This is a genomic window from Salipiger sp. D13 (genome assembly GCF_003703915.1).
In the GTDB taxonomy this organism is placed as follows: Bacteria; Pseudomonadota; Alphaproteobacteria; order Rhodobacterales; family Rhodobacteraceae; genus Salipiger; species Salipiger profundus.
This window is the reverse complement of sequence record NZ_RAPJ01000036.1, coordinates 1-55,375: the sequence shown is the minus strand read 5'-3', so window position 1 is coordinate 55,375 and position 55,375 is coordinate 1. Positions and strand designations below refer to the sequence as shown.

The following is a 55,375-nucleotide window of genomic DNA, read 5'->3' as shown; positions in this document are numbered from 1 at the left end:
GGTCCGGGGTTTCCGTGTAGAGACCCGCCGCGCCGACCTGAAGGTCGGGATAGAGCAGCGCAAAGGCATAGGCCTCGGGGTCCTGCGCGGCCGCCATGCTGCCCGGCGGCGCCGGCACGACATGGTGGAACCGGCTCTGGATCGCCGCGATGTCGGGCAGGTCCGCGCGGTCGAGCTCCGGTGCCGCCCGCGCGTCGTCGATGCCGTGGCGCCGCAGCCCCTCGGGCGGTGTGAGCGGCGCCAGCAGCCGACCCATCTGGTCGATCCGCTTATGCAGCGCCAACTCCGCCCGCGCGAGGCGACGCCGCTCGCTGGGCAGCAGCTGAGACTTGTCGATGGGCTCTGAATAGGCGCTCAGAACGAATAGCGTGAACACTCGGACCTCGTGGTGGCGGCCCGCCGGACCAGAGCGAACGGCGGGTCACCTTGTCAACCTTTCGACGAAAACAGCAGCCCGGCTCAGAGCGGCCAGATCAGCGGGATGACCAGCGCCGACAGCACGCCGACGCTAAGGTTCAGCGGCACGCCGACCTTGAGGAAGTCCGAGAACCGGTAGCCGCCGGGCCCGTAGACCAGCGTGTTGGTCTGGTAGCCGATGGGAGTCGCGAAGCTGCAGGAGGCCGCCACCATCACCGCCACAACCAGCGGGCGTGGATCGATGCCGAGCGCCTGCGCGAGGCTGATGGCAATGGGCGTGACGACCACGGCGACGGCGTTGTTGCTCACCGCCTCGGTCAGCACCGAGGTCAGCAGGAACACCGCCCAGATCAGCAGCGGGGCTGGCAGCATCTCCATGTAGGGCGCAAGCGCACCCACGATCATCTCGACCGCGCCCGAGGCCTCCAGCGCCGCGCCGATGGCGAGCATGGCGAAGATCAGCGCGAGAAGCTGCCCTTCGACGAAAGAGAATGCCTCGTCGGCGTCGATGCAGCGACCCAGCAGGACCACCGCGACCGCGATGACCGCCAGTGCGAGGATCGGCGCGATGCCGAGCGCGGCAAGCACCACGATCCCGGCCATGGCGCCGATGGCAAGCGGCGCATGGCCCCGGCGGAACGCCCGCGCCGAGGGGTGCGAGACGTCGACCATCTCCATCTCGTCGGCCAGCCGCTTGATGTCCTCGGGGGCGCCCTCGAGCAGCAGCGTGTCGCCCACGCGGACGACGAGATCATCGAGCTTGCGCCCGATGTTCTGGTTCCGGCGGTGCACCGCAAGCGGGTAGACGCCGTAACGCCGCCGCAGCCGCAGCGCGCCCAGCGAACGGCCGACCATCTTGCAGCCCGGCGTCATGAGCACTTCGACCGTGGTCGTCTCCTTGGCCGAGATCTGGTCGACGCGCTTCAGCTCCTTGTTGCGCTGCAGGCTCAGGAGCTCCGTCATCTGGGTCCGAAGCACCACCCTGTCGCCGACCTCGAGCACCACGCCCCCAAGATCGCGGCGCAGCGATTCATCGCCGCGGATCACGTCGATCAGGCGCACGCCCTCGCGTTTGAAGAGCTGCACGCCCAGCACCTCGCGCCCGACGAGGTTGCTTTCCGGGGGCACCACCGCCTCGGTGAAGAACTTCATGCGCGAGCGGTCGGTCAGCATCCCCGCCATCGAGTGCCGCTCGGGCAGCAGGAACCGCCCGGCCACCGTCAGGTAGAACATGCCCCAGGCGACGAGGATCAGCGCCAGCGGCGTGACCTCGAAGATGCCGAAGGGCTCGAGACCCGAGCTGCGCGCCACGCCGTCGACCAGCAGGTTGGTCGATGTGCCGATGAGCGTGGTGGTGCCGCCGAGGATGGCGGCATAGCTGAGCGGGATCAGCAGTTTGGAGGGCGTTACCCCCAAGGCGTGCGAGATCTGCACGAAGATCGGCAGCATCATCACCACGACGGGGGTGTTGTTCATGATCGCCGAGGCGAAGATCACCACCACCATGATCATGGCGATGGCCTTGCGCGGACGCTTGCTCACCTGCCCCTGCGCGAAGGTCGCAAAGGCATCGAGCGCGCCGGTCCGCACCATCGCTCCCATGACCACGAACATCGCCGCGATGGTCCATGGCGCCGGGTTCGACAACACCTGCAGCGCATCCTCGTAGGGCAGCACGCCGAGCGCCAGCAGCACCGCGACACCGCCGATGGCGACGACCTCGGTCGGATAGTGTTCGCGCACGAACATGGCGAACATGGCAATGACCGTGGCGATGGTCACCCAGGCCTGCGTCGTCTGGCTCAGCTCGATGAATTGCATGCTTTTACGGTGCCAACCCCTTGAGACCCCGGCGCATACTGGCGACGTGACTGCCGCCTGACAAGCGTCCGGACGCGTGTTCACGCTGATCGCCCGGCAAAACGACCGGCGATCGTGCGCTCACGGCGCGGCCTCCGTCAGGCGCCCGCCCTGGCGGATCATCCGCACATCGACGGCACGCCCCGTGCGGTCATCGGTTTCGACGAAGAGCCCGCAGATGGTCGCCTCGCCAAGAGCCGGCTGGAAGCGGGTCTTGCCCATGCCGGTGACGAAGCGGCGCATCGGCTCGGTCTTGTCCATCCCGATAACCGAATCATAATCGCCGCACATGCCCGCATCGGACTGGAAGCCGGTGCCGCCGGGCAGGATCTGCGCGTCGGCGGTGGGCACGTGGGTGTGGGTGCCGACGACCATGCTCGCGCGGCCATCGCAGAAGTGGCCCATCGCCATCTTCTCCGAGGTCGCCTCGCAGTGCACGTCGACGAGGATCGCCTGCGCCATGCCGCCGAGCGGGTGCTTGCGCAGCACGTCGTCCATCGCCGAGAACGGGTCGGAGAACGGCCGTTTCATGAACACCTGCCCCAGCACCTGGCAGACCAGCACCTTGCGGCCGCGCCGGTCGGTGAAGATCCGGGCGCCGCTGCCGGGCGCCTGCTTGGCGTAGTTCAGCGGGCGTATGATACGGGGTTCGCGCTCGATGTAGCTGAGCATGTCCTTCTGGTCGAAGGCATGGTCGCCGAGCGTAAGCGCATCGGCCCCTGCATCGAGCAGCAGTTTCGCATGTTCGGCGGACAGGCCCATGCCGTTCGAGGCGTTCTCGCCGTTGACGACCACGAAGTCGGCCTTCCAGCTCTCGCGCAGCCCCGCCAGCCGTTCGCTGATCGCGGTGCGGCCGGCGCGCCCCATCACGTCGCCAAGAAATACAAGTCTCATGGCTCAATGCCTATGCGTGCGGAGCCGGAAAGCAAAGCCCCATTTGCGCGGCGATGCGCCGCGACGGCGCCGGTCGGGGCTCGCCCATGGGTCAGCGGCAGGCCAGCGCGGCCGTCATTGCGGACGCGTCGTAGCGCCCGAGGTTTCGGCGGACGATCGCGCCGCCCTCGAGACGCGCCGAGATCACCTGCGTCCAGTCGGCATCGGCGAGGACGATCTCGGGGCCGGCGCCGCAATCGCGCAGGCCGCCCGCGATGTTCTGCCAGCCGATCCGATGGTTGGTGAGCCCCGAAGCTACCGCGATCTCCCGCAGATCGGAGGATGCAGGCTGGTAGCGCCAGATCCGCAGCGTCTTCGCGAGATGGGGCCGGTCGACATAGGTCAGCTCGATCAGGCCGTCGCCATCGAGATCGGCGGCTCCGACCGGGGCAAGCCAGCGGTGGCGCTGCCCGATGAAGGGCGTCGCCGCAAGCAGCCCCTCGGCGGTATAGAGGGCAAGACGAGCGCCCAGCGACAGGTCGCTCTCGACCACCATGGCCGCGGTCACTGTTCCGAGGTCGACGAGGCGCGGTGCGGTATCCTCGAACACGCGGGTCCGGTCGAGGCGCAGCAGCACGTCGCGCGTACCGGCGCCATCCTGCAATGTCAGGCTCAATGCACCCCATTCCACGGCGTCGCCGAGAACGCCGTGATCATAGCGCGTGGTGGGCTCGGCGTAATGAGCTTCAATCAGGCGTGGTGCGGCCTCCGCCCCCGCGCCCAATGCCGCCAGCCAGAGGCAGAACGTCAGCCAAGCGCCGCGGGCGGTCCGCCGCCACCGGCGCAGAGCGTGACGCGGCGCCCGGTTCAGATCTGCATTTCCGGCATCTGAACGATAAGACCGTCCAGCTCGTCCGACACCTTGAGCTGGCAGGTCAGGCGCGAGCGTTCGGGGTCGGGCTCGTAGGCGAAATCGAGCATGTCCTCTTCCATGTCGTCCCGCTCGGGCAGCTTTGCCACCCAGTCGGGATGCACGTAGACATGGCAGGTCGAGCAGGCGCAGGCGCCGCCGCAATCGGCGTCGATGCCGGGAATGTTGTTGTCGCGGGCGCCTTCCATCACGGTCATGCCGTTGGCGACCTCTACCACGTGTTCGGTGCCGTTGTGCTCGATATAGGTGATCTTCGCCATTTCGGGGCCATCTCCAGAGTCTCGGGTCGTCGACTCTACCTAGTCAGAGCACCGCGGCAGCGCCAGCCCTTTCCGTCCGCCGGCCGCCTGCAGCGGGCAGATGTTTCCCCTATGTCCCACGCCTGCCCGCCGCCCCCGCCCGGAATATGATCATCTCCGGCGCGGCACCTCGGCGCTTTGCAGCTCCCGGCAAAACCGCTAGGCTGCGCCGGGACAGCCCGCCTACCAAGAAGGCTCCGAGCAGATGCACCGCCCCGTTCTTCCAGCCGCCGCGCTGGCGCTGGCCCTCGCCGCCTGTGCCCCGGCCGAGCCCCCGGACCCGGTCTGGCCGGGCGAAGCGCCCCCGGCGCCCGAACGGATGCCGGACGGCACCTGCCAGGCGCGCGAGGTCACCCCCGCCATCTACGAGCACGTCATGGGCGAGATCCAGGTGGTGCAGGCCGAGATCGCCGAGGACGGCACGGTGGTTCGCCCGCCGATCTACCGCCGCGCGCCCGTGCCGAAGGTCGTGAAGCCGCGCGGCGAATTGCGTTTCGAGGCGCCCTGCCCCGAGCAGCTCACCGAGGAATTCCTGGCCTCGGTCCAGCGCGCCCTTGCCGCCCGCGACGACTATTCCGGCCCGGTCACCGGCAGGCTCGACGCGCCCACCCGCGCCGCGATCCGCGCCTACCAGAAGGAACGCGGCCTCGACAGCGCGCAGCTGTCGATCGAGACCGCCCGGTCGCTCGGCCTGATCGCCACGCCGATCGACGAGATCGAGGCGCTCGACGCCGGCTGAGGCCCTGCCCGCTACCGCTGCCCCCCCCGGCCTGTGCGAGGCTTGCCGCCATCGGCAAGAGGACGGCACGGAAGGATTGGCCATGAAACGCGCGGAACGGATCGGCATCGTCGGCGGCACGGGAATGCTCGGCAGCGCCATCATCGAGGGGCTGCTCTCCAGCGGCACCGTGACCGCCAAGACGATCAGCGTTCTCAGCCGGTCCGGGCAGCCCGGTTTCCTTGCGCGACATCCCGGGCTCGACATTACCACCGATGCGGACAGGCTCTGCGAGAACTGCGGAACGCTCCTGCTGGCCGTTCCTCCCGCCGCTGCGGCCACACTTCGCCTGCCCGCCGCCGATCACCTCGTGCTCTCGGTCATGGCCGGCGTCACGCGCGACCGGCTGTCGGAGATCACCGGAAGCCATCGCGTCGTGCGCGCCATGAGCAGCCCCGCGGCGGCGCTGGGTCTCGCCTACACGCCCTGGGTCGCCTCCGATGGCGTGACCGCAGAGGATCGGCACCGAACGACGGCGCTGTTCGGCGCGATCGGTCTGACCGATGCCCTCGACGAGGAGGCCCATCTCGACCATTTCACCGCCCTCACCGGCCCGGTGCCGGGGTTCGTCGCCTTCTTCGCCGATGCGATGACCGCCCACGCCGAGACGCAGGGTATTCCGCCCGAGGCAGCCGACTGGGCGATCCGGCAGCTCTTTCTCGCAGCAGGCCGGATGATGGCCGAGGACACGCTTTCGCCAGCGGGCCACGTCCGGCAGATGATCGACTACGCCGGCACCACAGCCGCCGGGTTGCAGGCCATGGAAGACAGCCCCATCCGCGGACTGATCTCCGAAGGGCTTGCCGCCGCCGCCGCGAAGGCGCGCGAGATTGGCTGAAACCCCGTCCCGCCACGCCTGCACCGCGCATGAAAAAGGGAGCGGGCCCGAAGACCCGCTCCCTCGTGTTTGCAGACGTGATGCCGTCCGGCTTACTCGTCCTGGTTCAGCGACAGCGCCACGAAGCGCGGGTCGCCGCCACGACGCACGAGCAGCAGGATCGACTTGCGGCCCGCGTCGCGCGCCTCGGTGATCTTGGTCTCGAGGTCGGAGATGCTCAGCACCTCGGACTGGCCGGCCTCGGTGATGACGTCACCGGCGCGCAGGCCCTTCTCGAAGGCTTCCGAGGTCTCGTCCACCTGCGTCACGGCAAGACCCTTGGCGCTCGACTGCAGCCCGAGCTCGTCGCGCAGGTCGCTGGTCAGCGGGCTGAGGGTCAGCCCCATGAGCTCGCTCTCGGCAGGCTCGTCTTCCGGGGTCATCTCCTGCGACGCGGGATAGGTGCGCTCGGCTTCCTCGCGACGGCCGAGGGTGACCTTCAGCGTCTCGGAGTTGCCGTTGCGGTTCACCACCACGCGGACCGACTTGCCGACCTCGGTGTTGCCGACGATGCGGACAAGCTGACGGGTGTCCTCGACCTTGTTACCGTCGAAGCTGGTGATGACGTCACCGGCCTTCATGCCGGCATCCTTGGCCGGGCCGTCCGGCACGTCCGAGACCATTGCGCCGGTGGCCGATGCCAGACCCAGCGCTTCGGCCATGTCTTCGGTCACGTCCTGGATGCGGACGCCAAGCCAGCCGCGGCGGGTCTCGCCGTATTCCTTGAGCTGGTCGACCACCTTGGTCACGACGTTCGACGCCATCGAGAAGCCGATGCCGATGGAGCCACCGTTGGGCGACAGGATCGCCGTGTTCACGCCGATCACGTTGCCGTCCATGTTGAACAGCGGACCACCGGAGTTGCCGCGGTTGATGGCAGCGTCGGTCTGGATGTAGTCGTCGTAGGTGCCCGAGAGCGCCCGGTTGCGGGCCGAGACGATGCCGGCCGAGACCGAGAAGCCCTGGCCCAGCGGGTTGCCCATGGCCATCACCCAGTCGCCCACGCGCGCCTCGTCGCTGTCACCGAAGGAGACGTAGTGCAGCGGCTCTTCGGCCTCGACCTTGAGCAGCGCGATGTCGGTGTTGGGGTCGGTGCCCACCAGCTCGGCAGGCAGCGTGAAGCCCTCGAAGAACTCGATCTGGATCTCGTCGGCGCCCTCGATGACGTGGTTGTTGGTGACGATGTAGCCGTCTTCCGAGATCACGAAGCCGGAGCCCAGTGCCGAAGAGCGGCGCGGACGGTCGCCCTGCGGACCGTTGCGGTCCTGAAACTCGCGGAAGAAATCCTCGAAGGGCGAACCCTCGGGAACCACGCCCTGCGGCCCGGTGCGACCGGCGACCGTCGTCGAGGTGGTGATGTTCACCACCGACGGGCTGATCTTGTCCGCAAGGTCCGCGAAGCTCTCGGGCATGTTCTGCGCCTGCGCCATCAGCGACTGCGACACGATCATGAACATCGACACGGTCGCGATCCAGAACAGGCGCAGCGGCCGTGCGTCTCTTGTTTCTGCTGTTGTTTGGGGTCTCACCTCGAACTCCTTCTGTTCGGCGGCTGGCCGCGCGGGGGCGCGCGCAGCTGCCCTGCCTCCTCGTGATGAGGCTAACATAGGAGCGAATTCCCGCCACCAAAGAAAAGGTTTCACCGTTTCAACCCCATGTGAAAGAGCGGTGATGGCTGGCCCGCTGCCTCATGCGGTCTCATCTGGGCCTGCCCTGATCTCGTTCGGAAAATCGAAAGGATTGGGCCTTAAGCCGGTTCACGTCACAGGGTTCACCGACGCGAGATACCATGCCGCCTGCCTCACTCGACCTGTTCGGTCTCGATGACCGCGACCTCGGCCTGCTGCGCGAGGCCGGCACGCTTCTGGTGCCCAAGCTCGACGCGGTGCTCGACCGGTTTTACGAGGGCGCGCTGTCCGACCCGGACGCGGCCCGCCATTTCACCTCCGACGCGGTGATCGCGCATGCCCGCGAGGCTCAGAGACGGCACTGGTCGCGGCTGCTCGAGGGGCGGCTCGACGATACATATTTCGCATCAGTCGACCGGATCGGACGCACCCACGCCGCCATCAACCTGCCGCTCGAGCTTTACATGTCGGCCTACGCCAAGGCCGCTTTGGACCTGACCGAGCGGCTTCTGGCGGCGATCACGCTGAAACTGATCGGGCCGCGCCGGGCCCGGTATCGGCGCATGATGGGGGTGCTCAACAGCGCCTTCGCGCTCGACATCGAACAGGTGACCTCGGTGACCTTCCGGGTCTGGGGCGAAGAGCAGCAGAAAGCCTTCGGCCACATCCGCACCGCGATCGGCCACCTCGCGCGCGGCGATCTCACCCACAGCATTCCCGGCCCCGGGGAAAGCGACTTTCCCGCCGCCTACGACGATGTCCGGATCGACCTGAACGCCGCCGCGCGCCATCTCGAAGCGGTGTTCGCCAGCCTTGCGCATGCCACGGGGCAGCTTCTGCAGATCGTCGACCGCGTCGGCGACTCCACGGGCGAGCTGTCGCGCCGCACCAGCAGCCAGGCGGCGTCGCTCGAACAGACCACCGCCGCCATGCAACTCGTCAACGACGGGCTGCGCGAGACCAGCGGCAAGACCTCGGGGACGCGCGACACGTTCCGCGGCGCGCAGGCCGAGATGCGGTCGAGCGCGAGCATCGCCGGCGATGCCGCCGACGTCATGGGCACGATCCGCGCCTCGTCGGAGAAGATCGCGCAGATCATCGGGCTGATCGACGACATCGCCTTCCAGACCAACCTGCTCGCGCTCAATGCCGGGGTCGAGGCGGCACGCGCCGGAGAAGCCGGGCGCGGCTTCGCCGTCGTCGCCGGCGAAGTGCGGACGCTCGCGGCGAACGCCTCGGACGCCGCGCAGGAAATCAGGGGGCTGATCCAGTCCAGTGGCGAACAGGTGCGCGACGGGGCGATCCTCGTCGAAAAGGCCCGCAACGCCGTGACCCGGGTCGTGGCCGATTTCGAGACGATGCTCGAGAGCATCGACACCATCGCCGAGGTCACCGGCGAGCAGTCCAGCGGGCTGCAGGAGATCAACCAGACCATCACCGATCTCGACCGCATCACCCAGAGCAACGCCGCCATGGTCGATGAAACCTCGGACGCCATGTCGCGTATCCGCGAGATGGCACAGGAGAACCGGCGCCAGATCGGCGCGCTGCGCTTTCGCGAAACGACGGAGGAAAGCTCAGCCGGTACGGGTTGGGAGGCCGAGAAGCCGCAACCGAGGCCTGCCCGGGGCCAGAAACGCGCCTGACGCCAGCCCCGCGCGCTGCGCGCAAAGCCCGGCGGTGCCCGCTCGTGATTGCTACGCCTCTGCGGCGCAATCCTCTGGCGCGCCGGGCACTGACGCTGGGCTCACTGGAACGAACTCCCCCAACTCATGGCACCGCCCCACAACGCGCTGCCAAAAGAGCGCTTGGGCCTGCGGCTCAGGCGCGGAAGATCCAGAGCAGCAGAAGCCCGGTGGCCACTGTCACGAGACCGAGCGTGCGGCGAGTCTCGATCGGCATCGCGCGCAGGCTCTCGAGCAGGCGCTCGACAAGCGAAGGGGCCAGTGCGTACACCAGCCCCTCGATGATGAGGACCATCGCGATCCCCGTTCCGATGTCGGTCGGCGTCATTGAGACGCCGGCGTGTCGGTGTCCGGGCTTTCCGAGGCCGACGTTCCGCTTTCTTCGGTGCCGTCGGCATCCTCAGAGGTTTCTGCACCCGAGGGGCTGTCGTCACCGGTGATCGACGGAACCGCCGCATCTTCAGACGCCTCGGAGGCAGTGTCTTCGGCCGCGTCTGCCGCAGTATCCGCCTCTTCGGAAGTCTCTTCGAGCGCCTCGTTTGCGGCCTCGTCGGTGGCCGCCGGCGCCATGAAGGCCTCGTCCTGCGACACCTCGGCCGGCGACGCCTCGCCCTGCGACTTGAAGTACTCGAAGAACTCGCTGTCCGGCGTCATCACCAGCGACGAGTTCGAGCCTTCGAGCGCGGTCTCGTACGCCTCAAGCGACCGGTAGAACGCGAAGAACTCGGGATCGGCGCCATAGGCCTGCGCGAAGATGCCGTTGCGCTCGGCGTCGGCCTCGCCTCGGGTCACGTCGGCATCCCGCTGGGCGGCCGAGCGGGTCTCGACCACGGTCCGGTCGGCCAGCGCGCGCACGCGCTGCGCGGCCTCGTTACCACGGGCGATCTCGTCGGCGGCCTCGCGTTCACGCTCGGCCCGCATCCGGGCAAAGGTGGCGTCGAGGTTCTGCGACGGCAGGTTGGTCTGCTTCAGCCGCACGTCGACCACGTCGAGACCCAGCGAGCGCGCCGAGGCGCGGGCATTGTCGCGGATGCGGTTCGAGAACTGGCGGCGATCGGCCGAGAGGATCACGTCGGAGGTCACCTGGTCGGCACCCAGAACTTCGCGGATCTGCGCGTTGAGGATGCCCGACAGGCGGTCCTCGGCGGTGCGCACACCGCCCACGCCGACGGCCTGGCGGAACTGCACCACGTCGGCGATGCGGTAACGCGCGAAGGCGTCGACCACGAGACGGCGGTCGTCCGACGGGGTCACCTCGATGGTGTCGGTGTCGAGCGACAGGATGCGGTCGTCATACTTCACGACCTCCTGGATGAAGGGCACCTTGACGGCGAGCCCCGGCTCTTCCTTGACCGACCGGATCTGGCCGAACTGCAGCACCAGCGCCTTCTCGCGCTCGTCCACCACGAAGACGGACGAAAGCAGAACCACCAGAACGACCACGACGGCGGGGAGGATGAATGTCGTCTTGCGCATGGATCAGTTCCCCTCCGTGGTGTTGCGGTTCCGGTTCAGCTCGTTGAGCGGCAGATACGGCACGACGCCGCCCCCCGATCCCGAGCCTGTGAGACCCTCGTCGAGAATGGTCTTGTCGACCCCGCCCAGCACGCGCTCCATCGTCTCGAGGTAGAGACGGCGGCGAGTGACCTCGGGCGCCTTGGCATATTCCTCGCGCACGGCGGAGAAGCGGCTCGCCTCACCGACGGCCTGGTTCACGACCTGCGCCCGGTAGCCCTCGGCCTCCTCGCGGATCTGCGCGGCGTCACCGCGCGCCTCTGCCACCACGCGGTTGGCGTAGGCGTCGGCCTGGCGTTCCAGCCGGTCACGCTCCTGCTCGGCCGCCTGGACCTCGCGGAACGCGTCGATGACCTCGCGCGGCGGATCGGCGGTGTCGAGGTTGATCCGCACCACGTTGATGCCGCTCTCGTACTCGTCGAGCGTCGCCTGGATCTGCTCCATCGCAGTGTCGGCGATGAGCCCACGGTCGCGGTTGAGGATCGGCGCAAGGTTCGAGGCCGCGATGATCTCGCGCATCACCGCTTCGGAAACCGCCTGCACGGTAAGCTGCGGGTCGCGGATGTTGAAAAGGAGCCTCGCCGGATCCGCGATGTTCCAGACCACCTGGAATTCGATGTCGACGATGTTCGCGTCGGTGGTCAGCATCAGCCCGTCGGAGCCGTTGCCCCGGCCCCCGCCGATCGTTTCCGTCCGCTCCGAGGTCACGTTCACGACCTCGTAGCTCACGAAGGGCCACGGTGCGAAATTCAGACCGGGATCGCCGGTCGAACTGTACTTGCCCAGGAACAGTTCCACAGACTGCTCTTCGGGCTTGACGGTGTAGAAGCTCATGTAGCCCCACAGACCCAGCGCGACCAGCGCGGCCAGCCCCACGGTGCCCTTGGTGAAGCCCGGGCCGCCGCTGCCGCCCCCGGTCGTGCCGCCACCGTTGCCGCCGCGCCCGCCCATCAGCACGCGCAGCCGCTCCTGGCCTTTTTTCATCAGCTCATCGATCTCGGGAATCTGCGGATCCTCGGGCCGGCGCCCGCCGTTGTTGTTGCCGCCACCGCCGCCACCGCTTGGCGGACGGCCGCTGCCACCCTGATTGCCACCGCCGCCCCAGGGGCCGCCGCTGTTTCCTGCCATGAAGCTCTTTCCCTTCCCCTCAAAAGTCCTGTCGTGGGTATCCCGCTGATACCTGTGCATTCCCGCGCCGGATTCAACCGTGCCGCGTCGGATTGCGCATCGTCACGATCTCTTCCGACATGGTCGGATGCACCGCGACGGTGCGGTCGAAATCTTCCTTTGTCGCGCCCATCTTCATCGCGATGCCCGCAAGCTGGATCATCTCCCCGGCGTTCGGGGCGACGATGTGACAGCCCAGCACCTTGCGGGTCTCCCTCGAGACCACGAGCTTCATCAGCACCCGGTCCGAGCGTCCTGCAAAGGCGGTCTGCATCGGCCGGAACGAGGTCGAGTAGACCTCGATCGGCTCCTGGTCGCGCGCGTCCTCCTCCGACAGGCCCACCGTGCCGAACTCCGGCTGGGTGAACACCGCCGAGGGCACCATCTCGTGGTCGACAGGCGTCGGGTTGCCCTTGAACACGGTCTCGACGAAGGCCATGCCCTCGCGGATCGCCACGGGGGTCAGGTTCATCCGGTCGGTGACATCGCCGATGGCGTAGATCGAGGGCACCGCGGTCTGGCTGTACTCGTCGACCAGCACCTCGCCCTTGCGGCCGAGTTTCACGCCCAGCTCCTCGAGCCCCATGTCGTCGGTATTGGGCCGGCGGCCGGTGGCGAAGAACACGAGGTCGAAGACCGCCGCGTCGCCGTTGGTGGCCTTCACCCAGATCGGGCCCTCGCGGTTCTCCGCGGGCTCCTCCGAATCCTCGCGGATGGTGCCGCTCATCGAGATCGCCGACTGCGGATGCCCTTCGAGATCCTCGTCCGTGGCGCAGCGCATCTCGACGATGTCTGTGCCGAGGTGCAGGTCGATGCCGCGCTCGGTCATGGCGTCGGCGATAAGCCCGCGGGCCTCCTCGTCGAAGCCGCGCAACACCTGCGCGCCGCGATAGAACTGCGTCACCTCGACCCCGAGTCCGTGCAGGATGCAGGCGAACTCGCAGGCGATGTAGCCGCCCCCCACAATCAGGATGCGCTTCGGCAGCTCCTCGAGATGGAAAAGATCGTCGCTCACCAGCCCGAGATGCGCGTTGGGGATCTCGGGGCGCACCGGCCGACCGCCGGTGGCGAGCAGGATGTGCTTCGCGGTGAAGGTCTCGCCGGTGCTGAGCTCGACGGTATGCTCGTCCTTGAGGCGCGCGCGGGCGTCGTAGGCATCGACACCGGAGTTCTTCAGCAGCTTGCGGTAGACCCCTTCGAGCCGGTCGAGCTCGTCGCTCAGCCGGGCGTGGAAGCCGGTCCAGTCGAACGGCCCCTCCTGCAGGCTCCAGCCGTAGTTGCGCGCGTCCTCGACGACCTCGGCGTATTCGCTGGCGAAGACCATCAGCTTCTTGGGCCCGCACCCCCGGATGACGCAGGTGCCGCCGTAGCGGTCGGCCTCGGCCAGCGCCACCTTCGCACCGGCGTCGCCCGCGGCCACCCGTGCCGCGCGAACCCCGCCGGAGCCGCCGCCGATGACGAAGAGATCGTAGTCGAAATCGCTCATGTCGCTCGTCCCGTTCTGGTGTCGTCCCGGGTATCCCACAGGCCGGCCGGGATGGCCAGACGCCGCGCACCTCCGGGGGCCGGACCCGTCACCGCGCCCGCGCCTTCTTCTGGCAAAAAATATCCCGGGGTGAATGCGCCGAAAGGCGCAGAGGGGCAGCGCCCCTCCCGCCCACGCCGGCCGCCGGGCTCAGACGTCGCGGAAAAGGTTGTCGCTCTCGACGAAATCCATCGTCTCTTCCTCGACGGTGCCGGCGTTGATGTCGCGCGTCTCGACCCGGCCGTCGCCGTAGCCGATCACCACCCGGTCGCAGATGTCGATGAATAGCCCGTTCTCGACCACGCCGGGGACCTGGTTGAGCACCAGCGCCAGCTCACGCGGGTTGCCGATGCGCGACAGGTGCAGGTCGAGGATATGGTTGCCCTCGTCCGTGACATAAGCCTTGTCGCCGTCCATCCGCAGCGTGGTCTTGCGGCCCATCACGTCCATCGAGACCAGCGCCTCCTCGATCAGCGCCTGACTCGCGGTCCAGCCGAAGGGAATGACCTCGACCGGCAGCGGGAAGGCCCCGAGCGATCCGACCTCCTTGGCCGCGTCGGCGATCACGACCATCTGGTCGCTCGCGGTGGCGACGATCTTCTCCTGCAGCAGCGCGCCGCCGCCGCCCTTGATGAGGTTCAGCTCGGCGTCGAACTCGTCGGCGCCGTCGATGGTGATGTCGAGCCAGCGCGCCTCGTCGAGGGTGATCACCTCGATCCCCACCTCGCGGGCAAGCTCGGCGGTCCGGGTCGAGGTCGGCACGCCGCGAAAGCGCATCCCCTCCTCGCGGACCTTCTCGCCCAGGCAGCGCACCAGCCAGGCGGCGGTGGAGCCCGTGCCGAGACCGACACGCATGCCGTCCTCGACGAATTCGGCAGCGCGTTTGGCGGCCACGAACTTGGCCTTGTCGATGGGCGAAAGCTCTCCGGTCATTGTATCCCCCTGGGTTCGGAACGGGTTCCTTATAGAAAGGGCTCCGGGCGGGCGCGAGTCTCCTTTTCCGGCTTTTCCCGCATGCAGCCGCTTTCCGGGTCCGTCACGCCGGTTTCGGTGCTTGTGCCGCGGCCGGCAACGCCTAGGGTGGCCGCAACTGCGCCCGAACCACAGGATGCCGCGATGTTTCTTTCCGTCTTCGACATGTTCAAGGTCGGTATCGGCCCCTCGTCCTCGCACACGATGGGCCCGATGGTCGCCGCCGCCCGGTTCCTCGACCGGCTGCGCGCCGCGCCGTTCACCGCCCACGGCCTGCGCGCCTCGCTGCACGGCTCGCTGGCCTTTACCGGCGTCGGCCATGCCACCGACCGCGCCACGATTCTCGGGCTCGCGGGGTTCACCCCCGAGGGTTACGAGGCCGAGGCCGCCGAGGCGGCGATGGTGCGCATCGCCGAGGAAAAGCGGGTCACGCCCGAGGGGCTCGCGCCGCTTGTCTTCGATCCCGCCACCGACATGCGCTTCGACTACGACGAGGCGCTGCCCGGCCACGCCAACGGCATGCGGATCGAGGCGATGGACCGGCAGGGCGACGTGATCCTCTCCGAGGTCTACTACTCGGTGGGCGGCGGCTTCGTGCTGACCGAGGCCGAGCTGGCCGCCGGCGACGACGTCGACCACGGCCCCAAGGTGCCCTACCCCTTCCGCTCCGCCACCGAGATGCTCGAGATGGCGACCGCCTCGGGTCTGAGCATCGCCGAGATGAAGCGCCGCAACGAGCTGTCGCGCCACCCGGCGGCCCATCTCGAGGACGGGCTCAAGCGGATCTGGCAGGTGATGGACGACTGCCTGCAACGCGGCCTGACCGAGCGCGGCGAGTTGCCGGGCGGCCTGCGGGTGAAGCGCCGCGCCGCCGACATCCACGACGCACTGCGCGAGGAATACGGCCGCAACCTCACCGCGCCGCATATCATCAACGACTGGATGAGCTGCTACGCCATGGCCGTGAACGAGCAGAACGCCGCCATGGGTCAGGTCGTCACCGCCCCCACCAACGGCGCGGCGGGCGTGGTGCCGGCGGTGATCCGCTACTGGCTGGATTTCGTGCCCGGCGCACAGGCGAGCCGGGTGCCCGAGTTCCTGCTGACGGCGGCGGCGATCGGCGGGCTGGTGAAATACAACGCCTCGATCTCGGGAGCCGAGGCCGGCTGCCAGGCCGAGGTCGGCAGCGCCGCCGCGATGGCGGCGGCGGGGCTCTGCGCGGTCATGGGCGGCACTCCTGCGCAGATCGAGAACGCCGCCGAGATCGCGCTCGAGCATCACCTCGGCATGACCTGCGACCCGGTGAAGGGTCTGGTGCAGGTGCCCTGCATCGAGCGCAACGGGCTGGGCGCGATCAAGGCCGTCTCGGCCGCCTCGCTGTCGATGCGCGGCGACGGCACGCACCTCGTGCCGCTCGATGCCTGCATCGAGACCATGCGCCAGACCGGCCGCGACATGCACCGGCACTACAAGGAAACCTCGCTGGGCGGGCTCGCGGTGAACGTGCCGAACTGCTGAGCCGTTCGGCATCCGTGGCCCGTCAGAGACGGCGATACATGTAGGTCGTGGGATCGCGCCGGTCGGTGCCCTCGGGCGCCAGCGCGAAACCGGGGATCTCGCCCGCCATCTCGAACCCGCAGGCCGCATAGAGCGCCTGCGCCGCATCGCCACTGCGGGTGTCGAGCGTGACGAGCTGCCGGCCCTCGCTGGCGGCACGGTCGAGCAGCGTCGCCATCAGCGCCCGCCCGAGGCCCTGCCGCCGGGCGCGCGGGTGCACCAGCATCTTCGAGACCTCCGCGCGGTGGCTCTGGTTCGGCATCATGCCCAGCACGAGCTGCACCGTCCCCACCAGCGCATCGTCCTCGAACGCCGCCCAGAGCACGCGGTCGTCGCGCCCGAGCGCAGGAAGCACGCTTTGCGTCCAGAACGCCTCCGCCTCGGCCTGCGCGAAGGGCATGACGAAACCGAAGCTCGCGCCATCCTCGACGCAGGCCCGCAGCAGCGCGCCGAGCGCCGGGGCGTGGCGTTCCGCCTCGGCGGCGGTCAGCGCGCGGATCATGGGCTCACGAGCACGAGCATGTAGGTCGCGCCCTCCGTTGCCGGCGTCTCGAAGCTGGACGTGCCGGTCAGGCGATAGCGCAGCGCGTCCCCGGGCCCGATGTCGTGCACGACATCGTCGAGCGTGACCCGCAAGCCGCCCGAGATCAGCACGAGGTGATGCTCCTGCCCCGGCACCGGTGGCCCGTCGTAAGCGATGCGCTTCCCCGGCTCGAGCCGGCACTCGATGACCTCGGCCGCCAGCGCGGCGCCGCCGGGCGAGACGACACGGCGGGTAAAGCCCTCGTCGCTCCAGACCGGCTGGCCGGTGCGCGGCACATGCGCGGGCCCGCCATCCTCGACCATCGCCATCAGCCGCGACATGGTCATTCCATAGGCGCGGCAAAGCCGGCCCAGCACCTCGGCGGTGGGGCTCACCTCGGCCTTCTCGAGCCGCGACAGCGCGGCCCGGCTGACGCCGCTTGCCTCGGCCAGTTGGTCGAGCGTCAGCCCGCGGTCTGCGCGCAGCTGCGCGAGGCGTTGCGCGAGGCGCGTGGTGACGGTTTCGGTCATGGCGGCTCCGGCGACATATTCCCGATCTCGGGAATGATTCCCTATACGGGGATGATACTCTCGCCAAGGCTGGACGCAAGAGCCCGCGGGACCTGCCCAGTGATGCGCATTTCCGGGGGAAACCAATCGTGCCGCAGCGTTGTTTTCCGGGTAAGCTCGACCGGACCGGCGCGAAAGTTTTTGGTCTCTCGCCGGTTGAGGGCTTTGACACTCGGGCTACCTGCCAGTATCGTCCGGGAAAGTTTAACACTAAACTAGTTGGGGAGGAATCGCCATGGCCGCCCGCAAATCAGCCGCCAAGCCGAACGTCTCTCCCGAAGAGCTGAAGCAGTACTACCGTGACATGCTTCTCATCCGCCGTTTCGAGGAAAAGGCGGGTCAGCTCTACGGGATGGGTCTCATCGGGGGCTTCTGCCACCTTTACATCGGCCAGGAAGCGGTCGTCGTCGGCCTCGAGGCCGCCGCGAGCGAGGGCGACAAGCGCGTCACCTCCTACCGCGACCACGGTCACATGCTCGCCTGCGGGATGGACCCGAACGGCGTGATGGCCGAGCTCACCGGCCGCGACGGCGGCTACTCGAAGGGCAAGGGCGGCTCGATGCACATGTTCAGCCGCGAGAAGCACTTCTACGGCGGGCACGGCATCGTCGGAGCGCAGGTGCCGATCGGCGCCGGTCTCGCCTTCGCCGACAAGTACCTCGAGAACGACCGCGTGACCTTCACCTACTTCGGTGACGGCGCCGCCAACCAGGGCCAGGTCTACGAGACCTTCAACATGGCCTCGATCTGGAAGCTGCCGGTGGTCTTCGTGATCGAGAACAACCAGTACGCCATGGGCACCTCGCAGAAGCGCTCGACCTCCGGCGAAGACATCTACACCCGCGGCGCGCCCTTCGGCATCCCGGGCGAGCTTGTCGACGGCATGGACGTGCTCGCGGTCAAGGCCGCCGGCGAGAAGGCGGTCGAGCACTGCCGCGCGGGCAACGGTCCCTACATCCTCGAGATCAAGACCTACCGCTACCGCGGTCACTCGATGTCGGACCCGGCCAAGTACCGCACCCGCGAAGAGGTCCAGAAGATGCGCGAGGAGCGCGACGCGATCCAGAACGTGCGCGATCTGCTGCTTCAGGGCAAGCACGCCACCGAGGACGACCTCAAGGCGATCGACAAGGAAATCAAGGACATCGTCAACGCCTCGGCCGAGTTCGCCAAGGAGAGCCCGGAGCCGGATCTCGACGAACTGTGGACCGACATCTACGCCAGCGAAGTGCCTCAGGGCGACGCGGTGGACGCCTGAGGCAGGAGGAACGACTAGAATGGCTACACAGATTCTCATGCCCGCGCTCTCGCCCACGATGGAAGAGGGCACGCTGGCGAAATGGCTCGTGAAAGAGGGTGACACCGTCTCGTCGGGCGACATCCTCGCCGAGATCGAGACCGACAAGGCGACGATGGAATTCGAAGCCGTCGACGAAGGCATCCTCGGCAAGATCCTCGTGGAAGAGGGCACGGAGGGCGTGAAGGTGAACACGCCCATCGCGGTGATGGTCGAGGAAGGCGAAAGCGTCGAGGACGCCGAGGCCGAGGCCCCCGCTGCCGGCGAGAGCGCCGCAGAGGAGCAGACCGAAGAGGCCGCCGCCCCCGCGAAGGCCGCCGAGCCCGAGAGCAAGGTGCCCGCCGCGGCAGCCTCGCCCGACTGGCCCGAAGGCACCGAGATGAAGTCGCAGACCGTGCGCGAGGCGCTGCGCGACGCGATGGCCGAAGAGATGCGCTCCGACGCCAACGTCTACGTTATGGGCGAGGAAGTCGCCGAGTACGAGGGCGCCTACAAGGTGACCCAGGGCCTGCTCGACGAGTTCGGCGCGAAGCGCGTGGTCGACACGCCGATCACCGAGCACGGCTTTGCCGGCATCGGCGTCGGCGCGGCCTTTGGCGGGCTGAAGCCCGTCGTCGAGTTCATGACCTTCAACTTCGCGATGCAGGCGATCGACCAGATCATCAACTCGGCGGCCAAGACGCTCTACATGTCCGGCGGCCAGATGGGCGCGCCCATGGTGTTCCGCGGTCCCAACGGTGCGGCGGCCCGCGTCGGCGCGCAGCACAGCCAGGACTACGCGGCATGGTACGCGATGATCCCCGGTCTCAAGGTGGCGATGCCCTACTCGGCGGCGGACGCCAAGGGCCTGCTGAAGTCGGCCATCCGTGACCCGAACCCGGTGATCTTCCTCGAGAACGAGATCCTCTACGGCAAGTCCTTCGAGGTTCCGGTGCTCGACGACTTCACCGTGCCCTTCGGCAAGGCGAAGATCTGGCGCGAAGGCTCCGACGTGACCATCGTGAGCTTCGGCATCGGCATGACCTACGCGCTTCAGGCCGCCGAGCAGCTCGCGGAAGAGGGTGTCGAGGCCGAGGTCATCGACCTGCGCACGCTGCGGCCGCTCGACTACGGCACGGTGATCGAGTCGGTGAAGAAGACCAACCGCTGCGTCACGGTCGAAGAGGGTTTCCCCGTCGGCTCCATCGGCAACCACCTGGGTGCCTACATCATGCAGAACGCCTTCGATTATCTCGATGCGCCGGTGATCAACTGCGCCGGCAAGGACGTTCCCATGCCCTATGCCGCCAACCTCGAGAAGCACGCGCTGGTGACCACCGCCGAGGTGATCGAGGCGGTCAAGCAGGTGACCTACCGGTGAGCCCGGTCGAGGTCATCGGGCGCGACGTCGCACGCGAAGCCTACCGCGTCCGGGTGGACGCGGACGGGCACGCGCGGACGGCGTTCGTGCCCGAGTGCCTCATGGAAACGCTGCGCCCGGGCGAGCGCCCGAGCCACCAGGAAGCCTATGAATGGATCGCCGCCCATCGCGGCAAGATCGAGAAAGCCGTGATCGCACGGGCCGCGGCGCGCGCGCCGCGCCCGCCCTACGATCTCGTGACCCTCGCCGAGGAGAGCTGAACAGATGCCCACCGAAATCCTGATGCCCGCCCTGTCGCCCACCATGGAGGAAGGCACGCTGGCCAAATGGCTGGTCAAGGAAGGCGACGAAGTGAATTCCGGCGACATTCTCGCCGAGATCGAAACCGACAAGGCCACGATGGAATTCGAGGCGGTGGACGAAGGCACCATCGGCAAGATCCTCATCGACGAGGGCACCGAGGGCGTGAAGGTGAACACCCCCATCGCCGTGCTGCTGGAAGAGGGCGAAAGCGCCGACGACATCGACAGCGCGTCGTCCTCCCCTGCCCCGGCGGCCACCACCGACGAAAGCGCCGCCCCCGAGAAGGAGGCCGAGAAGGCCGCCGCCGCGACCCCCTCGGCCCCGGCCGGCCCCGCCACGCCTGCGCCTGCCGCGCCGCAGGATGCCGACGGCAAGCGCATCTTCGCGACCCCGCTGGCGCGCCGCATCGCCGCCGACAAGGGGCTCGACCTGACGCAGGTGAAGGGCTCGGGCCCGCACGGCCGGATCGTGAAGGCCGACGTCGAGGCCGCGCAGCCCGGCAAGGCCGAGGCCGCCGCGCCCGAAGCCAAGGCCGCGCCCGCCGAGAAGAAGGCCGCCGACGCCGCCGTCATGCCCGCAGGCCCCTCGGCCGACGCGGTCAAGAAGATGTACGAGGGCCGCGACTACGAAGAGGTCAAGCTCGACGGCATGCGCCGCACGGTGGCAAGCCGCCTGACCGAGGCCAAGCAGACCATCCCGCACTTCTACCTGCGCCGCGAGATCAAGCTCGACGCGCTGCTGAAGTTCCGCTCGCAGCTCAACAAGCAGCTCGAGGGGCGCGGCGTGAAGCTGTCGGTCAACGACTTCATCATCAAGGCCAGCGCGCTGGCGCTGCAGAGCGTGCCCGACGCCAACGCCGTCTGGGCGGGCGACCGGATGCTGAAGCTCACGCCCTCGGATGTCGCGGTCGCCGTGGCGGTCGACGGCGGGCTCTTCACGCCGGTGCTGAAGGATGCCGAGATGAAGTCGCTCTCGGCGCTCTCGGCCGAGATGAAGGACCTTGCCACCCGCGCCCGCGACCGCAAGCTCGCGCCGCATGAATACGTCGGTGGCAGCTTCGCGATCTCCAACCTCGGGATGTATGGCATCGACAACTTCGACGCGGTCATCAACCCGCCGCACGGCGCGATCCTCGCCGTCGGCGCGGGCGTCAAGAAGCCGGTCGTCGGCGACGACGGCGAGCTGACCGTGGCGACCGTGATGTCGGTCACCCTTTCCGTGGATCACCGGGTCATCGACGGCGCGCTCGGGGCCGAGCTGCTCAAGGCGATCGCCGAGAACCTGGAGAACCCGATGGTGATGCTGGCCTGATCTGTCTGTCGGCCGGACATCGCTCGGAACGCCCGCCGCCCACCGGCGGGCGTTTCCTTTTTCGGGGATGTATGTTTTCGCGTCATGGCACCCTTGCAGCTTTGGCGGGTTGTGCGCGCCCCCCGCGCTTCGTTAGCGTTGGTCATGCTGCGATGCGGCAGGTTTCGCACGCCTGACGCCCCCGCCAGCCCCCCGTCCTGCCGGAGTAGATCCATGACCTTCACCGACCGCCAGGCCCGCCTGACGATCCTGTCCCTCGCGCTTGGGGCCTTCGCCATCGGCGTCACCGAGTTCGCCGCGATGGGACTTCTCCCCTATTACGCCGCCGACCTCGGCGTCTCGGAGCCGGCCGCGGGCTACGCGGTGAGCGGCTACGCCATCGGCGTGGTGGTGGGCGCGCCGGTGCTCGCGGTGCTGGGCTCGATGCTGCCGCGCAAGCTGCTGCTGATCCTGCTGATGGCCTTCTTCATGATCGCCAACGTCGGCACCGCGCTCGCGCCGGAGCTCGACACGTTGGTGATCGCCCGGGTGCTGGGCGGGCTGCCGCATGGCGCCTTTCTCGGGATCGGGATGCTGTTCGCCGCCGAGATGATGCCCGAGGGCCGCAAGGCCGCGGGCGTGGCGCAGGTGCTCATGGGGCTGACGGTGGCCAACGTCATCGGCGTGCCGGCGGCAGGCTTCATCGGCCAGACCATCGGCTGGCGCTGGTGCTTCGCGGCGGTGGCCGTGCTTGCCGCCGCCTCGGCGCTGATGATCGCCCGCGTCGCACCGCAGCCGGAGGAAGGGCACAACACCAACCCTCTGCGCGAGCTCTCGGCGCTGGCCAACCGCGCGATCTGGCTCACGCTTGCCGTCGGCGCCATCGGCTTCGGCGCGGTCTTCGCGGTCTACTCCTACTTCTCCGCCGCGCTCATCTCGGCCGCCGAGGCGCCCTCCTGGGCGATCCCGCTGGGACTGTCAGGCTTCGGCGTCGGCGCGACGCTGGGCAACTACTACGCCGGCATGCTGGCGAACTGGTCGCGGCTCGGCGGCGCGCTGGTGCTGCTCATCGGCATGGTCGTGACCTCGCTGGTCTATTCCGCCGTGATGGGTGAATGGGTGGCGATGTCGCTCGTGGTCATGGTTCTGGGCATGACCGCCGGCCTCGTGATCCCGCTGCAGATGCGCCTGATGGACGTGGGAGGCGACGGCCAGACCCTTGCCGCCGCGCTCAACCACGCCGCCTTCAACGCCGCCAACGCGCTTGGTCCGTGGCTGGCGGGCATCGGTCTTGCGGCGGGCTACGGCTGGAGCGTGACTGGCTACGTCGGCGCGGGGCTCGCCGCAGCAGGCATCGTGGTGCTGGGGCTCGCCTGGCTCGACGCCCGGCCGCGCGGTCGGGTCGTACCGGCCGAGTAACGTCGCAACACCCCTTCGGACATGAGAAAAGGCGCCCGACCGGGGCGCCTTTTTCATGGCTTGCAGATGGGAACCGCGCGTTATTCGCCGCAGTTGCAGCCCGTCAGCTTCTGGTCCATGTCGCGCGACGGCTGGTCGCAGCCCGCGTCGCCCACGATTTTGGCAGGCACGCCCGCGACCGTCTTGCAGGGGGGCACGTCCTCGAGCACGACCGAACCTGCCGCGATGCGCGAACCGCAACCGATGCGGATGTTGCCGAGCACCTTCGCCCCCGCCCCGATCAGCACGCCGTCGCCGATCTTGGGGTGACGGTCCTCGTCTTCCTTGCCGGTGCCGCCCAGCGTCACCGAGTGCAGCATCGACACGTCGTTGCCCACAACGGCGGTCTCGCCGATGACGATGGAATGGGCGTGGTCGACCATGATCCCCTGCCCGATCTTCGCGGCAGGGTGGATGTCGACGCCGAAGAGCTCCGAGGCCCGCATCTGGAAGAAGAACGACAGGTCGTGCCGGCCCTGCCGCCACAGCCAGTTCGCGACACGCTGGCTCTGCACCGCCTGGAAGCCCTTGAAGTAGAGCAGCGGCTGGAGGAACCGATGGCAGGCCGGGTCACGGTCGAAGGTGGCCCGGATATCGGCGCGCGCGGCGCGGGCCAGCCACGGGTCCGAGGCATAGGCCTCGTCGCAGATCTCGCGCAGGATCTGTTCCGACATCTCGCCGTTGGACAGCTTCATCGAGATCCGGAACGCCAGCGCCCCCTCTATGGTGGCGTGGTGCAACACCGAGACATGTACCATGCCGCCCAGCAGCGGCTCGGCGGCGACGGCCTCTTCGGCCTCTCGGGTGATCCGGGCCCAGACAGGGTCCAGCTCGGCGATCCTTGCGCGGGTTTCGGCCATCGTTCCCTCCGTTTGATCGGGCTTTTATAGCAGATAGGGTGAAGGGACCGAAACGCAAAAGGGTGATGGATCGAATGACGGATCGGAATGACCGCTTCCGCGCCCTGATCGACGCGCGGCTTGCCGAACTGGCCGAGGAGGACGCGCTGGGTCGGTCCGGGCAGGCGACGGTGGAGCTCGACCAGCAGGCGGTGGGACGGCTGTCGCGGCAGGATGCGCTGCTCGGCCAGTCGATGGCGCGCGCCACGCAGGCGCGGCGCGACGCCCAGCGCCGCGCGCTCGTTGCCGCCCTCGAACGGATCGAGAGCGGCAATTTCGGCTATTGCGAGGATTGCGGCGAGGAGATCCCCGGGCGTCGGCTTGAGCTCGATCCGACGGCACGGCGCTGCGTCTCCTGCGCCAGCGGCTGACCGGCATGGGCGGCCGCCCTGTGGCGGCGCAACGCGTCGAGCACCAGCATGAGACAGTCGGCATAGTCCGGATGATCAGGCCGGTGGCCCGGCGCCATGGGGCGTGCCATCGCTGCGGCCATGAGCGTGCCGTTGCCCCAGCCCGGATGCGTCCGCCCCAACCGACGCCGGTAGCGATCCGCCGCCTCGGCCCGTGCCACCAGCTCTTGCGCCGCCTGCCACCGGCGCCCGGACGGCAGGCACAGCAGCACGCGGGCCGCGCAGATCACGTCGGCGTGCAGAACCGGCCTCATGCCGAAAGCGTCACGCTCGCGAAGGGCCCCGGGCCGTAGCGCGCCGAAAGCTGCGCCACCTCGATCCGGTAGTCGCCCGAGAGCCCGTCCTGCGCCGGGTCGTAGCTCCATGCGGGTGCGGCCACATCGACGCTGCGCACCAGCGTGTCGCCCTGCATGACCCGAAGGCGGTAGGCCTCGGCCTCCTCGCCCAGCGGCACCTCGGACAGCTCCCAGCCATCGCCGTCGATGCGGGTGCGCCGGACCCAGCCCAGCGCGACGCCGCTTCCCGAGGGCTCTGCCCGCAGGTGCACCGGCCGGTAGGGCCGCAGGCCGTTGCCGTCGAAGGCGTGGACCTCGTGCACGTAGCTCGGATCGTCGTATCCGCGCTGCGCCGGGCCGATGCGGTAATGCCGCTGTTGCTGCCGCATGGCGGCAGCCAGCGCGATCTGCTGCGGCGTGCCGTCGAGCCGCACCACCCACGATCCCGCCGGCCAGGCCTCGGGGATTGCCGCGTCGGTGCCGAACTGCCCACGCAAGCGGTGCGAGACCAGCCACCTGCCCGCGCCGACCACCTCGGCGTCGCGGAACTGCAGGAGCTCCCAGTTGCCCGGCGTGCCGTCGCCGATGGCCAGCAGGTTGCCCCCGGCCAATAGCGCCGCATCGCCGATGGATTGCAACGTGCCGGAGAGCATGCGCAGCTGCAGCCGGGCACCACGGTCGATCCGGCCGGCGGGGGCGGCGAAAAGCGGCGTCTCGGTCACCCCGACCACGGCGCGGGCGGCGATGATCTCGTTCAGCGCGTAATCCGCGTCGGTGGCCGCGTCGTAGACCGCGACCGACCCGGGCCACGGCTGGGCCGTGAGCGCGAGATGCGGCGCGTGTTCGACCTCCTCGCCGCTCATCAGCGGCAGGTCCATGAACAGCGGCAGCACCCGCACCGCCGGCACGAAGGGTCGCAACGTGGGCCCCGTGTCGGGAAAGTCCGTCGGAAGGTAGACATCGGGCTCGATGCGCACGGCGTCGATCAACTGGTGCGTTCCGATCTCGACCCGGTCGACGCGCGCCAGCACCCGCCCACTCGCCGCGGGCAGCGACACCACGTCGCCGGCCGCCACATCGAGCCGCGAGGGCGGCAGCGCGAACCGCAGGCTGTCCTGCGCGATGCGGGCCTCGGAGAGCCAGCGTTCGACCGTCAGCCGCCCCTCGCGCCGGGTAAGCGCCATCGGCAGCTCGGTCTCGGCCACCGCATGAGTTTCCTCGTCGGGCAGCACGGTCTCCTCGGCGGCGACCGCGTAATCGCCATCCGCCTCGATGAAGCGCAGGCGGACGCGGCCCGCCGTATCGGCCTCGCTGGCACGCAGCCGCAGCAGGTCGCCCTCCAGATCATCCGAAACGGCAAGCTCGGACACCTCCAGCGGCGCGGCATCGCGGCCCCGGCGCATCCGGAACACCAGCGCCCCGTCGCGCTCGATCGCATCGAAGCCATGCGCCAGCATCAGCGGCTGCAGCGCGCGGCGGCCATCGGCCACGCGGTCGACGCTGTAGCCCCGCACCCAGCCATGCAGACCACTCACGTCATAAGCGAGCACACCGGCCCGCTCGCAGATCTCGGCCACGACCGAGGCCAGCGTCCGAGACGACACCCGCCCGGTGATCCAGTGACCGCGCCGGTAGTTGTCGCCGTCGCTCCAAAGCTCGGTAAGACCGGGGAACCACGGGTAGGGCCGCGCATCCCAGGCCCAGACATAGGCGTGATCCATGTCGATCATCCGGCCGCCGTAGCCCTCCGAGACCGGGTTGTTCGCAGGATCGCGCCAGTAGGCATGCATCGCGCGCAGGTATTGCCGCTGGATCAGCTCGTCGCGCAGGCCGTTGGAGAAATGCGGCAACCGGCTCTCGGAACTCTTGGCGTCGAGGAACTTGTTGGGCTGGTTCGTACCCTTGTCGACGGCGGCGCAGCCCAGCTCGGTGAAGCGCACCGGCTTCGAGCCCGGCACCCAGTCGGTCGGGTCGCTCTGCCGCACCCCGCCGATGCGCTCGTGGTGCGGATTTTCCCACCAGCCGCGGATGTCCTTGTAGCGCCAGATCCAGGGCTCGCCGTGGGCCCCGTCGGTGATCGGCGCGCGCCGCTGCGCCGCGCGTGCCTCGGCGGAGGGGTAATACCAGTCGTAGCCCTCGCCTCCGGCGACGTTGGACATGAGGTAATCGGCATCGTGGATTGCGCCCCACCCGGCATCGAGGTGATCATCGCCGTCACGCCAGTCGGACAACGGCATGTAGTTATCGATGCCGATGAAGTCGATCTCGTCGTCGGCCCAGAGCGGGTCGAGATGGAAATACACGTCGCCCGTGCCGTCCTGCGGATGGTAGCCGAAATACTCCGACCAGTCGGCGGCATAGCCGATCCGCACGTCCGGTCCGAGCAGCGCACGGCACTCGGCGGCCAGCGCCCGCATCGCCGCGACCGTCGGAAACCCCTTGTCCGACCGGATCTGGGTCAACGCGCGCATCTCCGAGCCGATGCAGAACGCCTCGACCCCGCCGGCGGCGGCACAGAGCGCGGCCTGGTGCAGGATGAATCGGCGATAGGACCATTCCTCGGGCCCGTCGTAAGTAACCGCGCCATCACCCACCGTGAAATCCGCCGCCGAGGCGGTTCCGAAGAAGGCCGCGACCTCGTCGGTGGCCGCCCCCGTGCCGTCCGGCGATCCGTCCCGTCCGGGTGCCGTGCTCAGCGTGATGCGCCCGCGCCACGGCAGCACCGGCTGATCCGAAGCCCCGCTCCAAGGGTCGGAAAGCCCGTTGCCCGAGAGCTGGTCCATGAGGATGAAGGGATAGTAGAGCACGTCAAGCCCCTGCCCCGTCATCCGCCGGATCGCCTGGATCACCGAGGTGTCGCAGGGCGTGCCGCCATAGACCGGCCGGTCATCAATACGCGGCACAAGCTCCGCGCCCTCGCGCGTCAGCCCCGAGACGGTCCACGGCATGTCCGGTGCGTCGAACTCCTCCTGCTCGATCTTCGGCCTGATCTCGCAGGTCCCGCAACGCAGATCGTTGCCGAACCAGCTCACCACCAGCGAGACCGCCCCGCAGGAGGGCGCCTCCTCGGTCAGCTGGTCGAGCGAAACGTTGAAATCCGGCACTTCGGCTGGCGAGTTGACGTTCACTACCCCCGAGGCATCCTCGGCGTAACTCATGTGCACAGGCTCGGTCGCCAGCGCGTATTCCCCGGTGCCGGGGATCAGTGCCACGCCCCGAATGGCATGGGGCAGATCGTCGTGGTCGGTCTGCTCCGGGCGCGTGACCTCGAAACTGAACTGCGGAATGCGGTTGCCGAACCGCTCGAGCATCAGGTCCTCGATCACGACATAAGCCGTGCCCCGGTAGGCCGGCACGAGTCCCGTGCCTTCGACCGTCTCCATCTTGGGATCGGGAAGCTGGTCGTCCGAACCCGGATAGACCCGCATGGTCAGCTCGCCGACCGCGATCTCGGCCCCGTCGGCCCAGACCCGGTTGACCGAGGTGATCTCACCCTCGCAGAGCGCCACGGCAAGGCTCACCGAGTAGCTGTAGCTCTTCACAGTCGGCTGCGGCGGCGCCCCCTTGCCTCCGCCGCCCGCCTTCTTGGTCCGAACGTGCTCGGAGAACTCGGTGGCCCAGATCACATGGCCTCCGATCCGCAGCCGGCCGAAGACCTGCGGGATCGGGGCGCCCTCGCCCGTGCCGCTGAGCCGGAACCGCTCGATGCGGCCGGTCTCGATGGTATCGGCCCCCTGCCCCATCAACCGCTGATCGAGCGCCCGCCCGAAGCTGGCGCCGATGAAGCGGCCCACGGCTGTCATCGAAAGGCCGAGAACCGAGCCCCCGAAGGCGCTTCCGATGGTGGCGCCCACCGCCGAGAATAGGATCGTCGCCATTATGTCGTCTCCATTGGTAGGGCAAAGCGCGCCGCCAGCCGGCGACGCCAGGGCAGGCTGAAGGCGCTCTCGATGACGCCGTGGCCCGTGTAGGCGTGGATGAAGCTCGGGTCCGCACCGACCCGGGCCTGCACCCCGAGATGCTTGGCGACCGCGCCCTCTTTCATGCGAAAGAGCAGCACGTCGCCCGGCGCGGCGTCGTCGCGGGGCTTGCGTCGCATCAGCCGCAGGCCGAGGCGCATCAGGGCCTCGTCACCCTGCGGCTCGGACCAGTCCATCGTGTAGGGCGGCACCGTCTCCGGCTCGGGCCCGAGACAGTCGCGCCAGACGCCGCGCAGCAGGCCGAGACAGTCGCAGCCCGCGCCCCTGACCGAGGCCTGGTGCACGTAGGGCGTCCCGATCCAGCCGCGCGCCGCCCGCACGATCCCGGCGCCGCCGGTCACCTCCGGCTCCCGCCGCCACGGGCGCCGGCCTGTGTCGGGTGAACCATCATCCAGTCGTCCTCGGGGATGTCCGGGAAGCCCCGGAAGTTCAGCAGGTTGTTGAATTTCAGCCGGCAGGTCTCGAACCGTTTGTCGCACCCCGCGAGCACCCGGACGCGGTCCCCCGGCGCCGCGGCGGTCCGAAGCGGCTCCCAGAGGTCGATCCGCCGCTCACCGTCGACAAGGCGGTCGCGCTTGACCATGCCCACGAGGCCCTCGGCCGCGCCGCTCAGGACCTCGAGGCGACCGCGTTGGAACCAGCCGTCATCGAACCCCTCCAGCGGCCCCAGCCCGAACGAGCGCCCCTCCACGACCGACACCAGCGGCCCGTCGTGGAAGTATCCCGGCTCTGCAAGATCCACCCCACAGGCCCCGTCGCCAAGCACCGCCGAACAGGGCTTCTGGAAGCTCCGCCCCAGCGGGCGGTTCAGCGCCTCGGTGAGACCGCGCAACTCGGCGTGAAAGGCCCCGCCCGTGCGGCGGATCTCGCCGATGCTCCCGCGGAACAGCACCTTGCGCTGCGTCACGTCCTGCCAGTTGACCATCCACGAGACCACCTCGGCCCCGTCGAAGCGCCCGGCGTCGATATCGGCCTCGGACAGCGCGTCGTCGCTGAGCGCCCCCATTGCCTCGGTATTGTCGACGGACAGCCCCGTGGCCTGCTGCAGCGCCAGCGCGCTGAGGCCGGTGTCGGCGCGGAACCGCAGCCCCTCGAAGACAAGGTCGACGTCGTGATCGGTGAAACCGTAGCGGGTCCCGTCGGCACGGGTGACCGCCCAGCAGCGCGAGACCGTAGTGCTGCCTGTCGCCAGATGCGCGTGAAGCTCCGCCACCGCCATCAGACCCGGACCTCGACCACCGGCACGTCAGGCGCCTGCCCCGCCTGAAAGCTCGCCACGCTCACGTTGATCCGGTCAGTGTCGAACCGCACCGGCACGTCGAACTCGTAGCCGGCGGTGATCTCGACATCGGCCAGAGGGGGCTCGGCAAAGGTGAGGATCCCGGTGGCGGTATCGATGTCGAAATGCACCCCCTCGCGCATTTCCACGTCCTGCACCGCGGCAAGCACTGTGCCCGCGACCGGCTTGGTGATCGGCCGGGCGTAGCTTTCGCCGCCGGAGCGATAGACCTTCACCAGCTGGAAGCTGCGGGTCGCGCCGTCGCCGCGCGCGATGACCTGGTCCGTGGCCGAGATCGTGCCACCGGGCCGGCAGGACTTGTGATCGGCCCAGTCCTTCCAGCGGAAGCCGTGCAGCTGGCCGCGCCGCGCCTCGAAAAAGGCCAGCAGGTTCTCGATGTCGTCGAGATCGCGCAGACCCAGCCCCGCGTCGTAGCGCCGCCGCGAATGCGCCCAGGGCGTGTTGCGCTCCTCGTGGCCGCTGGTCAGCTCGACCACGTCGGTGCGCCGCTCGGGGCCGCCGAGCGCGCCAAAACTCAGGTCGGCGGGGAATCTCACCTCGTGAAAGCTCATCGTCGTCTCCTCAGCGGTTGCGCGTGCCCTGCCCGAGGGCACGGCTCATCTTCGCGGCGATCTGCGACTGGCTGCGGCGGAAGCCCTGAACGTCGGGCGTGGTGATGTTCATCACCACGGTCACCGGCTGCGCCCCACCACCCTGGGCGCGCACCCCGAGCTTGCCGTCGGGCCCGCGCGTGAGCGGCATGATCGCCTCGGGGCCCGCTTCGCCCATCAGACCCGTGTCCCCGCGCATCGGGAAGCTGACGGGGCCCGAAACGACCCCGCCGGTCGCGAAGGGCATCACCTTGCCCTGCGTGAACGCCCCACCCTGCGCAAAGGGCATCAGCCCGCCGAACATCCCGGCGAGCCCCCCCGCCAGCATCCCCCCAAGCTGCTGGGTCACCGGCTTCACCGCCGCCTTGTAGGCCGCGTCGATCATCGATCGCGCCACCGTCTCGAGCGCTTCCGACAACTTCATGCCGTCGAGCACCACCCCGTCGATGGCCCGCCCGAGACCCTTGCTCAGCGCCCCTTCGAGCCGCGCCACGTTGCGACCCGTCGACGAGAACGTCTGGTGGATGCGCCGCATCTCGGCATCGAAACCGGCGGCCATGCCCGCCGCCGAGCCGAGGCTCTGCTCCAGCGCCGCGATCTCGGTATCGAGATCGTCCAGCCCTTCGAAATCACTCATCGGATGTCTCCTTTCGCGCCGTCCTCGATGCGCCGGCCCGCCCGTCCGGGAAGGCCCGCATCATCTCTTCGAGCCGCGACCGGCCGAGCGGCCGGATGCCGCTGTCGTCACCCAGCATCAGCTTCAGCTCCGCCGGTGTGAGCGACCAGAACTGCTCGGGCGTGAGGCCGAGGCCCCGCAGGCCGGCACGCAGCAGCTGCTGCCAGTGAAAGGCCCCGTCCATCAGCCCTCCTCCGGCAGCATGAAGGCACGCGCCAAAAGCTCTGCCGCGGCGCGGGCGGCGGCCATCGGGCCGCCCTCGATCTCCGCTTGCAGCAGGTCGCGCGCGCTTCCGTCCCAGCCGCCGCCCCGCAGCCCCGCCACGATCAGCGCCAGCACGTCGCGGGTGCTGCAGCTGCCGCCCTCGAAACGCCGCACGAGATCCACCAGCGTGCCGCCCTCGAGCTCTGCCTCGAGCTCGGCGAGCGCCCCCAGCGTCAGCCGCATCCGCTGCGGCTGCCCGTCGATGGTCAGGGCCACCTCTCCGCGCCACGGGTTCGCCGTCATGCCGCCGGCACCGGGACGAACTGCAGCGCACCGGCCGAGGCGAGCCCGACCTCGTAGGTCGCCTCGCCGTTGTGCGACCCGGCATATTCGATCGAGGTCAGCTGGAACGGCCCCTCGACGCGGCCGAAATCGGGAATGATGACCTGGAAATCCGGCGTCTCGCCGTCGAAGAAGATCTGCCGCGCCCGCTCGTCGGTGCCGGCATCCTTGAAGACGCCCGAACCGGAGATGTTGGCCGATTTCACCCCGGCCCCGGACAGCAGCTCGCGCCAGCCGCCCTGGCTTTCCAGCGTCGTGACGTCGACGCTCTCGGCGTTGAAGCTCACGCGCGTGGCGCGCAGCCCTGCCATCGTCTCGAACTGACCGTCGCCGGTCAGATCCACCTTGATCAGAAGATCCTTGCCGTTCTGGGCACCCATTCGCCTTGCTCCTTGAGTGAAGTGTTCAGTCGTCCTCGACGCGCGCACGGAAGATCATGTCGATCCGCCGCAGCCCGCCGCTCTCGCGCTTCGCCCGCGCCTTCAGGAAGCGCAGGCTCACCAGCCGGCCCCGGTCGAGCGCCGGGTCGACATCGGCAAGCGCGTCGCAGGCCGCGGCCGCGACGGTCTTGGCGATCTGGAAACCCGCGGCGTCGGTCACCACCGCGACCGTCAGGTCATGCCATGCGCCGCGCCCCGTCGCGTCCGAGGCATCGCGGGCCGTCTCGGCGCCGAGCGTCACGTAGAGGCTCGGCAGGGTTCCCGCGGGCGGCGCGTCGTAGATGTCGCTGCCGACAAGTGCGGCCAGCGCATCGTCGCTGCTCAGCCGTTGATAGATCGCCGCCTGAAGCGACGCCGAAACCGCATAGCTCATGCCGCAACCTCCTCGCGTGTCTCGCAGACGAGATACATTCCGCCGGGTTCGCGCTCGGTCACCGCCAGCACGCGGAAGAGCCGCGCACCCACCCGGAACCTCTGCCCGGGCACCGGCCGGGAAGTCGCTCCCTGCGGCGCGCCACGCACCGTGATGCGGAACCGTCCCACCGCGACCGGGCCGGCCTCGCCCTGGGTCTCGCGCCCGGTGCGCGGGCGGATCTCGCCCCAGAGCGTGCCGAGCGCGGTCCATGTCTCGACAAGGCCCCCCGCACCGTCCGACGAGGTCATTGGCGCCTCCAGGACCAGCGCCCGGTTCAGAAGCGGGGCCCTCATGCGCCGAACCCCATGCGCAGCGGCCGGTAGCGTGCGATGAGCGAGGTCACCCCGAAGGGCATGCAGCCCTCGCCCAGCGCCGTCTCGTGACGGTATTCGTAGTAATGCGCGGCGAGCAGCAGCACCGCTTGGGCAAGATCCGCGGGCAGGGTCTCGAAGGTCGTCCCGTAGCCCGCGCTGAACGCGATTTCTGCCTTGCCTCCCTCCGGAATGTCCGGCAGCGATCCCGAGCGCGCGACCAGCGCAGGTGCGTGTGCGTCAGCCTCGAGCCGATAGCGCGACGGCTCGACGACCTGCTGCACGCCGTCCGCGTCCTCGAGCGCCAGGGCCTCGACCGAGACCACCGGCGCAATCGGCAGCGCGACGCGATCCCTTTCGCGCCAGCGGTGTGTGACGAGACGAAAGCTGCGCGTGAACAGCGCCTTGCCCGTGCGCCCCTCGATCGCGACCGACGCCGCCCGCACGAAGGACAAGAGCACCGCATCCTGCAGGTCGTCCTCGGCGAAACCGCTGCCCAGGCGCAGATGTCGCTTGAGCGCATCGACCGGGAAGATCGTTTCGGTCACCTCTGATTCATCGATCAACATCATGTTCTTTCTCCGACATCCCTTTCCGGTCCCGGCATTGCGGCGTGATGATGGGCGCGCACCGCGCACGTTGCCCGGGCGGAGGAAAGCAGCTGGCCAACGCGAGACCCCCGGCGCGCACCCCGTGGGGGCGACAGCGCCGCCCCCACGTTCGCATCAGCCTCAGGCCGTGGCGCAGCGCAGCAGCTTGATCGCTGCGAAGTCGCTCACGTCGCCGCCGACACGCTTGGTGGCGTAGAACAGGACGTGCGGCTTGGCGCTGAAGGGATCGCGCAGCACCCGCAGGTCGGGCCGCTCGGCGATGGTGTAGCCGGCGGCGAAGTCACCGAAGGCGATGGGATAGGCGTCGCTGCCGATATCCGGCATGTCCTCGGCGATCAGCACCGGGTAGCCCAGCAGCCGCGCAGGCTCGCCCGCCGCAAACCCGTCCGACCACAGGTGACGCCCGTCCGCGTCCTTGAGCTTGCGCAGCGCACCGGCGGTCTTCGAGTTCATCACGAAGCTCGCCTTGGCCCGGTATTCTGCGCCCAGCGCGTAGACGAGATCGATGATCGTGTCGCCGTCGCCGATGTCGCCGTTCACGCCTGTGGGCACATAGCCGAGGTTGCCCCAGACCCAGACGTCGTTGTCGACCGCCGGATGGCTCAGGAACCCGGTCGGCTTGTCGATCCCGTCGCCCGCCACGAAGGCCGCGGCCTCCGCGCGCGAGAACTTGTCGGCGATCCGCCCCGCAAGCCAGGTCTCGATGTCGAAGGCGCTGTCGTCGAGCAGGCGCTGGCTGGCCTTCGGCATCGCCGACAGCTCGTGCAGCTTGACCGAGATGCGATCGATGCTCGGCGTGCCGGTCTCGGACGAGGTGGTCGTCTCGTCGGCCCAGCCCGCGCCGGTCTCGCCCTGGTCGATGAGCACGTCGTAGGAGGTTGCCTCGACGGTCACCACGCTGGCGATGGCGCGGATCGACGCGGTGCTGTCGAGCACCGACTTCACCGTCTCCGAGGTCACCGGGTCGATCAGGTAGCCTCCATCTCCCGCCACCGCCGTCGACATCGCCTTGCCCTCGAGCTCGAGCCCGCGCAGCCCGTCGTCGTCGCCGGTGCGCAGGTAGGCGTCGAACGCCTTCTGGTGCGGTGCGGCACAGTCGGCCGTGGCGGCCAGCGCCGGACGGGCGCGCGGTGTGGTCATCTTTGCGTCAAGCATGGTCAGTCGCTCTTCCTGTTTGTGAAGCTTCATCTCGAATTCGGCCTGCAAGGCCCTGATGTCCCCGACGAGTCCCGCCACGGCGGCGCTCACCCGGGTGGCCGGGGACACGTCTTCCCCGGTCCGAGAAACAGTCTCGGAGTTCTTCATGGTCTCGATCCCGTCCTTGAATGACGCGCGTCAGCCGCCCGCCAGGTCCAGGCGCGCGCCCTCCAGCGCCTGCGCCAACTCGCGCATGATGGCCTCTTCCGGGGTCTCCCCCTTGGCCGCCACCCGCGCACTGGGCAGCATCGGGAAGGTCACCAGCGAGACCTCCCAGAGCTCCAGTTCCTTGAGGAGCCTGCGCCCCCGGTCGTCCTTCGCCGCCCGCACGGTGCGGTAGCCGATCGACAGCCCGTCGATGGCCCCCGCCGCGACCAGCTCCGCCGCCTCGCGGCCCTTCTCGATGGTCTCGAGCAAGCGGCCCTTCACGTAGAGCCCGCGGCCGTCCTCGCGGACCTCGTCCCATACACCGATGGGCTGTGACGGGTCGTGCTGCCAGAGCATCTTGACCGCGCGCCCTTCCCCCGCGAGCCGCTTGAGAGACGCCGCGTAGGCACCTTGCGTGACCACATCGCCGCCCTGGTCGCAGGAGCCGAAGAGCGAGGCGTAGCCCTCGATCTTGGTGCCCTCGACCAGCGTCACTTCCGCGTCGAAGCGGCAGAACTTGTGCTCCAGATCCATTCCCGTTCCTTTCCGAAAATCCCTCAGGGCGTCACCGTGACGAGCCCCAGAAGCGCCTGCACGAGAATGCCTCCCGCGACGCCGTAGACCGCCAGCCAGAGCCGCTTCTCCAGCCGCTCCATCAGCGCCTCGAGCCGGTCGAGCCGCGCGTTCAGCGCCTCCACCTGCAGCCGGCTGACCCGTTCGTGCGCCTCGAGCTTCAGCGCCGGGGCACAGGCAAAGGGCTCGTATTCGAGCCTGCGCTCACTCACCGTCGTCCTCCCCCGGAAGATCCGGCAGCCCCAGCATCCGCCGCTTCTCGGCAGCGCTCAGGAAATCCGCCCCGGCGACGCGCGCCCATTGCGCATCGCGCTCGGCCGAAAGCGCCGGCACCTGGTCGAGGTCGGGCTTCAGCTCGACCGCCTCGCCCAGCCAGTCCGACAGCCAGCGCCCGACCGTGGCCGTCACCCGTGTCGCCAGCGGCAGCACCGTGAGCCGGTAGAAGGCCCGGTGCGCCTCCTGGTAGTTGGCAAAGGTCGCCTCGCCGGGAATGCCAAGCAGCATCGGCGGCACGCCGAAGGCCACCGCGATCTCACGCGCCGCCGCTTCCTTGGTCTGGCGGAATTCCATGTCCGAGGGCGAGAAGCCCATCGGCTTCCAGTCGAGCCCCCCTTCGAGCAGCATCGGCCGCCCGGCGTTGCGCGAGCCCTGGTGCAGGCTCTCCATCTCGTCGCGGAGACGGTCGAACTGCTCGGGGCTCATCGCGCCCTGCCCGTCGCCGCCCTGCCAGACGATCGCCCCCGAGGGCCGCGCGGCGTTGTCGAGCAAGCCCTTCGACCAGCGGCTCGCGGCATTGTGCACGTCCACCGCCTGCGCCGCCGACTGGATCGGAGACAGCCCGTAGTGATCGTCCTGCGGATGAAACGCCCGGATGTGACAGACCGGCGCGACCGCCCCCGTGGCGTCGAACCGGTGCCGGCGTCCGTCGACGAGGTAGTCGTAGGCCACCGGCCAGCCGTCCGGCCCGGGCACCACCCGCATCCGGTCCGAGCGCAACACGTGCAGCTCGACCGGCAGGCCCCCAGCGTTGCCCTCGGTGACCGCCTCGACGTAGGCGTCGCCCGCAAGCAGCAGGTGCCCGTAGAGCGCCTCGAAAAGATCCGCCTTCCCCTGCGCGAGGTTCGGTGCGGTGATCAGCGACAGCAGCGGATGCTGCGCGTAGCGCTGCGTCTCGTCCTGAAGCACCAGCGGCAGCGCGGCGGCGGCCTCGGCGATCAGCTTCACCGCGCGAAAGCCCACCGGGTTGCCGGCGAACCCCGCCCGGGTGAGCGACCCGGTGTCCCGCGCGCTCCAGGCGACCCGACCGGCGTGCGCATGCGCCACGATGCGCCCCGTGGCCGAGGCCTTGGCCTCCGGCGCGGGCGCCGGCGTCTCGTCGCGGCCGTTTCGCAGAAAATCGAATACCATCGCCTGAAGCTCCTTCGTCCGTTCCGGCCCGGACCGCCGGGGTCCGCATCGCGTTCGAAGGAAACACTATGAAGCGAAGGTTAAGTCGCGCTTCCCCGACCGTGCGCGCGGCAGGCAACACCTTCCTTCGCGTCGAAGACCTGCTATGCGTCGCGCGCTCTAGCTAGAAACCTGCTTGGCAGGTTAGTCTCGCGCAACAAAGTTGCCCCTTGCGGGCATGTTTACGGAAAGAGGGGAAACCGCATGACCACCGAGACGACGACCAAGGCCGCTCTGCGCCCCCTCATGGCCGAGGATGCCGACACCGTCGCCGCGATTTTCTACGATGGCGTGCTGCACGGGACCGCCCCGCATTACTCCGAGGAAGAGCGCCAGGCCTGGGCGGGTCCGCGTCCGGACCCGGAGCGCTGGCGCGACCGGATCGGCGGTGCCGTGGGCCTGATGGCCGAGATCGACGGCGAACCGGTGGGCTACATGACGCTGGTCATGCCCGGCTGCATCGACCTCGCCTTCGTCCGACCCGCCCACGCCGGCCAAGGGATCGGCGGTGCGCTGCTCGAGGCCCTTACCGGCATCGCCCGCGCCGGCGGCGCCTCCGAGCTGACCGCCGACGTGAGCCTCGCCGCGCGCCCGTTCTTCGAGCGCCACGGTTTCTCTGTCGTGCGCGAGCAGACCGTGGTGCGCCGGGGCGTGGCCCTGCCCAACGTCGCGATGCGCAAACCCCTTAAGGATGGCGCCCCGCAGGCGTGACCCTTAGGGTGGGCGATCCCGCCCACCCCGTCGTTTCACAGAAGCCGCAGCGCCGGCCTGCGGTAGCCACTCATCGGCGCCACCACCAGCTCGGTCAGCGCCCAGACGAGCGCATCCACCCGGTCGGGCGAGCCCTGCCCCTGGAACCCCTGCACGGTCATCAGTCCCATCTGCTCCTCGAGCGCGGCGAAGACGCCCGCGTGCCCGACCCGGCCCTGCTCGTAGAGCGCCGCCACCGGCTCGGCCCGCGCCGCCTTGCCGCGCGTGGCCGTGACCTTGCGAAGCGGCACCTGCGGCGCCACCTGGCGCAGCACCGTCTCGACCATCGCGCCACCCTGGTTCACCTCGGCGACCACCCGGTCGGCCTGCCAGCGATCGTAGGCCGAGGCCGCGGCCTCGGCCCAGCCGGTCGGAGAGACGCCCTGCACCGTCGCATCCTCGAGCACCCAGGCCCGCCACGCCTGCGGCGGCCCCTCGCAGACCACGCCCACCACCACGATCCCGCAGGCGTCCGAGGCCCTCCCCTCGCCCGCCGGCGGATCCACCGCGACGACGATCCTGTCGAAACTCTCGGGCACCGGCTGACGCTGCGCCGCCTCGAGCACATCATGCGACCAGAGTGCCCCGTCCACATCCGTCACCAGCACGCCGTCCAGCTCCTGCCGCGCCAGCCGCGAGTTGCCGTAGCGCGCCCGCACCTCCTCGAGGAAGCTCTCGGCGAGGTTCGCCCGGTTCGCCTCGGTCTTCGCCCTCGTGACGACCGTCGAGTCGAGCTCTAGAAGCTCCTTCAGGATGCCCACGTTGCGCGGCGTGGTCGTGACGCAGACCTGCGGATGATCCCCAAGCCGCAGCGCGAACTGCAGCATGTCCCAGGTCTCGCGCGCCCTCTTCCACTTCGCCAGCTCGTCTACCCAGGCCGCGTCGAACTGCGGCCCCCGCAGCCCTTCGGGATCATGCGCCGAGAACACCATCGCCTCGGCCCCGTTCGGCCACACCAGACAACGCCGCGTCGCCTGCCACACCGGGCGGCGATCGGGGGGCGAACAATTCACGATGCCGCTCTCGCCGAAGACCATGACCTCGCGCACCTGATCCATGGTTTCCCCTACCAGCGCCACCCGCCGGCAGCGCCCCGGCGACAGCGGCAGCGCGCCCTCGACACTGGCGCGCACCCACTCGGCCCCGGCCCGGGTCTTGCCCGCGCCGCGACCGCCCATGATGACCCACGATCGCCAGTCGCCCCCGGGTGGCAACTGGTGCTCCATGGCCCAGAATTCGAAGAGAAAGGGGAGTGCCAGGCACTCCCCCTCGGTCAGCTCATTCAGGAAGCCGTCCCGCGCCGCAGCACCGGCGGAGGCGAGCCATGCGGCACCCGATCTCATCGCGCGCGCGGTCGAGGTCGAGAGCCCAGTCTCCGGCAAGACCCTTCTGTTTTCGTCTGACATTGGCAATCTGCGCCTCCGTTTCATGGCTCGCGCGCATCCAGTAGCGCACGTCGCTCATCAGCTTGCCCGTCTCCGTCTTCGAGACCTCCGCCCCGTCCTCGATCTGCGCCTTGAGGCGTCTGATTTCCTCGCCGAGGTCCTTCAGGACAGCGACGATCTCGTCACGCTCGTATTCGAGTCGCGACATTTCCTCTTCGAGATGGATGAGGATCATGCTCGATACCTTTCTTGCCTGTAGGTTCTCCGCCCGAGGCAATGAACCGGACCTGACGTGGCGCCGCGGGTGCCTGTTCCCGGGGCAGCCGGCCCAATTCGTCCAGCATGGAAAAAGCTACCGGCGGTCGGGGCTCAAGTCAAATTTCCAGACCGCGCGCACCCTGCCTACCTGACTGTTAACACGTATGAAATTCTGCCTAACGCGCGATGGAAGCAGCCCCGCCCACAACGCAAAAAGGGCGCGGCATCCATCGGCGCCGCGCCCTTCCCGAACGGTCTGACCCGCCCTTTTCCTTGGTCCGAGCGTTACTCGATCCGGCTCAGCAGTTCGCCGAGCGACGCCTTCGCGTCACCGTAGAACATGCGGGTGTTGTCCTTGAAGAACAGCGGGTTCTCGATGCCCGAGTAGCCCGTGCCCTGGCCGCGCTTCGACACGAAGACCTGCTTCGCCTTCCACACTTCCAGCACCGGCATCCCGGCGATCGGCGAGTTCGGATCTTCCTGCGCCGCCGGGTTCACGATGTCGTTCGAGCCGATGACGATGACCACGTCGGTCTCCGGGAAGTCCTCGTTGATCTCGTCCATCTCGAGCACGATGTCATAGGGCACCTTCGCCTCGGCCAGCAGCACGTTCATGTGCCCCGGCAGACGGCCCGCGACGGGGTGGATGGCGAAACGCACTTCCTTGCCCTTGGCGCGCAGGCGCCGGGTCAGCTCGGCCACGTTCTGCTGCGCCTGCGCCACCGCCATGCCATAGCCCGGCACGATGATGATGCTGTCGGCCTCGTCGAGCGCACCGGCCACGCCGTCCGCGTCGATCGCGACCTGCTCGCCCTCGACCTCCATGGCCGGGCCCGCCGAGCCGCCGAAGCCGCCCAGGATCACGCTGATGAACGAGCGGTTCATCGCCTTGCACATGATGTAGGACAGGATCGCACCCGAGGAGCCGACCAGCGCGCCGACCACGATCAGCAGGTCGTTGCCCAGCGAGAAGCCGATGGCCGCGGCCGCCCAGCCCGAGTAGCTGTTCAGCATCGACACCACCACCGGCATGTCGGCGCCGCCGATGCCCATGATCAGATGGTAGCCGATGAAGAGCGCCGCGAGCGTCATCAGGAACAGCGGGAAGAAGCCGCCGGTGCCAAGATACCACGCAAGGCAGATCACCGAGATCGCCGCCGCGGCGATGTTCAGCATGTGCCCGCCCGGAAGCTTCTTGGCGGCCGAGGTGACCTTGCCCGCCAGCTTGCCGAAGGCGATCACCGAGCCGGTGAAGGTCACCGCACCGATGAAGATGCCCAGGAACAGCTCGACCGAGAGGATGTTCAGCTCGACCGCCGTCTTGTGCGCCACCAGCTCGGGGAAGGTGCCATGCACCTCGGTGCCGGCTTCCTGCGCGCGCGCCACCGCCTTCATGGTGAAATGCGCGTTGAAGCCGACGAAGACCGCCGCAAGGCCGACCAGCGAGTGCATGGCAGCCACGAGCTGCGGCATCTCGGTCATCCCGACCTTCTTGGCCACGTAGACGCCGATGACGCCACCCGCCGCGATCAGCAGGACCGAGAGCCACCAGAGCCCGGCGCCGGGGCCGATCAGCGTCGCGAAGACCGCCAGCGCCATGCCGACGATGCCGTACCAGACGGCCCGCTTGGCGCTTTCCTGGCCCGAAAGCCCGCCCAGCGACAGGATGAAGAGGACCGCCGCGACCACGTAGGCCGCCGTCGTGAATCCGAATTCCATTGTGTCCGTCTCCCCTGCTTAAGACTTCTGGAACATGGCGAGCATGCGCCGTGTCACGAGGAAGCCGCCGAAGATGTTGATCCCGGTCATGAAGACCGACAGCGCGGCGAGGATGACCACCAGCGCCGAGCCCGAGCCGATCTGCATCAGCGCGCCCAGGATGATGATTGACGAGATCGCGTTCGTGACCGCCATCAGCGGCGTGTGCAGCGAGTGCGACACGTTCCAGATGACCTGGAAGCCCACGAAGACCGACAGCACGAAGACGATGAAGTGCTGCATGAAGCTCGCCGGCGCCACGAGGCCGACCGCGAGCAGCAGCACCGCGCCGATGCCCAGCAGGGTGACCTGCTGCTTGGTCTGCGCCTTGAAGGCGGCCACTTCCTGCGCCCGCTTCTCTTCCGGCGTCAGCTCCGGCGCCTTTTCCTTGGGCTTGGCGGCCGCGATCGCCTTGGTCTTCGGCGGCGGCGGCGGCCAGGTCACGTCATGCTTGTGCGCGATGGTCGCGCCACGGATGACGTCGTCGTCCATGTTGTGATTGACCTGCCCGTCCTTCTCGGGGGTCAGGTCCGTCATCATGTGGCGGACGTTGGTCGCGTAGAGCGACGACGACTGCGTTGCCATCCGGCTCGGGAAGTCGGTGTAGCCGACGATGGTCACGCCGTTGTCGGTGACGATCTTCTCGTCCTTGACGGTCAGCTTGCAGTTGCCGCCCTTCTCGGCGGCAAGGTCGATGATCACGCTGCCGCGCTTCATCGCCTTGACCATGTCCTCGGTCCACAGCTCCGGCGCCTCGCGGTTGGGGATCAGCGCCGTGGTGATGACGATGTCCATCTCCGGGGCCAGCTCGCGGAACTTCGCCAGCTGCGCCTCGCGGAACTCCGGCGAGGAGACAGAGGCGTAGCCGCCCGACGACGAACCGTCCGCCTGCTCCTCCTCGAAGTCGAGGTAGACGAACTCGGCGCCCATGCTCTCGACCTGCTCGGCGACCTCGGGCCGCACGTCGAAGGCGTAGGTGATCGCACCCAGCGAGGTCGAGGTGCCGATGGCGGCAAGACCGGCCACGCCGGCGCCGACGATCAGTACCTTCGCAGGCGGCACCTTGCCCGCCGCCGTCACCTGCCCGGTGAAGAAGCGGCCGAAGTTGTTGCCCGCCTCGATCACCGCGCGGTAGCCGGCGATGTTGGCCATCGAGCTCAGCGCATCCATCTTCTGCGCGCGGCTGATCCGCGGCACCATGTCCATGGCGATGACCGACGCACCGGTGTTGGCGGCGCTCTTCATCAGCTCTTCGTTGGCGGCGGGCCAGAAGAACGAGATCAGCGTCTTGCCGTCACCGAGCCAGGCCACCTCGCCCTCGGTCGGCGGCTGGACCTTGGCGATCACGTCCGCCTGTGCGTAGAGCGCCTCGGCACTGTCCACGACGGTCACATCCGCCTCTTCATAAGCGGCGTCGGCAAAGCCAGCCGCAACGCCCGCGCCGCTCTCCACCAGGCACTCGTAGCCCAGCTTCTGCAGCGCACGGGCCGAATCCGGTGTCATCGCGACCCGGTTCTCGCCCGAGGCAAGCTCCTTCGGCGTCCCTATCTTCACGTTCCTCATCTCCCTCTGTTGCTGAGGTCTTGTCCGTCTACTGGCCGTTCCGACCATCCGCACCAGTGCTACAGGCGCAGGCCACGGCCCGCAACGGCATGACGCCCTCTAATGGCCCTAGGCAGAAATTTCAAATCCATCTTCTCGTTTGTTGCGAGTATCGCCCATACGAAGCAAGAAACTTTCTTTTCAGCCTGTATTCTTCCTTCTCGATAAAGCGCTTCTCCACAACCCAGACAAAGATCGGAACCAGCACCAGCGACAGCACGGCATCCCAGAAGAGGATGAGCCCGGCAAGGATCAGGACGTCGCCAAGATAGATCGGGTTGCGCGACAGCCTGAAGATCCCGCCGGTGACGAGCCGCGCGGCCTCGTCATGCGGCATGAAACTCGTGCGGTTCCGGCGCAGCTCGGCAAGCGCCAGCAGCGCGACCAGGAGACCGCCGCCGACCAGCAGGCCGCCCAGAAGGTCGGCCCATACCGGACCGAACGACAGGCCCGCGGGCATCGCCCGCGCCTGCCAATAGGCGAGGCACAGCGCTCCCAGCAGCCACACCGACGGGATGTCCAGCCATTTCCTCATCATCGGCACCACGCTCCGGGGCTTCTTCTGGCCCGAAATATCCCGGGGTGAATGGGCCGCAGGCCCAGAGGGGCAGCGCCCCTTCCCCTGCGCCACTCTCCCCCGAAGCGGCCCGGGCGACAAGGGGCTGACAGGCCTCGGGCGCCGTTCACTCCCATTCCATCTCCTCGAAGACACGTCCCGCGTTCTTCGTCGCCAGTTCCTCGAAGGTATCGAGATGCGCCCAACGCGACTGGTCGACGTAATAGGCACTCGCAAGGTCGCCGCCCTCGTCGATGTGCGCCCCGATCTTCGCCCGGATGTCCTTGAGGTAGTCCGACGTGTAGCGCGTCACCTGCGCCATGCTCGTCGGATGACCGTGCCCGGGGATCACCCAGGTCGCCCCGAGGTCGGTGAACGGCCCGTCGAAGGTCTCGATCCAGCAGCTGGTGCAGGTCTCGGCGAAGATCGGCGGCATCCGCTCGTGAAAGGCGATGTCCCCGGCGATGACGATGCCCCACTGCGGGATCCACACCTGCGTGTCGCCCGGATCATGCGCCGGCCCGAGGTGCAGCACCTCGAGTGTCACGTCGCCCATCTCGACGGTGTAGCTGTCCGAGAACGACAGGTTCGGCACCGCCACCGTGGTGCCTTCGGCGCGGTCCCTGTTGTAGCCCCGCATGCCCTGCAAAAGGAAATCGCCGTCCTTCTCGAACACCGCGATGGCGTCCTCGTGCGCGAGGATGTCGACCCCGAGCCCGGCCCAGTAGGAATTGCCCAGCATCGCGTGGCCCTGGCCGTTCTCGTCGATCACCAGCTTCACCGGCTGGTCGGTCACCGCCCTGATCTCGTCGTGCAGCGCCGCCGCCAGTCGCGCACTCGCTCCGCCATTGATCACCACCACCCCGTCGCCGGTGACCACGAAGCTCAGGTTGTTGTTGTGGCCGGCGTTCTCATAGGTCGGCGGTGCGGTCGCCCCGATCGCGCTCCAGACGTGCGGGATCACCTCCACCGGCTTGTCGTAGAGCTCCGACTGCGGATACTGGTCCGGGATATCCTCGTGCGCCGAGGCAGCCCCCGCCGCAAGCACGGCACAGATCGTTGCAAGTCTCATCGTCCATCCTCCCTCTGGCGGCAACCGGCCGCGCTGGCGATACAGACATTCACAGATGCGAATAGGTAAGGCAAGCGGTGAAGCCCCGCCTTGCCTGCGGCGCGAAACCACGTCAGGGTCACCCGGCCCGGCGCCCTCGCGCCGACAGACCAGCCCCCGGAGGAGCCTCTTGACCGATTTCGCCTGGACCCGTGACCAGTTCCACATCCCGCTCGGGATGATCTACCTCGACGGCAATTCGCTCGGGCCCCTGCCCAAGGCCACGCCCGCCCGGCTCGAGCGGATGCTCTCCGAGGAATGGGGCGAGCACCTGATCTCGGGCTGGAACCACTGCGGCTGGATGCAGATGCCGCGCCGTCTCGGCGACCGGATCGGCCGCCTCATCGGCGCCGAGGAAGGGCACATGGTGGTCGGAGACACGCTGTCGATCAAGGTCTTCCAGGCACTTGCGGCGGCGCTTCAGACCTGCCCCGAGCGACGGGTGATCCTGTCGGACCGGGGCAACTTTCCGTCCGACCTCTACATGGCCGAGGGCCTGATCCGCCTGCTCGGAGATCGCCACGAGCTGCGCCTCGTCGCCCCGCACGAGCTCGAGGACGCGATCACCGACGAGGTCGCCGTGCTGCTCGTGACCGAGGTCGACTACCGCACCGGTCGCCGCCACGATCTCAAGGCGCTCACCCGCAAGGCCCACGACATGGGCGCGCTGGCGATCTGGGATCTCGCGCACTCCGCCGGCGCACTTCCGGTCGACGTGGCCGCCGGCGGCGCCGATTTCGCGGTGGGCTGCACTTACAAGTACATCAACGCCGGCCCCGGCGCGCCCGCCTTCATCTACGTCTCGCCCGAGCATGCAGACCACGTCGACCCGGCGCTCGCGGGCTGGCTCGGACACGACGCGCCCTTCGCCTTCGAACAGGGCTACCGCCCCGGCGAGGGCATCGAGCGGATGCGCGTCGGCACGCCCCCGGTCCTGCAGATGGCCGCGCTCGACGCGGCGCTCGACGTCTGGGACAAGGTCGACATGCGCAAGCTGCGCCGCCGCTCGCTGGAACTCACCGGCCTGATGATCGAGGAAGTCGAGACCCACTGCCCCGGCCTCCGGCTCGCCACCCCGCGCGAGAACGAGGCGCGCGGCAGCCAGGTCTCCTTCCGCTCGGAACATGGCTACGCCATCATGCAGGCGCTGATCGACCTCGGCGTCATCGGCGACTTCCGCGCCCCCGACATCCTGCGCTTCGGCATAACGCCGCTCTACATCGGCGAGGACGAGATCCACGAGGCGGTCGAGGTGCTCGCCCGCATCCTGCGGGGCGCGCTCTGGGATCATCCCAGGTATCACCGCCGCAAGGCCGTCACCTGACCACCGGCGCACGCGCCACGCCGATGCGTCGGGCCTGCCACGCGCGGCCCGAGCCGGCGGGCCGCAAGGCCCGGCAAGGCGAGACGACCTGCGCGCCGCAGGCGCCCCTTTGCCGGGCCGCGCCGCCGGGGTAGGATCGGGCCACGAAGGAGCCAACGGAGCCCCCGATGCCCATCACGCTGACCGTCAACGGCACCGACCATGCCGTCGACCTGCCCGCCGAGGTGCCCCTGCTCTGGGTGCTGCGCGACGCGCTGAGCCTCACCGGCACGAAATACGGCTGCGGCGTCGCCGCCTGCGGCGCCTGCACCGTGCAGATCGATGGCGAGGCCGTGCGGTCGTGCCAGGTCGCCCTCGGCGACGTCTGGGGCCCGGTCACCACGATCGAGGGGCTCGGGACGCCGGACCGTCTCTCGCGCCTGCAACAGGCCTGGATCGACCACCAGGTCGCGCAATGCGGCTACTGCCAGTCGGGCCAGATCATGCAGGCGGCGGCCCTTCTCTCCGTGACACCGCACCCCACCGATGCCGAGATCGACGCCACCATGTCCGGAAACCTCTGCCGCTGCGGCACCTACCCCCGCATCCGCGCCGCGATCCGCTCCGCCGCCGGCTCGGAGGGCTGAGCCGTGGCCAGCGCCGGCACCATCGCCCGCCGCGGTTTCCTCTTCGGCTCCGCCGCCATCGCCGGCGGCGTGGCGCTCGGGGTCTGGTATCTCCACGCGCCCGCCCCGAACCCGCTGCGCCCCGGCGCGGGCGAGACCGCGCTCTCGCCCTTCGTGCTCATCGACGGCTCCGGCGTCACCCTGATCGCCCCGCGCGCCGAGATGGGACAGGGCACGCAGACCACCTGGGCCGCCCTCCTCGCCGAGGAAATGGACCTCGCGTGGGAAGATGTCCGGGTGATCCACGGACCCCCGGGCGTGGCCTACTACAACGCCGCGATGATGGCCGAGAACGCGCCCGGCCCACCCTATGGCAAAAGCGCCTTCCAGCAGGCCGTTGGCGAGGCGATGGGCACGCTCGGCAAGCCGCTCAGGATGCAGGTCACCGGCGGCTCGACTGCCATGAAGGACGGCTTCGAGCGCATGCGTGCCGCCGGGGCCGCCGCCCGCGAGATGCTGAAGGGCGCCGCCGCAGCAAGGCTCGGCCTAGATGTCGCGCAGCTTCGCACCGAGACCGGCGCCGTCATCGCCCCCGACGGCACGCGCCTGCCCTACACCGAGCTCGCGGCCGGGGCCGCCGCGATCACCCCGCGCGAGATCACGCTGCGCCCGCCCTCGGAATGGCGGCTGCTCGGACGCGCCCTGCCCCGCCTCGACACCGTCGCCAAGTCCACCGGCACCGCCACCTTCGGCATCGACGTCCGCCCCGAGGGCCTGCGCTTTGCCGCCCTGCGCATGTCGCCCCGTCGCGGCGCGATGCTGCACTACGATGCCATGGCGGCACGGGGGATGCCGGGCGTCGAGAAGATCGTCGACCTCGGCGACGGCATCGCCGTCATCGCCAGCAACACGTGGCTCGCCCAGCAGGCGGTGCAGGCGATCCCCGTCGACTGGGGCCCCGCGCCCTATCCCGCCGACACCGCCGCGATCCTCGCCCGGATCGAGGCCGCCTTTGACACCGCCCCCGACAGCACCCTGCTCGACCGGGGCGATCCCGACCGGCTGCCCGAGGGCGCGACCGAGATCACCGCCGAATACAGCGTTCCCTTCCTCGCCCACGCAACGATGGAGCCGCTGAACGCCACCGCCCATGTCACCGCCGAGGGGCTCGAGCTGTGGTGCGGCAACCAGTTGCCCACCTACACCCGCAGCGCCTGCGCCGCCGAGGCCGGCCTGCCCGAGGACCGCGTCACCGTGCACACCACGCTGATGGGCGGCGGCTTCGGACGGCGGGGCGAGCTCGACTTCTCGGTGCTCGCCACACGCGTCGCCAAGGCGCTGCCCGGCATCCCGGTGATGACCACATGGTCGCGCGAAGAGGACATGACCCACGACTTCTACCGCCCCGCCGCCATCGCCCGCATGCGCGGCGCGGTGCGGGACGGCACGGCGCTGCTCTTCGACGCCGCCGTCGCCGGGCCCTCGACCGCGCGCCAGGCACTCGACCGCTGGATGGGCTTCGCGCCGCCGGGGCCCGACAAGGTGCATGTCGAGGGGCTCTGGAACCAGCCCTACGCCATCCCGAACGCCCGCGCGCGCGGCCACGTCGCACCCGACCTCGCGGTGCCGGTGGGCTTCTGGCGCTCGGTCGGCAACAGCTACAACGGCTTCTTCCACGAAAGCTTCATGGACGAACTCGCCCACGCCGCGGCAGCCGACCCGCTCGCGTTCCGCCTGTCGCTCGCCCGCAAGGCCTGGACCCCGGCCGCTTCCGTGCTCGAGGCGGTGCGCGAGATGTCCGGCTGGCCCGACAAGCCCGCCGGCACCGGCCGTGGCGTCGCCATGTGCTACAGTTTCGGCACCCCCGTCGCCTGCGTGATCGAGGTCGCGGAGGATGGCGGAGACATCCGCCTCACCCGCGCGTGGATGGCGGCCGACGTCGGCGTCGCGCTGGATCCCGGCATCCTCGACCAGCAGCTCGTCGGAGGGCTGGTCTACGGTCTCTCGGCCGCGATGATGGGCGAGATCACCTTTGCCGACGGCATGGTCGAGCAGCAGAACTTCCCCGACTACGACGCGTTGCGCCTCTCGCAGATGCCCGAGGTCGAAACCCGCATCCTGCAGGGGCAGGACCGCATCAGCGGCATCGGCGAGCCCGGAACGCCTCCGGCCGCACCGGCCCTCGCCAACGCGCTCTTCGACCTGACCGGTGTGCGGCACCGCGACCTTCCGCTGAACCGGACGGTCTCCTTCGCAATCTGACACCGCCCGCCATCGCCGACGGAGAGATCCCCCTCAGCGCGACATTGCCGCCGCTTCGGCCCAGGCGTCGACATCCGCGGCCAGTGCCCGCCAGTCGGTGTATTCCCGGTCCTCGCCGTGCGCAACGGTCTGACCGTGCTGCGAGGCGATCCAGCGCATCGCCCAAGCCTTGAAGAAATCGTATTCCGAGAAGCGAAACGCGCCCGCGACCTGCAGCACCTTCGCGGGCGTCCAGCCGAACGCCGCCACCGTCTCCTCCGCGATCCGAGCGAGCTCGGCGCGCTCCTCGGCATCCTTGCCCGCGGCGGCGAGCGAGACCTGCAGGTAGAGAACGGGCATTTCCCGGAACCCATCGGTCAATTCGCTGGCGAACTCGATCAACGCGCGCTGCACCTTGCCGACATGCACCGACCCCGCCAGCACCGCCGCGTCGAAGCGGTTCAGATCGAGCTCGCTGGCCTCGTCCAGCCCGTCATCCGCCGAGAGCAGCTCAACCGAGTGGCCGTTGTCCATGAGGTGATCCGCCACGAAGCGGCAGATCTTGCGGGTCTGCCCCTCCGTGGTCGCGTAGCATATGAGTATCCGCATCGTGCCGCCTCCTCGCCCGGGTGAACGGGCACAGGATGGCAAGAACGAGACGCTTCGGCATTGTCCGCGCGCAAGCACGGAAACAGGTCGAGGAACTCCGCCCTCAGGCCGAGATGCGCTGCGGCGCCCGCCGGGTCGCCGCGAAGTCGCGCACCGCGTCGCCGAAGGCCGTGAACAGCGGCCGCGAGACCGGATCGTTCGCCGCGTCCCACTCGGGATGCCACTGCACCGAGAGCGTGAATCCCGGCGCGCCCTGCACGTAAAGCGCCTCGGGGGTGCCGTCGGGGGCGAACCCTTCGATCTCGATACGCGCACCCGGCTTCTTGACGCCCTGCCCGTGCAGCGTGTTGGTCATCACCTCCGGCGCGCCGAACAGCCGGTGGAACACCCCGCCCTCCTTCAGCGTCACCTTGTGACGCAGCGCGAAGCGCTCCTCGAGCGTGCCGTCCGGCGGCATCCGGTGATTCATCCGCCCGGGCAGGTCGCGGATCTCCGGGTAGAGCGAGCCGCCCATCGCCACGTTCACCTCCTGGAAGCCCCGGCAGATCCCGAGAAACGGCTGACCGCGTTCGACACAGGCCCGCACCAGCGGCAGCACGATGGCATCACGGGCCCGGTCGAAGGCGCCATGCGCCTCGGTCGCCTCTTCACCGTATTCCTCGGGGTGCACGTTCGGCCGCCCCCCGGTCAGCAGGAACCCGTCGCAGGTGGCCATCAGCTCCTCGACCGAGACGAACCTCGGATCGGCGGCCACCAGCAAGGGCAGGCAGTCCGACACGCAGGCCACGGCCTCGGTGTTCATCTCCCCGCCGGCATGGGCGGGGTAGGTCTCGTTGAGCAAATGCTGATTGCCGATGATGCCGACGACGGGGCGGGTCATGCACACCTCTTTTCGCTGCTGCTGACGGCAAACATAGTGCAGCCGTCAGCGATGCGAAAGGCGGCTCACACCACCGCGACCAGCCCGACGGCCTCGACGCCTGCTTTCGCGGCAGCCGCGTCGTTGTCCGAACTGTCACCGGTCACGCCCACGGCCCCGAGCACGCGGCCCTTGGAATCCTTGACAAGAACGCCGCCCGGCACCGGGATCAGCTGCCCGCCGAAGGCGCCGTTTGCGGCGGCGATGAAATAGGCCTGTGCCTCAGCGCGCGCCATCTGTGCGCTGCCGGGCATCCCCAGCATGACCGCCCCGTAGGCCTTGCCCTGCGCGATCTGGAACCGGCCCGGGCTCGCCCCGTCCTGCCGCTCGAAGGCGATGACATGGCCGCCCGCGTCCAGCACCACCACCGACAGCGGCGCCAGCTCCATCTCCTTGCCCGTCTCCAGTGCCTTGCGGATGATCGTCCGCGCCCGGCTCAGCGAAAGTCCAGCCATCTCCGTGCTCCCTGTTCTTCTTCGGTTGAAAAATACCTCGGGGTGAATGCCGCCCTCCGGGCGGCAGAGGGGCAGAGCCCCTCGCGGGCGCGGGCCGCAGGGCCCGCGCTCCCCCGGTGCCGCGCGATCCGCGCGGCGCAATGCTTCAGCCGGCCTTCAGCTCGAGCCGGCGCCGATGCAGGACCGGCTCGGTGTAGCCCGACGGCTGCACGCGGCCCTCGAACACCAGGTCGCAGGCGGCCTTGAACGGCACGCCGTCGAAGTCCGGAGCCATGGGCCGATAGGCCGCGTCCCCCGCGTTCTGCCGGTCGACCACCTCGGCCATGCGCTTCATCACCGCCATGACCTCGTCTTCCGAGACCACGCCCTGGTGCAGCCAGTTCGCAAGGTGCTGCGAAGAGATCCGGCAGGTCGCCCGGTCCTCCATCAGCCCGACGTCATGGATATCCGGCACCTTCGAGCAGCCGACGCCCTGCCCGACCCAGCGCACCACGTAGCCGAGAATGCCCTGCGCGTTGTTCTCGATCTCCTCGCGGATCTCATCGTCCGACCAGTTCGCCCCGGCGGCGACCGGAAGGGTCAGCAGCTCCTCGAGCGTGCCGCGCGGACCACCGGCGGCGATCTCCGCCTGCCGCGCGAACACGTCGACCGCGTGGTAATGCAGGCTGTGCAGCGTCGCGGCGGTGGGCGACGGCACCCAGGCGCAGTTCGCGCCCGACTTCGGATGGCCGATCTTGGCCTTCAGCATGTCTGCCATCAGGTCCGGCATCGCCCACATGCCCTTGCCGATCTGTGCCTTGCCGCGCAGGCCGCAGGCGAGGCCGATGTCGACGTTGCGGTCCTCGTAGGCGGCGATCCAGGCGGTGCCCTTCATGTCGCCCTTGCGGATCATCGGGCCCGCTTCCATCGCGGTGTGGATCTCGTCGCCGGTGCGATCGAGGAAGCCGGTGTTGATGAAGGCCACACGGTGCTTCGCCGCGCGGATGCATTCCTTGAGGTTCACGCTCGTCCGGCGCTCCTCGTCCATGATGCCGAGCTTCACGGTATGCTGCGGCAGGCCCAGCGCCGCTTCCACGAAGCTGAAGATCTCGTCGGCAAAGGCCACCTCTTCCGGCCCGTGCATCTTCGGCTTCACCACGTAGACCGAGCCCTCGGTCGAGTTGCGCGGGCCCGCGCCCTTGGCCAGGTCGTGCCTGGCGACGAGCGTGGTCACCATCGCGTCCATCAGCCCCTCGAAGATCTCGGACCCGTCCTCGAGCAGGATGGCGGGGTTGGTCATCAGGTGGCCGACGTTGCGCACGAGCATCAGCGCGCGGCCCTTCAGCACCCGCTCCGAGCCGTCAGGCGCGGTGTAGACACGGTCGCCATGCAGGCTGCGGGTCACGGTCTTGCCGCCCTTCTCGAAGCTGTCCTGAAGATCGCCCTTCATCAGGCCGAGCCAGTTGGCATAGGCCAGCGTCTTGTCCTCGCCGTCGACGCAGGCGACCGAATCCTCGCAATCCATGATCGCCGAGACCGCCGCCTCCATCAGCACGTCGGCAAGACCCGCCTTGTCTTCCTTGCCGATGAAATGCGCGCGGTCGATCACCAGTTCGACGTGCAGCCCGTTGTTGGTGAGCAGCACCGCCTCGGGCCCGGCGGCCGCGCCACGGTAGCCCGCGAACTGTGCAGGCGTGGCGAGCGGCTTGCCGTCCACCAGCAGCGCGCCGTCCTCGATGGTGTAGCCCGCGGCATCGGCGTGGCTGCCGCCCGAAACCGGGAAGGTCTCGTCGAGGAACGCCTTGGCCTTGGCCACCACCTCGCCGGCGCGGCCCATGTCGAAGCCGCCCGAGGGCGGCAGCGAGCCCATGGCATCGGTGCCGTAGTAGGCGTCGTAGAGCGACCCCCAGCGCGCGTTCGCCGCGTTCAGCGCGTAGCGGGCGTTGGTGATCGGCACCACCAGCTGCGGGCCGGGCACGCTGGCGAACTCGGGGTCGGTGTTACGGGTCTCGATCTCGAAATCCGGGCCTTCGGGCAGCAGGTAGCCGATGTCCTCGAGAAACGCGCGATATGCGGCGGGATCATGCGCCTGCCCCTTGCGGTCGAGGTGCCAGCGGTCGATCTTCGCCTGCATCTCCTCGCGCTTGGCCAGCAGCGCCGCGTTGCGCGGCCCGAAGCCATGCGCCAGCTCCGAGAGCTTCTCCCAGAAGGTCTCTGCCGCGACACCGCTTCCCGGAAGGGCCTTCGTCTCGATGAACTCGAAGAGCACCGGGTCGATCTGCAGACCGTTGCGTTGGATGCGGCTGGACATGGGCAAAGCCTCCTGGGCGGATTCTGGACGGATTCGTGGTTCCCTTTCGTGTATCCAAGTTTCCGATCGGAAACAATACTGGTAAGGTAATATTACCAATCGCCGCGCGATCGGCCTGCCGCCCGGGTCAAGGCCCGGGGTTTTCCACCATGATCCGACCGTCAGAGCGGCCCCGTTTCAGGCGGCGTCGCGGTCCGCCTGCTGGCGCGCCCAGAGCTGGGCGTAACGCCCGCCGCGCGCAAGAAGCCCCTCGTGGGTGCCCTCCTCGACGACCTCGCCCTTCTCCAGCACGACGATCCGGTCGGCATCGGCGACGGTCGAGAGCCGGTGGGCGATGGTGATGACCGTGCGGCCCTCGCCGGCGCGCTTCAGGGCGGTCTGGATCTCGGCCTCGGTCTCGGTGTCGAGCGCCGAGGTCGCCTCGTCGAGCAGCAGGATCGGCGGGTTCTTGAGCAGCGTGCGGGCGATGCCGACGCGCTGCTTCTCGCCGCCCGAGAGCTTCAGCCCACGCTCGCCCACCTGCGTGTCGTAGCCCTGCGGCAGGCTCTCGATGAAGTCGTGGATCTGCGCCGCCCGCGCGGCGGCGACGATCTCGTCCTCGGTGGCGCCGTCGCGGCCGTAGGCAATGTTGTAGCGGATCGTGTCGTTGAAGAGCACCGTGTCCTGCGGCACCACGCCGATGGCCGCGTGCAGGCTGGTCTGCGTCACCTCGCGCAGGTCTTGCCCGTCGATGCGGATCGCCCCGTCCTGCACGTCGTAGAAGCGGAAGAGCAGACGGCCGATGGTGGACTTGCCCGACCCCGAGGGCCCGACCAGCGCCACGTTCTGCCCCGCGCCCACCGACAGCGAGACGCCCTTGAGGATCGGCCGCTCGGGATCGTAGCCGAAGCGCACGTCGTCGAGCTCGACCACCCCGCCCCGCACGTCGATCGACGGCGCGCCGGCACGGTCGGTGACGTCGCGCGGCTGGTCGAGCAGATCGAACATCTGCCCCATGTCCACGAGGCTCTGCCGGATTTCGCGGTAGACCGTGCCGAGGAAGTTGAGCGGCATGGTGATCTGGATCATGTAGGCGTTGACCATGACGAAATCGCCCACGGTCAGATTGCCGTTCTGCACGCCGAGCGCCGCCATGACCATGACGATCACAAGCCCCGAGGTGATAAGCAGGCTCTGCCCGAAATTCAGGAAGGCAAGCGAGGTCGCGGTCTTCACCGCCGCCACCTCGTAGCCGCGCATGGCGGCGTCGTAGCGCGCCGCCTCGCGGCTCTCGGCGCCGAAGTATTTCACCGTCTCGAAGTTCAGCAGGCTGTCGACCGCCTTCTGGTTGGCGTCGGTGTCCTGGTCGTTCATCGTGCGGCGCAGGCGGACCCGCCACTCGGTGACCTTGAAGGTGAACCAGACGTAGAGCGTGATGGTCACCGCCACCACGGCGAGATACCAGACGTCGAAGAGGAAGAAGAGCACCCCCGCCACCAGCAGCAGCTCGACGATCAGCGGGCCGACGCTGAACAGCATGAAGCGCAGCAGGAACTCGACGCCCTTCACCCCGCGCTCGATGATCCGGCTCAGCCCCCCGGTGCGGCGGGTGATGTGATAGCGCAGCGACAGCTCGTGGATGTGGGTGAAGGTCTCGAGCGCCAGCCGGCGCAAGGCGCGCTGGCCGACCCGGGCGAAGACCGCGTCGCGCAGCTGCTGGAAGCCGACGTTGCCGAGCCGCGCCGCGCCATATGCGATGGTGAGCCCCACCGCGCCGAGCATCAGGTCGGAGACCTCGCCCGAGAGGCTGTCGACCGCCTGCTTGTAGAGGATCGGCGTGCCCACGGCGATGAGCTTGGCCACCAGCAGCAGCGCCATCGCGATCACCACGCGGCGTTTTACCCAGGCCTGGCCGTCGGGCCAGAGGTAGGGGATGACGCGGCGGATGGTGCGCAGGCCCGAGCGGCGTTCCTCGCGGGCGATCTCGGCGGAGCTGTCAGGTGGCATGGCTGGTCCCGGGCGGCTGGCTGGTTTCGCCGGGCTTAACGCGAAGCCCCGGCAGTTGCCAGAGCGACGGCGGCACCGCGGCAAGGGGCGCTGCCCCTCTTGCCCCGGGCAGGCCCGGGGCAATTCACCCCGAGGGTATTTGGAAACCGGAGAAGGGGCCTGCGTAGGCGCCCTGCCCCGCCTCCGCTTCGAAGGTCAGTCGGGCAGGTCGAAGACCTGGCCGGGATAGATGAGGTCGGGGTCGCGGATCTGGTCGCGGTTGGCCTCGAAGACCTTCACGTAGGCCATGCCCTCGCCGTAGCGGTCGCGGGCGAGCGCCCAGAGCGTATGTCCAGGCTGCACGGTGACGGCACCGAGCGGCGCGCCGCCCTCGCCCGCGGCGGCGAGCCGCGCGGGTTCCTCGCGCAGGAAAGGGCTTTCGGCGCGGGCGGTGACGGCGCCTCCGGCGTCGAGCTGGTCGACGCGGAGCGTGTAGGTGCCGGTTTCGATATCGGGGAGAGCGGCGCGCCAGCGGCCGGTACCGGGCACCTGCGAGGTCGCGACGGAGCGGTTGTCGAGGTAGATGCGCAGCGAGGCGGCGGCGCTGCCCCGCCCCGAGAGCACCACGTTGCCCGCGTCGTCGTAGGCGATGGCGTCGATCACCACCTCGTTCGGGGCGCGCGGCGCCGGGGCCTGCAGCACCTCGACGCCCTCGGCGTTCGACAGCAGCACGGTCTGCGCGGGCGGCGGCGGGGCGGGCACCGTTTCGGGTGCGGCGCTGTCCTGCGCGGTGGCGGCGCCCTCGAACGGCGCGGCTGCGGGCTCCTCGCCCGCCAGTTGCGGGGTC

General features: G+C 68.9%; 55 protein-coding genes (1 of these 55 cut by a window edge). 14 read left to right on the top strand and 41 right to left on the bottom strand.

What is annotated here, in order from left to right; all coding sequences use genetic code 11:
- The 5 genes from D6860_RS22445 to D6860_RS22425 all read right to left on the bottom strand — a co-directional run.
- Positions 1-376, bottom strand: partial view of a hypothetical protein gene (locus D6860_RS22445; RefSeq protein WP_076622048.1) — the 5' portion only. 128 nt of this gene lie to the left of the window's left edge; 376 of the gene's 504 nt are visible here — the first part of the coding sequence; its start codon is at positions 374-376; its stop codon lies off the left edge, out of view.
- An 83-nt stretch (positions 377-459) separates the two neighbouring features.
- Positions 460-2,238 (bottom strand): SLC13 family permease, encoded by a 1,779-nt coding sequence (locus tag D6860_RS22440; RefSeq protein WP_076622049.1) that lies wholly within the window; start codon positions 2,236-2,238, stop codon positions 460-462.
- Between the two features lie 120 nt (positions 2,239-2,358).
- Complete coding sequence (locus D6860_RS22435) at positions 2,359-3,171, bottom strand: TIGR00282 family metallophosphoesterase (RefSeq protein WP_076622050.1); 813 nt, start codon at positions 3,169-3,171, stop codon at positions 2,359-2,361.
- Between the two features lie 91 nt (positions 3,172-3,262).
- Positions 3,263-3,826 (bottom strand): VCBS repeat-containing protein, encoded by a 564-nt coding sequence (locus D6860_RS22430; protein ID WP_308420240.1) that lies wholly within the window; start codon positions 3,824-3,826, stop codon positions 3,263-3,265.
- A 191-nt stretch (positions 3,827-4,017) separates the two neighbouring features.
- On the bottom strand, positions 4,018-4,341 hold the full coding sequence (locus D6860_RS22425) for a 2Fe-2S iron-sulfur cluster-binding protein (RefSeq protein ID WP_076622051.1): 324 nt from the start codon (positions 4,339-4,341) through the stop codon (positions 4,018-4,020).
- A 244-nt stretch (positions 4,342-4,585) separates the two neighbouring features.
- Here D6860_RS22425 and D6860_RS22420 point away from each other — a divergent pair, with 244 nt between their 5' ends.
- Positions 4,586-5,119, top strand: a complete 534-nt coding sequence (locus tag D6860_RS22420; RefSeq protein ID WP_076622052.1) for a peptidoglycan-binding domain-containing protein — start codon at positions 4,586-4,588, stop codon at positions 5,117-5,119.
- An 82-nt stretch (positions 5,120-5,201) separates the two neighbouring features.
- On the top strand, positions 5,202-5,996 hold the full coding sequence (locus D6860_RS22415) for a pyrroline-5-carboxylate reductase family protein (protein WP_076622053.1): 795 nt from the start codon (positions 5,202-5,204) through the stop codon (positions 5,994-5,996).
- A 92-nt stretch (positions 5,997-6,088) separates the two neighbouring features.
- Here the strand turns inward: D6860_RS22415 and D6860_RS22410 are convergent, their stop codons facing one another.
- Complete coding sequence (locus D6860_RS22410) at positions 6,089-7,492, bottom strand: DegQ family serine endoprotease (protein ID WP_229743249.1); 1,404 nt, start codon at positions 7,490-7,492, stop codon at positions 6,089-6,091.
- Between the two features lie 332 nt (positions 7,493-7,824).
- Between D6860_RS22410 and D6860_RS22405 the strand changes: the two genes are divergently transcribed.
- Entirely contained in the window at positions 7,825-9,309 is a 1,485-nt protein-coding gene (locus D6860_RS22405) for a methyl-accepting chemotaxis protein (RefSeq protein ID WP_076622055.1), read from the top strand.
- Positions 9,310-9,484: 175 nt separating this feature from the next.
- Here D6860_RS22405 and D6860_RS22400 read toward each other — a convergent pair whose 3' ends face one another.
- The 5 genes from D6860_RS22400 to rpiA all read right to left on the bottom strand — a co-directional run bounded on the left by D6860_RS22400 (position 9,485) and on the right by rpiA (position 14,488).
- Positions 9,485-9,676, bottom strand: coding sequence for a DUF2065 domain-containing protein (locus D6860_RS22400; RefSeq protein WP_017468182.1), 192 nt, complete (start codon positions 9,674-9,676; stop codon positions 9,485-9,487).
- The gene (gene hflC / locus D6860_RS22395; RefSeq protein WP_076622056.1) at positions 9,673-10,824 is read right to left on the bottom strand and encodes a protease modulator HflC; all 1,152 of its coding nucleotides are present in this window, start codon (positions 10,822-10,824) and stop codon (positions 9,673-9,675) included. The genes D6860_RS22400 and hflC overlap by 4 nt, the downstream gene beginning before the upstream one ends.
- A gap of 3 nt (positions 10,825-10,827) precedes the next feature.
- A complete protein-coding gene (hflK, locus tag D6860_RS22390; RefSeq protein ID WP_076622057.1) occupies positions 10,828-11,991 on the bottom strand; it encodes an FtsH protease activity modulator HflK in 1,164 nt (387 codons plus the stop codon).
- A gap of 73 nt (positions 11,992-12,064) precedes the next feature.
- A complete protein-coding gene (locus tag D6860_RS22385) occupies positions 12,065-13,516 on the bottom strand; it encodes an FAD-dependent oxidoreductase (RefSeq protein ID WP_076622058.1) in 1,452 nt (483 codons plus the stop codon).
- Positions 13,517-13,705: 189 nt separating this feature from the next.
- Positions 13,706-14,488, bottom strand: coding sequence for a ribose-5-phosphate isomerase RpiA (rpiA, locus tag D6860_RS22380; protein WP_017469490.1), 783 nt, complete (start codon positions 14,486-14,488; stop codon positions 13,706-13,708).
- 183 nt (positions 14,489-14,671) lie between these two features.
- On the opposite strand from rpiA, the gene D6860_RS22375 reads away from it, so the two are divergent.
- Positions 14,672-16,045 carry an L-serine ammonia-lyase gene (locus D6860_RS22375; RefSeq protein WP_076622059.1) on the top strand — a complete coding sequence of 458 codons (1,374 nt, stop codon included), beginning with the start codon at positions 14,672-14,674 and terminating at the stop codon, positions 16,043-16,045.
- A gap of 22 nt (positions 16,046-16,067) precedes the next feature.
- Here the strand turns inward: D6860_RS22375 and D6860_RS22370 are convergent, their stop codons facing one another.
- Both D6860_RS22370 and D6860_RS22365 read right to left on the bottom strand, forming a co-directional pair.
- The gene (locus D6860_RS22370) at positions 16,068-16,586 is read right to left on the bottom strand and encodes a GNAT family N-acetyltransferase (RefSeq protein ID WP_076622060.1); all 519 of its coding nucleotides are present in this window, start codon (positions 16,584-16,586) and stop codon (positions 16,068-16,070) included.
- Positions 16,583-17,137, bottom strand: a complete 555-nt coding sequence (locus D6860_RS22365) for a helix-turn-helix domain-containing protein (RefSeq protein WP_076622061.1) — start codon at positions 17,135-17,137, stop codon at positions 16,583-16,585. The genes D6860_RS22370 and D6860_RS22365 overlap by 4 nt, the downstream gene beginning before the upstream one ends.
- Before the next feature lie 274 nt (positions 17,138-17,411).
- Between D6860_RS22365 and pdhA the strand changes: the two genes are divergently transcribed.
- The 5 genes from pdhA to D6860_RS22340 all read left to right on the top strand — a co-directional run bounded on the left by pdhA (position 17,412) and on the right by D6860_RS22340 (position 22,845).
- Positions 17,412-18,434, top strand: a complete 1,023-nt coding sequence (pdhA, locus tag D6860_RS22360) for a pyruvate dehydrogenase (acetyl-transferring) E1 component subunit alpha (RefSeq protein ID WP_076622062.1) — start codon at positions 17,412-17,414, stop codon at positions 18,432-18,434.
- A 19-nt stretch (positions 18,435-18,453) separates the two neighbouring features.
- Positions 18,454-19,833 carry a pyruvate dehydrogenase complex E1 component subunit beta gene (locus tag D6860_RS22355; protein ID WP_076622063.1) on the top strand — a complete coding sequence of 460 codons (1,380 nt, stop codon included), beginning with the start codon at positions 18,454-18,456 and terminating at the stop codon, positions 19,831-19,833.
- Positions 19,830-20,093 carry a hypothetical protein gene (locus tag D6860_RS22350; protein ID WP_076622064.1) on the top strand — a complete coding sequence of 88 codons (264 nt, stop codon included), beginning with the start codon at positions 19,830-19,832 and terminating at the stop codon, positions 20,091-20,093. Before D6860_RS22355 ends, D6860_RS22350 begins: the two co-directional genes overlap by 4 nt.
- Before the next feature lie 4 nt (positions 20,094-20,097).
- Positions 20,098-21,447: a pyruvate dehydrogenase complex dihydrolipoamide acetyltransferase gene (locus D6860_RS22345; RefSeq protein ID WP_076622065.1), complete on the top strand. Its 1,350-nt coding sequence runs from the start codon at positions 20,098-20,100 to the stop codon at positions 21,445-21,447.
- 213 nt (positions 21,448-21,660) lie between these two features.
- Positions 21,661-22,845, top strand: coding sequence for an MFS transporter (locus D6860_RS22340; RefSeq protein WP_076622066.1), 1,185 nt, complete (start codon positions 21,661-21,663; stop codon positions 22,843-22,845).
- Positions 22,846-22,925: 80 nt separating this feature from the next.
- Here the strand turns inward: D6860_RS22340 and cysE are convergent, their stop codons facing one another.
- Positions 22,926-23,744, bottom strand: coding sequence for a serine O-acetyltransferase (gene cysE / locus D6860_RS22335; protein ID WP_076622067.1), 819 nt, complete (start codon positions 23,742-23,744; stop codon positions 22,926-22,928).
- Positions 23,745-23,818: 74 nt separating this feature from the next.
- On the opposite strand from cysE, the gene D6860_RS22330 reads away from it, so the two are divergent.
- The gene (locus D6860_RS22330) at positions 23,819-24,154 is read left to right on the top strand and encodes a TraR/DksA family transcriptional regulator (RefSeq protein WP_076622068.1); all 336 of its coding nucleotides are present in this window, start codon (positions 23,819-23,821) and stop codon (positions 24,152-24,154) included.
- A gap of 289 nt (positions 24,155-24,443) precedes the next feature.
- Here D6860_RS22330 and D6860_RS22320 read toward each other — a convergent pair whose 3' ends face one another.
- The 15 genes from D6860_RS22320 to D6860_RS22250 all read right to left on the bottom strand — a co-directional run bounded on the left by D6860_RS22320 (position 24,444) and on the right by D6860_RS22250 (position 36,661).
- Positions 24,444-28,346, bottom strand: a complete 3,903-nt coding sequence (locus D6860_RS22320; RefSeq protein WP_076622069.1) for a baseplate multidomain protein megatron — start codon at positions 28,344-28,346, stop codon at positions 24,444-24,446.
- Entirely contained in the window at positions 28,346-28,789 is a 444-nt protein-coding gene (locus D6860_RS22315; RefSeq protein ID WP_076622070.1) for an NlpC/P60 family protein, read from the bottom strand. The genes D6860_RS22320 and D6860_RS22315 overlap by 1 nt, the downstream gene beginning before the upstream one ends.
- A complete protein-coding gene (locus D6860_RS22310) occupies positions 28,786-29,667 on the bottom strand; it encodes a DUF2163 domain-containing protein (protein WP_076622071.1) in 882 nt (293 codons plus the stop codon). Before D6860_RS22310 ends, D6860_RS22315 begins: the two co-directional genes overlap by 4 nt.
- Positions 29,667-30,299 carry a DUF2460 domain-containing protein gene (locus D6860_RS22305; RefSeq protein WP_017469233.1) on the bottom strand — a complete coding sequence of 211 codons (633 nt, stop codon included), beginning with the start codon at positions 30,297-30,299 and terminating at the stop codon, positions 29,667-29,669. Before D6860_RS22305 ends, D6860_RS22310 begins: the two co-directional genes overlap by 1 nt.
- Positions 30,300-30,309: 10 nt before the next feature.
- Positions 30,310-30,975 carry a phage tail tape measure protein gene (locus D6860_RS22300; protein ID WP_076622072.1) on the bottom strand — a complete coding sequence of 222 codons (666 nt, stop codon included), beginning with the start codon at positions 30,973-30,975 and terminating at the stop codon, positions 30,310-30,312.
- Entirely contained in the window at positions 30,968-31,198 is a 231-nt protein-coding gene (locus tag D6860_RS22295) for a rcc01693 family protein (protein WP_017467445.1), read from the bottom strand. The genes D6860_RS22300 and D6860_RS22295 overlap by 8 nt, the downstream gene beginning before the upstream one ends.
- Entirely contained in the window at positions 31,198-31,521 is a 324-nt protein-coding gene (locus D6860_RS22290; protein WP_017467446.1) for a gene transfer agent family protein, read from the bottom strand. The genes D6860_RS22295 and D6860_RS22290 overlap by 1 nt, the downstream gene beginning before the upstream one ends.
- Positions 31,518-31,940, bottom strand: a complete 423-nt coding sequence (locus D6860_RS22285) for a phage major tail protein, TP901-1 family (RefSeq protein WP_017467447.1) — start codon at positions 31,938-31,940, stop codon at positions 31,518-31,520. Before D6860_RS22285 ends, D6860_RS22290 begins: the two co-directional genes overlap by 4 nt.
- Positions 31,941-31,965: 25 nt before the next feature.
- Positions 31,966-32,373 (bottom strand): DUF3168 domain-containing protein, encoded by a 408-nt coding sequence (locus D6860_RS22280; RefSeq protein ID WP_076622073.1) that lies wholly within the window; start codon positions 32,371-32,373, stop codon positions 31,966-31,968.
- Positions 32,370-32,708 (bottom strand): head-tail adaptor protein, encoded by a 339-nt coding sequence (locus D6860_RS22275; RefSeq protein ID WP_076622074.1) that lies wholly within the window; start codon positions 32,706-32,708, stop codon positions 32,370-32,372. Before D6860_RS22275 ends, D6860_RS22280 begins: the two co-directional genes overlap by 4 nt.
- Positions 32,705-33,298, bottom strand: a complete 594-nt coding sequence (locus D6860_RS22270) for a head-tail connector protein (protein ID WP_076622075.1) — start codon at positions 33,296-33,298, stop codon at positions 32,705-32,707. The genes D6860_RS22275 and D6860_RS22270 overlap by 4 nt, the downstream gene beginning before the upstream one ends.
- A 159-nt stretch (positions 33,299-33,457) precedes the next feature.
- Complete coding sequence (locus D6860_RS22265) at positions 33,458-34,642, bottom strand: phage major capsid protein (protein ID WP_076622076.1); 1,185 nt, start codon at positions 34,640-34,642, stop codon at positions 33,458-33,460.
- Between the two features lie 30 nt (positions 34,643-34,672).
- Entirely contained in the window at positions 34,673-35,215 is a 543-nt protein-coding gene (locus tag D6860_RS22260) for an HK97 family phage prohead protease (protein WP_076622077.1), read from the bottom strand.
- Between the two features lie 23 nt (positions 35,216-35,238).
- A complete protein-coding gene (locus tag D6860_RS22255; RefSeq protein ID WP_017469892.1) occupies positions 35,239-35,466 on the bottom strand; it encodes a GTA head formation protein, RCAP_rcc01685 family in 228 nt (75 codons plus the stop codon).
- On the bottom strand, positions 35,459-36,661 hold the full coding sequence (locus tag D6860_RS22250; RefSeq protein WP_076622078.1) for a phage portal protein: 1,203 nt from the start codon (positions 36,659-36,661) through the stop codon (positions 35,459-35,461). The genes D6860_RS22255 and D6860_RS22250 overlap by 8 nt, the downstream gene beginning before the upstream one ends.
- 243 nt (positions 36,662-36,904) lie before the next feature.
- Between D6860_RS22250 and D6860_RS22245 the strand changes: the two genes are divergently transcribed.
- The gene (locus D6860_RS22245; RefSeq protein ID WP_076622079.1) at positions 36,905-37,411 is read left to right on the top strand and encodes a GNAT family N-acetyltransferase; all 507 of its coding nucleotides are present in this window, start codon (positions 36,905-36,907) and stop codon (positions 37,409-37,411) included.
- A gap of 35 nt (positions 37,412-37,446) precedes the next feature.
- On the opposite strand, the gene D6860_RS22240 is transcribed toward D6860_RS22245, so the two are convergent.
- From D6860_RS22240 to D6860_RS22215, 6 genes are all read right to left on the bottom strand, one after another.
- The gene (locus D6860_RS22240) at positions 37,447-38,793 is read right to left on the bottom strand and encodes a DNA-packaging protein (protein WP_076622080.1); all 1,347 of its coding nucleotides are present in this window, start codon (positions 38,791-38,793) and stop codon (positions 37,447-37,449) included.
- Complete coding sequence (locus tag D6860_RS22235; RefSeq protein WP_076622081.1) at positions 38,729-39,070, bottom strand: hypothetical protein; 342 nt, start codon at positions 39,068-39,070, stop codon at positions 38,729-38,731. Before D6860_RS22235 ends, D6860_RS22240 begins: the two co-directional genes overlap by 65 nt.
- 308 nt (positions 39,071-39,378) lie before the next feature.
- The gene (locus tag D6860_RS22230) at positions 39,379-40,812 is read right to left on the bottom strand and encodes an NAD(P)(+) transhydrogenase (Re/Si-specific) subunit beta (RefSeq protein ID WP_076622082.1); all 1,434 of its coding nucleotides are present in this window, start codon (positions 40,810-40,812) and stop codon (positions 39,379-39,381) included.
- 18 nt (positions 40,813-40,830) lie between these two features.
- Positions 40,831-42,405 (bottom strand): Re/Si-specific NAD(P)(+) transhydrogenase subunit alpha, encoded by a 1,575-nt coding sequence (locus D6860_RS22225; RefSeq protein ID WP_076625210.1) that lies wholly within the window; start codon positions 42,403-42,405, stop codon positions 40,831-40,833.
- Between the two features lie 130 nt (positions 42,406-42,535).
- Positions 42,536-42,991, bottom strand: coding sequence for a methyltransferase family protein (locus D6860_RS22220; protein WP_083697723.1), 456 nt, complete (start codon positions 42,989-42,991; stop codon positions 42,536-42,538).
- A 145-nt stretch (positions 42,992-43,136) separates the two neighbouring features.
- Positions 43,137-44,081 (bottom strand): MBL fold metallo-hydrolase, encoded by a 945-nt coding sequence (locus D6860_RS22215; RefSeq protein ID WP_076622083.1) that lies wholly within the window; start codon positions 44,079-44,081, stop codon positions 43,137-43,139.
- A gap of 169 nt (positions 44,082-44,250) precedes the next feature.
- Here D6860_RS22215 and kynU point away from each other — a divergent pair, with 169 nt between their 5' ends.
- The 3 genes from kynU to D6860_RS22200 all read left to right on the top strand — a co-directional run bounded on the left by kynU (position 44,251) and on the right by D6860_RS22200 (position 48,311).
- Entirely contained in the window at positions 44,251-45,444 is a 1,194-nt protein-coding gene (gene kynU, locus D6860_RS22210) for a kynureninase (RefSeq protein ID WP_076622084.1), read from the top strand.
- Between the two features lie 167 nt (positions 45,445-45,611).
- On the top strand, positions 45,612-46,070 hold the full coding sequence (locus tag D6860_RS22205) for a (2Fe-2S)-binding protein (RefSeq protein ID WP_076622085.1): 459 nt from the start codon (positions 45,612-45,614) through the stop codon (positions 46,068-46,070).
- Between the two features lie 3 nt (positions 46,071-46,073).
- The gene (locus D6860_RS22200; RefSeq protein ID WP_076622086.1) at positions 46,074-48,311 is read left to right on the top strand and encodes a xanthine dehydrogenase family protein molybdopterin-binding subunit; all 2,238 of its coding nucleotides are present in this window, start codon (positions 46,074-46,076) and stop codon (positions 48,309-48,311) included.
- A gap of 33 nt (positions 48,312-48,344) precedes the next feature.
- Here the strand turns inward: D6860_RS22200 and D6860_RS22195 are convergent, their stop codons facing one another.
- The 6 genes from D6860_RS22195 to D6860_RS22170 all read right to left on the bottom strand — a co-directional run.
- Complete coding sequence (locus D6860_RS22195; RefSeq protein WP_076622087.1) at positions 48,345-48,899, bottom strand: flavodoxin domain-containing protein; 555 nt, start codon at positions 48,897-48,899, stop codon at positions 48,345-48,347.
- A 103-nt stretch (positions 48,900-49,002) separates the two neighbouring features.
- Positions 49,003-49,779 (bottom strand): gamma-glutamyl-gamma-aminobutyrate hydrolase family protein, encoded by a 777-nt coding sequence (locus tag D6860_RS22190; protein WP_076622088.1) that lies wholly within the window; start codon positions 49,777-49,779, stop codon positions 49,003-49,005.
- Between the two features lie 65 nt (positions 49,780-49,844).
- Positions 49,845-50,273 (bottom strand): GlcG/HbpS family heme-binding protein, encoded by a 429-nt coding sequence (locus tag D6860_RS22185; RefSeq protein WP_076622089.1) that lies wholly within the window; start codon positions 50,271-50,273, stop codon positions 49,845-49,847.
- A 145-nt stretch (positions 50,274-50,418) separates the two neighbouring features.
- Entirely contained in the window at positions 50,419-52,563 is a 2,145-nt protein-coding gene (locus D6860_RS22180) for a malate synthase G (RefSeq protein ID WP_076622090.1), read from the bottom strand.
- Positions 52,564-52,740: 177 nt separating this feature from the next.
- Positions 52,741-54,549: an ABCB family ABC transporter ATP-binding protein/permease gene (locus D6860_RS22175; RefSeq protein ID WP_076622091.1), complete on the bottom strand. Its 1,809-nt coding sequence runs from the start codon at positions 54,547-54,549 to the stop codon at positions 52,741-52,743.
- Between the two features lie 195 nt (positions 54,550-54,744).
- On the bottom strand, positions 54,745-55,375 hold a 631-nt coding region (locus tag D6860_RS22170; protein ID WP_128549313.1), incomplete at its 5' end, for a LysM peptidoglycan-binding domain-containing protein.

Coding starts and splice junctions, on each gene's coding strand:
- hflK (WP_076622057.1), bottom strand. CDS start 11,991: ATGGCAGGAAACAGCGGCGGCCCCTGGGGCGGCGGTGGCAATCAGGGT.
- D6860_RS22345 (WP_076622065.1), top strand. CDS start 20,098: ATGCCCACCGAAATCCTGATGCCCGCCCTGTCGCCCACCATGGAGGAA.
- D6860_RS22185 (WP_076622089.1), bottom strand. CDS start 50,273: ATGGCTGGACTTTCGCTGAGCCGGGCGCGGACGATCATCCGCAAGGCA.
- D6860_RS22415 (WP_076622053.1), top strand. CDS start 5,202: ATGAAACGCGCGGAACGGATCGGCATCGTCGGCGGCACGGGAATGCTC.
- D6860_RS22435 (WP_076622050.1), bottom strand. CDS start 3,171: ATGAGACTTGTATTTCTTGGCGACGTGATGGGGCGCGCCGGCCGCACC.
- D6860_RS22375 (WP_076622059.1), top strand. CDS start 14,672: ATGTTTCTTTCCGTCTTCGACATGTTCAAGGTCGGTATCGGCCCCTCG.
- D6860_RS22260 (WP_076622077.1), bottom strand. CDS start 35,215: ATGGATCTGGAGCACAAGTTCTGCCGCTTCGACGCGGAAGTGACGCTG.
- D6860_RS22220 (WP_083697723.1), bottom strand. CDS start 42,991: ATGATGAGGAAATGGCTGGACATCCCGTCGGTGTGGCTGCTGGGAGCG.
- D6860_RS22190 (WP_076622088.1), bottom strand. CDS start 49,779: ATGACCCGCCCCGTCGTCGGCATCATCGGCAATCAGCATTTGCTCAAC.
- D6860_RS22275 (WP_076622074.1), bottom strand. CDS start 32,708: ATGAGGGCCCCGCTTCTGAACCGGGCGCTGGTCCTGGAGGCGCCAATG.
- cysE (WP_076622067.1), bottom strand. CDS start 23,744: ATGGCCGAAACCCGCGCAAGGATCGCCGAGCTGGACCCTGTCTGGGCC.
- D6860_RS22340 (WP_076622066.1), top strand. CDS start 21,661: ATGACCTTCACCGACCGCCAGGCCCGCCTGACGATCCTGTCCCTCGCG.
- D6860_RS22320 (WP_076622069.1), bottom strand. CDS start 28,346: ATGGCGACGATCCTATTCTCGGCGGTGGGCGCCACCATCGGAAGCGCC.
- pdhA (WP_076622062.1), top strand. CDS start 17,412: ATGGCCGCCCGCAAATCAGCCGCCAAGCCGAACGTCTCTCCCGAAGAG.
- D6860_RS22195 (WP_076622087.1), bottom strand. CDS start 48,899: ATGCGGATACTCATATGCTACGCGACCACGGAGGGGCAGACCCGCAAG.
- D6860_RS22230 (WP_076622082.1), bottom strand. CDS start 40,812: ATGGAATTCGGATTCACGACGGCGGCCTACGTGGTCGCGGCGGTCCTC.
- D6860_RS22270 (WP_076622075.1), bottom strand. CDS start 33,298: ATGATGTTGATCGATGAATCAGAGGTGACCGAAACGATCTTCCCGGTC.
- D6860_RS22205 (WP_076622085.1), top strand. CDS start 45,612: ATGCCCATCACGCTGACCGTCAACGGCACCGACCATGCCGTCGACCTG.
- D6860_RS22280 (WP_076622073.1), bottom strand. CDS start 32,373: ATGAGCTATGCGGTTTCGGCGTCGCTTCAGGCGGCGATCTATCAACGG.
- D6860_RS22420 (WP_076622052.1), top strand. CDS start 4,586: ATGCACCGCCCCGTTCTTCCAGCCGCCGCGCTGGCGCTGGCCCTCGCC.
- D6860_RS22240 (WP_076622080.1), bottom strand. CDS start 38,793: ATGAGATCGGGTGCCGCATGGCTCGCCTCCGCCGGTGCTGCGGCGCGG.
- D6860_RS22330 (WP_076622068.1), top strand. CDS start 23,819: ATGACGGATCGGAATGACCGCTTCCGCGCCCTGATCGACGCGCGGCTT.
- D6860_RS22305 (WP_017469233.1), bottom strand. CDS start 30,299: ATGAGCTTTCACGAGGTGAGATTCCCCGCCGACCTGAGTTTTGGCGCG.
- D6860_RS22235 (WP_076622081.1), bottom strand. CDS start 39,070: ATGATCCTCATCCATCTCGAAGAGGAAATGTCGCGACTCGAATACGAG.
- D6860_RS22370 (WP_076622060.1), bottom strand. CDS start 16,586: ATGATCCGCGCGCTGACCGCCGCCGAGGCGGAACGCCACGCCCCGGCG.
- D6860_RS22410 (WP_229743249.1), bottom strand. CDS start 7,492: ATGTTCATGATCGTGTCGCAGTCGCTGATGGCGCAGGCGCAGAACATG.
- D6860_RS22440 (WP_076622049.1), bottom strand. CDS start 2,238: ATGCAATTCATCGAGCTGAGCCAGACGACGCAGGCCTGGGTGACCATC.
- D6860_RS22425 (WP_076622051.1), bottom strand. CDS start 4,341: ATGGCGAAGATCACCTATATCGAGCACAACGGCACCGAACACGTGGTA.
- D6860_RS22265 (WP_076622076.1), bottom strand. CDS start 34,642: ATGAAGAACTCCGAGACTGTTTCTCGGACCGGGGAAGACGTGTCCCCG.
- rpiA (WP_017469490.1), bottom strand. CDS start 14,488: ATGACCGGAGAGCTTTCGCCCATCGACAAGGCCAAGTTCGTGGCCGCC.
- D6860_RS22400 (WP_017468182.1), bottom strand. CDS start 9,676: ATGACGCCGACCGACATCGGAACGGGGATCGCGATGGTCCTCATCATC.
- D6860_RS22285 (WP_017467447.1), bottom strand. CDS start 31,940: ATGGGTGCCCAGAACGGCAAGGATCTTCTGATCAAGGTGGATCTGACC.
- D6860_RS22215 (WP_076622083.1), bottom strand. CDS start 44,081: ATGAGACTTGCAACGATCTGTGCCGTGCTTGCGGCGGGGGCTGCCTCG.
- D6860_RS22385 (WP_076622058.1), bottom strand. CDS start 13,516: ATGAGCGATTTCGACTACGATCTCTTCGTCATCGGCGGCGGCTCCGGC.
- D6860_RS22310 (WP_076622071.1), bottom strand. CDS start 29,667: ATGGCGGTGGCGGAGCTTCACGCGCATCTGGCGACAGGCAGCACTACG.
- D6860_RS22175 (WP_076622091.1), bottom strand. CDS start 54,549: ATGCCACCTGACAGCTCCGCCGAGATCGCCCGCGAGGAACGCCGCTCG.
- D6860_RS22245 (WP_076622079.1), top strand. CDS start 36,905: ATGACCACCGAGACGACGACCAAGGCCGCTCTGCGCCCCCTCATGGCC.
- D6860_RS22365 (WP_076622061.1), bottom strand. CDS start 17,137: ATGACCGAAACCGTCACCACGCGCCTCGCGCAACGCCTCGCGCAGCTG.
- D6860_RS22405 (WP_076622055.1), top strand. CDS start 7,825: ATGCCGCCTGCCTCACTCGACCTGTTCGGTCTCGATGACCGCGACCTC.
- D6860_RS22295 (WP_017467445.1), bottom strand. CDS start 31,198: ATGGACGGGGCCTTTCACTGGCAGCAGCTGCTGCGTGCCGGCCTGCGG.
- D6860_RS22290 (WP_017467446.1), bottom strand. CDS start 31,521: ATGACGGCGAACCCGTGGCGCGGAGAGGTGGCCCTGACCATCGACGGG.
- D6860_RS22180 (WP_076622090.1), bottom strand. CDS start 52,563: ATGTCCAGCCGCATCCAACGCAACGGTCTGCAGATCGACCCGGTGCTC.
- D6860_RS22300 (WP_076622072.1), bottom strand. CDS start 30,975: ATGAGTGATTTCGAAGGGCTGGACGATCTCGATACCGAGATCGCGGCG.
- D6860_RS22250 (WP_076622078.1), bottom strand. CDS start 36,661: ATGGTATTCGATTTTCTGCGAAACGGCCGCGACGAGACGCCGGCGCCC.
- D6860_RS22355 (WP_076622063.1), top strand. CDS start 18,454: ATGGCTACACAGATTCTCATGCCCGCGCTCTCGCCCACGATGGAAGAG.
- hflC (WP_076622056.1), bottom strand. CDS start 10,824: ATGCGCAAGACGACATTCATCCTCCCCGCCGTCGTGGTCGTTCTGGTG.